General features: G+C 43.2%; 47 protein-coding genes (1 of these 47 running past the window's edge). 3 read left to right on the forward strand and 44 right to left on the reverse strand.

The genetic code is table 11. The features are described 5' to 3' along the window. The 10 genes from MK409_RS05630 to MK409_RS05675 all read right to left on the reverse strand — a co-directional run. On the reverse strand, positions 1-5,540 hold a 5,540-nt coding region (locus MK409_RS05630; protein ID WP_268705628.1), incomplete at its 3' end, for a YSIRK-type signal peptide-containing protein. Between the two features lie 176 nt (positions 5,541-5,716). Beyond that, complete coding sequence (locus MK409_RS05635; RefSeq protein ID WP_268705629.1) at positions 5,717-7,384, reverse strand: DAK2 domain-containing protein; 1,668 nt, start codon at positions 7,382-7,384, stop codon at positions 5,717-5,719. Positions 7,385-7,386: 2 nt separating this feature from the next. Then, entirely contained in the window at positions 7,387-7,752 is a 366-nt protein-coding gene (locus MK409_RS05640) for an Asp23/Gls24 family envelope stress response protein (RefSeq protein WP_000216434.1), read from the reverse strand. Positions 7,753-7,904: 152 nt separating this feature from the next. Then, the gene (rpmB, locus tag MK409_RS05645; protein WP_001140948.1) at positions 7,905-8,093 is read right to left on the reverse strand and encodes a 50S ribosomal protein L28; all 189 of its coding nucleotides are present in this window, start codon (positions 8,091-8,093) and stop codon (positions 7,905-7,907) included. 104 nt (positions 8,094-8,197) lie between these two features. Next, a complete protein-coding gene (locus MK409_RS05650; RefSeq protein WP_084941115.1) occupies positions 8,198-8,872 on the reverse strand; it encodes a LiaF transmembrane domain-containing protein in 675 nt (224 codons plus the stop codon). Between the two features lie 5 nt (positions 8,873-8,877). Beyond that, positions 8,878-9,324 (reverse strand): LytTR family DNA-binding domain-containing protein, encoded by a 447-nt coding sequence (locus MK409_RS05655; RefSeq protein WP_000776591.1) that lies wholly within the window; start codon positions 9,322-9,324, stop codon positions 8,878-8,880. A 113-nt stretch (positions 9,325-9,437) separates the two neighbouring features. Beyond that, complete coding sequence (locus MK409_RS05660; protein WP_268705630.1) at positions 9,438-9,941, reverse strand: phosphatase PAP2 family protein; 504 nt, start codon at positions 9,939-9,941, stop codon at positions 9,438-9,440. A 94-nt stretch (positions 9,942-10,035) separates the two neighbouring features. Continuing rightward, positions 10,036-11,796: an ABC transporter ATP-binding protein gene (locus MK409_RS05665; RefSeq protein WP_268705631.1), complete on the reverse strand. Its 1,761-nt coding sequence runs from the start codon at positions 11,794-11,796 to the stop codon at positions 10,036-10,038. Beyond that, entirely contained in the window at positions 11,786-13,555 is a 1,770-nt protein-coding gene (locus MK409_RS05670) for an ABC transporter ATP-binding protein (RefSeq protein ID WP_268705632.1), read from the reverse strand. The genes MK409_RS05665 and MK409_RS05670 overlap by 11 nt, the downstream gene beginning before the upstream one ends. Next, on the reverse strand, positions 13,539-14,000 hold the full coding sequence (locus tag MK409_RS05675; protein WP_268705633.1) for a MarR family winged helix-turn-helix transcriptional regulator: 462 nt from the start codon (positions 13,998-14,000) through the stop codon (positions 13,539-13,541). Before MK409_RS05675 ends, MK409_RS05670 begins: the two co-directional genes overlap by 17 nt. Before the next feature lie 190 nt (positions 14,001-14,190). Here MK409_RS05675 and MK409_RS05680 point away from each other — a divergent pair, with 190 nt between their 5' ends. After that, on the forward strand, positions 14,191-14,895 hold the full coding sequence (locus MK409_RS05680) for a DUF308 domain-containing protein (RefSeq protein WP_268705634.1): 705 nt from the start codon (positions 14,191-14,193) through the stop codon (positions 14,893-14,895). A gap of 47 nt (positions 14,896-14,942) precedes the next feature. On the opposite strand, the gene MK409_RS05685 is transcribed toward MK409_RS05680, so the two are convergent. Both MK409_RS05685 and MK409_RS05690 read right to left on the reverse strand, forming a co-directional pair. Next, on the reverse strand, positions 14,943-15,659 hold the full coding sequence (locus MK409_RS05685) for a YebC/PmpR family DNA-binding transcriptional regulator (protein ID WP_125827836.1): 717 nt from the start codon (positions 15,657-15,659) through the stop codon (positions 14,943-14,945). Positions 15,660-15,755: 96 nt separating this feature from the next. Next, positions 15,756-17,126 carry an MATE family efflux transporter gene (locus tag MK409_RS05690; protein ID WP_268705635.1) on the reverse strand — a complete coding sequence of 457 codons (1,371 nt, stop codon included), beginning with the start codon at positions 17,124-17,126 and terminating at the stop codon, positions 15,756-15,758. Positions 17,127-17,226: 100 nt separating this feature from the next. On the opposite strand from MK409_RS05690, the gene MK409_RS05695 reads away from it, so the two are divergent. Further along, the gene (locus tag MK409_RS05695; protein ID WP_268705636.1) at positions 17,227-17,781 is read left to right on the forward strand and encodes a GNAT family N-acetyltransferase; all 555 of its coding nucleotides are present in this window, start codon (positions 17,227-17,229) and stop codon (positions 17,779-17,781) included. Positions 17,782-17,830: 49 nt separating this feature from the next. Here the strand turns inward: MK409_RS05695 and recA are convergent, their stop codons facing one another. From recA to rpoB, 9 genes are all read right to left on the reverse strand, one after another. Continuing rightward, positions 17,831-18,979: a recombinase RecA gene (gene recA, locus MK409_RS05700; RefSeq protein ID WP_268705637.1), complete on the reverse strand. Its 1,149-nt coding sequence runs from the start codon at positions 18,977-18,979 to the stop codon at positions 17,831-17,833. A gap of 42 nt (positions 18,980-19,021) precedes the next feature. Next, positions 19,022-20,290: a competence/damage-inducible protein A gene (locus MK409_RS05705; protein ID WP_268705638.1), complete on the reverse strand. Its 1,269-nt coding sequence runs from the start codon at positions 20,288-20,290 to the stop codon at positions 19,022-19,024. Positions 20,291-20,362: 72 nt separating this feature from the next. Continuing rightward, the gene (gene brpA, locus MK409_RS05710; protein WP_049505416.1) at positions 20,363-21,403 is read right to left on the reverse strand and encodes a biofilm formation/cell division transcriptional regulator BrpA; all 1,041 of its coding nucleotides are present in this window, start codon (positions 21,401-21,403) and stop codon (positions 20,363-20,365) included. Between the two features lie 4 nt (positions 21,404-21,407). Continuing rightward, positions 21,408-21,929, reverse strand: coding sequence for a GNAT family N-acetyltransferase (locus MK409_RS05715; protein ID WP_268705639.1), 522 nt, complete (start codon positions 21,927-21,929; stop codon positions 21,408-21,410). Beyond that, complete coding sequence (gene tsaE / locus MK409_RS05720; protein WP_268705640.1) at positions 21,919-22,362, reverse strand: tRNA (adenosine(37)-N6)-threonylcarbamoyltransferase complex ATPase subunit type 1 TsaE; 444 nt, start codon at positions 22,360-22,362, stop codon at positions 21,919-21,921. Before tsaE ends, MK409_RS05715 begins: the two co-directional genes overlap by 11 nt. An 83-nt stretch (positions 22,363-22,445) precedes the next feature. After that, positions 22,446-23,069 (reverse strand): hypothetical protein, encoded by a 624-nt coding sequence (locus MK409_RS05725; RefSeq protein WP_268705784.1) that lies wholly within the window; start codon positions 23,067-23,069, stop codon positions 22,446-22,448. Between the two features lie 133 nt (positions 23,070-23,202). After that, entirely contained in the window at positions 23,203-23,622 is a 420-nt protein-coding gene (ndk, locus tag MK409_RS05730) for a nucleoside-diphosphate kinase (protein WP_268705641.1), read from the reverse strand. A gap of 110 nt (positions 23,623-23,732) precedes the next feature. After that, positions 23,733-27,398, reverse strand: a complete 3,666-nt coding sequence (gene rpoC / locus MK409_RS05735) for a DNA-directed RNA polymerase subunit beta' (RefSeq protein WP_268705642.1) — start codon at positions 27,396-27,398, stop codon at positions 23,733-23,735. Positions 27,399-27,430: 32 nt separating this feature from the next. Next, entirely contained in the window at positions 27,431-31,042 is a 3,612-nt protein-coding gene (gene rpoB, locus MK409_RS05740; protein ID WP_268705643.1) for a DNA-directed RNA polymerase subunit beta, read from the reverse strand. Between the two features lie 442 nt (positions 31,043-31,484). On the opposite strand from rpoB, the gene MK409_RS05745 reads away from it, so the two are divergent. Then, complete coding sequence (locus MK409_RS05745) at positions 31,485-35,195, forward strand: pullulanase (RefSeq protein WP_268705644.1); 3,711 nt, start codon at positions 31,485-31,487, stop codon at positions 35,193-35,195. 227 nt (positions 35,196-35,422) lie between these two features. Here the strand turns inward: MK409_RS05745 and MK409_RS05750 are convergent, their stop codons facing one another. From MK409_RS05750 to secY, 23 genes are all read right to left on the reverse strand, one after another. Continuing rightward, the gene (locus tag MK409_RS05750; RefSeq protein ID WP_268705645.1) at positions 35,423-35,956 is read right to left on the reverse strand and encodes a hypothetical protein; all 534 of its coding nucleotides are present in this window, start codon (positions 35,954-35,956) and stop codon (positions 35,423-35,425) included. Positions 35,957-36,056: 100 nt separating this feature from the next. After that, positions 36,057-37,865: a glutamine--fructose-6-phosphate transaminase (isomerizing) gene (glmS, locus tag MK409_RS05755; protein ID WP_268705646.1), complete on the reverse strand. Its 1,809-nt coding sequence runs from the start codon at positions 37,863-37,865 to the stop codon at positions 36,057-36,059. A gap of 492 nt (positions 37,866-38,357) precedes the next feature. After that, the gene (locus MK409_RS05760; RefSeq protein ID WP_268705647.1) at positions 38,358-39,737 is read right to left on the reverse strand and encodes a glycoside hydrolase family 1 protein; all 1,380 of its coding nucleotides are present in this window, start codon (positions 39,735-39,737) and stop codon (positions 38,358-38,360) included. Positions 39,738-39,845: 108 nt separating this feature from the next. Beyond that, positions 39,846-41,699, reverse strand: coding sequence for a proline--tRNA ligase (locus MK409_RS05765; protein WP_268705648.1), 1,854 nt, complete (start codon positions 41,697-41,699; stop codon positions 39,846-39,848). 16 nt (positions 41,700-41,715) lie between these two features. Next, positions 41,716-42,972: an RIP metalloprotease RseP gene (rseP, locus tag MK409_RS05770; RefSeq protein ID WP_268705649.1), complete on the reverse strand. Its 1,257-nt coding sequence runs from the start codon at positions 42,970-42,972 to the stop codon at positions 41,716-41,718. Positions 42,973-42,987: 15 nt separating this feature from the next. After that, positions 42,988-43,791, reverse strand: a complete 804-nt coding sequence (locus tag MK409_RS05775; RefSeq protein WP_049538514.1) for a phosphatidate cytidylyltransferase — start codon at positions 43,789-43,791, stop codon at positions 42,988-42,990. Between the two features lie 8 nt (positions 43,792-43,799). Further along, the gene (locus MK409_RS05780) at positions 43,800-44,558 is read right to left on the reverse strand and encodes an isoprenyl transferase (protein ID WP_268705650.1); all 759 of its coding nucleotides are present in this window, start codon (positions 44,556-44,558) and stop codon (positions 43,800-43,802) included. A 206-nt stretch (positions 44,559-44,764) separates the two neighbouring features. Beyond that, complete coding sequence (locus MK409_RS05785; protein WP_268705651.1) at positions 44,765-45,349, reverse strand: nucleotidyltransferase family protein; 585 nt, start codon at positions 45,347-45,349, stop codon at positions 44,765-44,767. After that, the gene (gene ruvB / locus MK409_RS05790) at positions 45,330-46,328 is read right to left on the reverse strand and encodes a Holliday junction branch migration DNA helicase RuvB (protein WP_000086801.1); all 999 of its coding nucleotides are present in this window, start codon (positions 46,326-46,328) and stop codon (positions 45,330-45,332) included. The genes MK409_RS05785 and ruvB overlap by 20 nt, the downstream gene beginning before the upstream one ends. A 468-nt stretch (positions 46,329-46,796) precedes the next feature. Further along, entirely contained in the window at positions 46,797-47,234 is a 438-nt protein-coding gene (locus MK409_RS05795; protein ID WP_268705652.1) for a GNAT family N-acetyltransferase, read from the reverse strand. Positions 47,235-47,245: 11 nt separating this feature from the next. After that, positions 47,246-47,941, reverse strand: coding sequence for a GNAT family N-acetyltransferase (locus MK409_RS05800; RefSeq protein ID WP_268705653.1), 696 nt, complete (start codon positions 47,939-47,941; stop codon positions 47,246-47,248). Positions 47,942-48,135: 194 nt separating this feature from the next. Further along, complete coding sequence (gene leuS / locus MK409_RS05805; protein ID WP_268705654.1) at positions 48,136-50,637, reverse strand: leucine--tRNA ligase; 2,502 nt, start codon at positions 50,635-50,637, stop codon at positions 48,136-48,138. Positions 50,638-50,795: 158 nt separating this feature from the next. Continuing rightward, positions 50,796-51,488 carry a histidine phosphatase family protein gene (locus MK409_RS05810; RefSeq protein WP_268705655.1) on the reverse strand — a complete coding sequence of 231 codons (693 nt, stop codon included), beginning with the start codon at positions 51,486-51,488 and terminating at the stop codon, positions 50,796-50,798. 236 nt (positions 51,489-51,724) lie between these two features. Continuing rightward, positions 51,725-53,062: a PFL family protein gene (locus tag MK409_RS05815; protein ID WP_268705656.1), complete on the reverse strand. Its 1,338-nt coding sequence runs from the start codon at positions 53,060-53,062 to the stop codon at positions 51,725-51,727. A gap of 9 nt (positions 53,063-53,071) precedes the next feature. Then, entirely contained in the window at positions 53,072-53,338 is a 267-nt protein-coding gene (locus MK409_RS05820) for an ACT domain-containing protein (RefSeq protein ID WP_000644135.1), read from the reverse strand. A gap of 263 nt (positions 53,339-53,601) precedes the next feature. Next, complete coding sequence (gene rplQ, locus MK409_RS05825) at positions 53,602-53,988, reverse strand: 50S ribosomal protein L17 (RefSeq protein WP_000331493.1); 387 nt, start codon at positions 53,986-53,988, stop codon at positions 53,602-53,604. 11 nt (positions 53,989-53,999) lie between these two features. Next, positions 54,000-54,935 (reverse strand): DNA-directed RNA polymerase subunit alpha, encoded by a 936-nt coding sequence (locus MK409_RS05830; protein WP_000568993.1) that lies wholly within the window; start codon positions 54,933-54,935, stop codon positions 54,000-54,002. A gap of 42 nt (positions 54,936-54,977) precedes the next feature. Continuing rightward, positions 54,978-55,361: a 30S ribosomal protein S11 gene (gene rpsK, locus MK409_RS05835; RefSeq protein ID WP_001118385.1), complete on the reverse strand. Its 384-nt coding sequence runs from the start codon at positions 55,359-55,361 to the stop codon at positions 54,978-54,980. A gap of 17 nt (positions 55,362-55,378) precedes the next feature. Then, the gene (gene rpsM, locus MK409_RS05840) at positions 55,379-55,744 is read right to left on the reverse strand and encodes a 30S ribosomal protein S13 (protein ID WP_000090781.1); all 366 of its coding nucleotides are present in this window, start codon (positions 55,742-55,744) and stop codon (positions 55,379-55,381) included. Between the two features lie 17 nt (positions 55,745-55,761). Then, positions 55,762-55,878 (reverse strand): 50S ribosomal protein L36, encoded by a 117-nt coding sequence (gene rpmJ, locus MK409_RS05845; protein WP_001808836.1) that lies wholly within the window; start codon positions 55,876-55,878, stop codon positions 55,762-55,764. Positions 55,879-55,902: 24 nt separating this feature from the next. Continuing rightward, entirely contained in the window at positions 55,903-56,121 is a 219-nt protein-coding gene (infA, locus tag MK409_RS05850; protein WP_001029883.1) for a translation initiation factor IF-1, read from the reverse strand. A 116-nt stretch (positions 56,122-56,237) separates the two neighbouring features. Then, a complete protein-coding gene (locus MK409_RS05855) occupies positions 56,238-56,876 on the reverse strand; it encodes an adenylate kinase (protein ID WP_001050433.1) in 639 nt (212 codons plus the stop codon). Positions 56,877-57,021: 145 nt separating this feature from the next. Then, positions 57,022-57,671: the 3' end of a preprotein translocase subunit SecY gene (gene secY / locus MK409_RS05860; protein WP_000465387.1), read on the reverse strand. The gene runs 661 nt beyond the window's last position; the window shows 650 of its 1,311 coding nt (coding positions 662-1,311); its start codon lies beyond the right edge, outside the window — the gene reads right to left on this strand; it ends in the stop codon at positions 57,022-57,024.

Here is a 57,671-nt window from a genome sequence, read left to right on the forward strand (position 1 = left end):
TTCGTAAACTCTGGGCTGTAAGTCGCAGTGACTGGGGTACCGTTCTTATCCACACGTTTAACCGTTATTGGATCTGGCTTGCCGACAAACTGTTTGTCCGGAGTGAAGGTCACTGTGCCATCTGGGGCAATCGTGTAAGTTCCTTGACCCGGAATCGTCTTCTCTTTGCTGCCATCTTCGAAAGTTGGTTCAACTGTTTCATCAATTGGAACAAGTGGGTCGCCACCTTGGAAGCTTGGAGTACCAGTTTGTGGAACACCCTGAGGACCTGTGCTGGTTGCGTTCGTTCCTGTAGGATTGACTTCTTTCACCACCGCTTGGTACTTAACGGTAACTGGAGTTCCGTTGGCGTCCACACGAGTCAATTCAAGCTCTGGTGTTTCACCCTTGAACTGCTTATCTGGCGTGAAGGACACCTTGCCGTCTGCGTCCACTTCGAACTTACCAACATTTGGCACTTCCTTCACAGCTCTACCATTGTCAAATAGTGGAGTTGATTCAGCTGGGAATGGAACCAAGTCATGGCCTGGAGTGAAGGTCACTTTGCCTTCTTGGACCTGACCTTGAAGCCCCTCTGTCTTATCTCCCGTACCAGTTGGAGTCACCTTAGTAAACTCTGGACTGTAAGTCGCAGTGACTGGGGTACCGTTCTTATCTACGCGTTTGACATTAACTGGAGCTGGGTTCCCGACAAACTGCTTGTCTGGAGTGAAGGTTACAGTTCCATCTGGTGCAATCGTGTAGGTTCCTTGACCCGGAATCGTCTTCTCTTTGCTTCCATCTTCGAAGGTTGGCTCAACTATTTCATCGATTGGAACCAGTGGATCGCCACCTTGGAAGGTTGGGGTGCCGGTTTGTGGAACACCCTGAGGACCTGTGCTCGTTGCGTTAGTGCTGGTTGGTGTTACCTTAGTCACTGTTGGGGTATAGGTCGCAGTGACTGGGGTGCCATTCTTATCTACACGTTTGACTGTGACTGGATCTGCTGTACCAACATATTGTTTTTCTGGCGTAAAGGTAATAGAGCCATCTGGATTGATGCTGTATTCACCTACACCTGAAACGGTTTTCGTTGACTGTCCATCTTCGAAAGTCATTGGTTTTGTTTCATCAATTGGAACCAATGGATTACCTTCTGTGAAGGTTGGAGTGCCTGTTTGTGGAACACCCTGAGGGCCTGTGCTTGTTGCGTTAGTGCTGGTTGGAACCACTTCTTTCACCACCGCTTGGTACTTGACTGTAACAGGAGTGCCGTTGGCATCCACACGAGTCAATTCAAGTTCTGGTGTTTCACCCTTGAACTGTTTGTCTGGTGTGAAGGTCACCTTACCGTCTGCGTTCACTTTGAACGTACCAACATTTGGCACTTCTTTCACAGTTGTACCATTGTCAAATAGTGGAGTCGAATCAGCTGGGAATGGAACCGAGTCATGACCTGGGGTGAAGGTCACTTTACCTTCTTGAACCTGACCTTGCAGACCCTCTGTCTTATCACCTGAACCTGTTGGTGTCACCTTCTCAACAACTGGGGTATAGGTCGTGACAGCCGACTCTCCATTTTTATCCACCACTCCAACTTGAACTGGAGTTGCCGGACCATAGAAGGTTTTTAGTGGAGTAAAGACAATTGTTTTATTTACAAGATCTAAATCGTACGTCCCTTGGTCGGCAATGGTTAGCGAAGTTACCTTCTGCCCATTCTCATCATAAAGAAAGACACTACTTTGGACTAGTTCGACGGATTTCTTTGCTCCATTAATGGTTGTTGTCCCTTTTGTAAAGTGAACCTCGCTCTCGCTTGCTCTATCCTCATCAAACCGAATCGTTGCTAGCTGCTTCTGCCCTTGAAGGCCTTTAGATTTCGCTTCGCTTGCTGAAGGGACAACTGGAAGGGGAACATAATACACCAACCTATCCCAAGAGAATTCTTTTTCCAAATCTTCATCGCTCGGATTTATCGCACTAATCGAATATTGATCAAGAGCCTCATCTCCCGACATTGTATTTGCGTCAATATCTTCACCTGGATAATAGCCAGGAATTTCAGGGGAAATCACCTGAGACCAAGTTTGGTCTGCAGACCAGGCTGAGTAAGTTACACCTGCTGTCGCATCATTTGGATGCAGTTTTGCCAAAACCTGGTCAATTCTCTTAGTTCGAGTAAACGAATGAGTCTCAATATGTTTTGGAGGAAGAAGCGATAAATCAGGATTTTTTGCTTTTCTGTAATACTCATAGTTAATTTCGCGAGTCCCACGGACAGTTTCGATTGCTTCTATAACCTTGTGTCTAAACTGAAACTTGAATTGTTTTGGACTAGCCGAGTCACCAAAGGTATGATCTATAAAATCGTTACTGATCAGTTCATATCCTGCATCTTCTAATTCCTTAATTCGACGAGCAGGGTCATAAGAAATTGGTCCGTTGGGTTTGCCTACAACTGTGTCTACCTGTCCTAGTTGCACTTCCTTAGACGGATCATTTACATCCACAAAGGTGAAGCTTGCAGATGACAGTTTGGTGGACATTTGGATAGAAACATTATTGGACTCTGTATACTTGGAACTGCCATTTGCCATGGCCGAAGAAAGATAAGCCGTAGCACCTGGGGCAGTATCTTTCCCGATAACTGCTCCATCAATATTAAACTGAACCCTATTTCCAGCAACAACAGGAGCTGTCGAATGCCAACGAACTGCACGAATCTCCGACCAATCCGATACCTGTTCTGCAGTGAGCCATTGTGAAGCATTAATTTCTGCAGCATTGCCCGCAGTACGACTATATTGAACTTCCCAGCCTGAAGGTGGTGTTAGAGCTTTTGTCAAACTCACTGTAAATTCAGAGCCACGATTTCTGGATTCTAGCTGTTTATCACCTTTCATCGGCAAGGATGACAAAACATAAACGTCTGAAACAGGCTGTTTCGCTGCGTTTTTATAGGTCACTCTGAAATCAATCTCATCGCCAGGATAGTGCTCTTGGGTATTATAAGCAAAGTGCTGATCTGTCGCTCTTTTCACTTCAGAGTAGACACCGCTCGCTTCTGAAGCCTGTACGATCACATTGAAGTCATGAGAGGTCGAATTTTTCGAAGTAACGGTAATACCATCCAATTCACCTAGATCATAACCATTTTGAGCTTGAACGTCAGGAAGTTCTTCATCCCAGAAAGCAATTGCTTTATAGGTATAGGTCCCATTTGGAATTGTCTTGTTTTCCAACTTCAAAAGCGTTGGGGGCATAGGGGAGTCTGGGGTTCCCTTCACTTGGGCATAGTAGAGAGTTTTCCCAGTATCTTTGTAATTATAATAGACCTTAAAATTAGGATTCCCACTAAAGTTTAATTGAGGGTCAGCCAAATAGGCTAAATGGTAAACTCCCGTCAAGTTTGCGAAGTTCTGAGTAGGGGTGTCTTTACCCGCAGTCCTTGTGATAAAATCTTCTTTAAAACCAGAAGCATCTGTGTGTCGATTAAAGACATCTGTCCGACGGCGTCCAACCATTGAAATTTGCTGGATAACACGCGTCAATTCGGCTGAGGCAGTTTGAGAGAAGGAAACAGTGTTTCCAGTATTCTTAAAAGTGAAATCCGTTCTAGAATCCAACTTACTAATCGTCGAATCTTTATAGAGACTTTCCCAATTATTAAAACGTGTTTTTGTCTGGAAAAAAAATGCCGAAGTATCATTGGTTGAGGACTTCCTCATCTTGATATTTTTAAACTTGTACTCCAGTTCCTTCACATCTTGCTCTTCCGTCAATCGTAGACTACGGGTGTTACTATTAAAAGTCCCTAATAACTCACCTGTAGCTTTATTGTATACTTCTACAGATGCATCCGGTGAGGAGAAAAATTCATTCCAATAACGATCCTCAATCGCATTGACTTCCCGATAAGACTCTCGTGGATCCTGTATTTTATGGGTGACCGTGTAGTCATTGATAGGATAATCTTTTTCAACCTCTGCGACTGATGAAAGTCGAACATTAGAACGGTATTCTGTTTCACCATAAGAACGAATTATCTCCGAGTCAGACTGATTATAGTGTCTATATTCAAAGAGAGAAGACTCTGGCTGGTCTGTTTTTTGAACAAAGAGAGCATAAGGCAGAACGGCCGTATTTTGATAGCTAGTCCCATCTGCTTTTGTATAGATACCCGTCACAGTAAAGTTTTGCGCTTTTCTATTGATATCTGCTACTTTGGCATTCTTTAACTTGAAAGAAATTGGAATGAGCTTATTTTTATTGTTATTAATATCTTGAAGCGGATTGTTAGCTCTGTTAATGGTCAGATGGTAACCCGTCGCATCGGCAGTCCATCCTAGAGCTTTGGCTTCATCTGTCAATTCATAACCTTCTTTTAACTCTATATTATAAGTATAAGAAGTGACAGGATCAATGATATGCCCTCCGACATCACTAATACCCATACCATTGATCATACGACCATCAAAGACACCATTTCCATAGTTGAAGTAATCATTTCTTGCCGTATTATTCTTAGGATCTTTCGCACCGTTAAATAGATAGTAGGACACAACCGACGAATCATCGTCAACGATACCATCATTATTTCGATCGTAGCCAATGACCTGATTGTTAGACATTGGTGTCAGACCACCTACACCGTTTTCTAAGACCTTCCATGTGTGTTCAATACTTCCAAGTTCTTTGAGGACATTGCCATTTTTGTCATAGAGCTTAGCAGTTGCGGTCACCTTGTGGTCTGGTCCAATGGCTTGGACAGCACCTCCCCAGTTCTGAGTCAAAGGATCTATCTGAAAAGTATAGACGAAGTTATAGTTTGCCCCACCTCTCAGATTTGTAGGTTCTATCTTTAAATCAAGGTCCCCATTCGTTTTTTCTTGACTGAACTTTACACCACCGACTGGAGAAGGGGTCAATTTAATAGCTTTCCCATTTTGGAAATGAATTTTGATATACCCACTAGAATAGTCTACTTCGTGTCCAGTAATACTAAAGGTCAAGGATTCACGGACACTATCTACCGCATGGATATCCTTAATTGGCGAATGAGCTTGAAATGCAGCATTGACTTCATCTAGCGATCTCTTGCGTCTAGAAGAAGTTTGTCCGCTAGAACTGCTTTCTTCCTTGCTTTTCTGCTCAGTTTGAGTTGATTCTAGAGATTGCTTTTTCTCCTCATCTAAAGAAGGCTGACTCGCTTCCTTCGTATTGTCAACTTGAGAAACTGGTTGGCTCTGAGCAACTGGTGCAGATACTTCTGTTTTGGACGGTTCAGTTTTATCCTTCTGGTCCTTAACTGCTTCGTTCTGTGTTACCTCTTTTTGAGGTTCAGAAATGACTTCCTGTCCATTCTCAGCACTTTTTTCCTTCTGTTGAATTTCCGCCTGCGTTTGTTGTTCCTTATTGTTGACTTGAGCTTCATCTGCTTGCACTGGTGAAGTAGCTATCACCATAAAGGTTCCTAGCAATACCGAACAGGTCCCAACACTTAACTTTCTAATCGAAAAGCGGGAAAAAGATTGATTAAAAAATTTTTTCTTCATCATTTCTCCTTTATATTCATACTTAATCTAACATAACAGCTTTATCATTATAACTTATAGTAAATAGAATTTCCAATAGAATGTTCATTTCTACATAAATTTCTTTATAACTCCATTTGCATAGAAAAAGGAAGCTGAAAAACCAGCTTCCTTCTGTTGTTTTCATTCCATTTTCACCATTATTCCACACTGAAAAGATATGGATATACGGGTTGTTGACCTTGGTGAATCTCTACTTCAACATCTTCAAATTCTTCTGCGATTTCTTGGGCAATTTCATTGGCAAGTTCTTCGCTTCCGTCTTCTCCGACATAGAAAGTCACGATTTCACTATCTTCGTCCAACATATGTTTCAATGTTTCTGTCAAGGTTTGGTGCATGTCAGGATTTGACACGAGGATTTTCCCATCTACCATACCAAGATTGTCATTTTCATGAATTGCTAATCCATCGATAGTTGTATCACGAACGGCTGTTGTTACACTACCGCTTACGACATCACCAAGGGCTGCAGTCATGCGTTCTTTGTTTTCTTCGATTGATTTGCTTGGGTCAAAGGCAAGAAGACTGGTCAATCCTTGAGGAATTGTACGTGCTTCTACCACAACAGCAGGTTGTTCAAGCACTTCAGCCGCAGACTGAGCTGCCATAAAGATATTTTTGTTGTTTGGCAAGAAGATAATGTTGCGAGCATTGACCTGTTCAACAGCCTTGATAAAGTCTTCTGTTGAAGGGTTCATTGTCTGACCACCTTCGATAACATAATCCACACCTTGGGCACGGAAGATATCTGCTAAACCTTGACCAGCTACTACTGCGATAAGGGCATACTCTTTTGTTTCAGCAGGCTTGTTTCCTTGAGTTGCTTCTTTTTCAACTTGCGCTTCGTGTTGGTTACGCATGTTGTCCACTTTTACCTTGATCAAGCTACCATATTTGAGACCTTCTTGCATGACAAGACCTGGATCTTCTGTATGGACATGAACTTTGACGATCTCATCATCGTTGACAACAAGCAGAGAGTCACCTAAGTCATTCAAGTAGTTACGGAATTCATCGTAGTCAAAGTCCTTAGAATAAGTTGGACCTTGTTTGAGAGCTACCATGATCTCTGTACAGTAACCGAAGGTAATATCCTCAGTTGCCACATGACCTGCTACAGACTTGTGGTGCTCTGCATTAATCATTTCACTCATGTTTGCAGGAGTCGCTACAAAGTCTTCAGAAGCACTGTATTCACCAGTAAGAGCTGAAAGGAATCCTTCGTAGATGAAGACCAAACCTTGACCACCTGAGTCTACCACACCAACTTCCTTAAGGACTGGAAGCATTTCTGGTGTCTTAGCCAAAGCTGCTTTTGCGCCTTCCAAGGCTGCACGCATGACCTCAACAGCATCATCTGTCTCCTCGGCTTTTTTCTTAGCCCCAATAGCCGCTCCACGAGAAACAGTCAAAATGGTTCCTTCAACTGGTTTCATAACTGCTTTATAAGCTACTTCGACACCGGATTGGAAGGCAAGAGCCAAGTCTTGACCTGTTAATTCATCTTTTTCCTTGATAGCCTGAGAGAAGCCACGGAAGAGCTGAGAAGTGATAACCCCTGAGTTCCCACGCGCACCCATCAAGAGCCCTTTGGCAAGAATGCTCGCTACTTCTCCAACTGTAGAAGCAGGCTTGTCTGCTACTTCTTTCGCACCATTCTCAATGGTCATTCCCATGTTTGTCCCAGTATCTCCATCTGGAACTGGAAAGACGTTTAATGAATTGACATATTCTGCTTGCTTATTCAAACGAGTTGATGCAGCCTGCACCATCTCTTGGAATAAACTGGTAGTAATTTTTGACACGATTATTCTCCTACAACTTTGATATTTTGAATGTAGACATTCACAGTCTGAGCAGTAATTCCTAGTTGATTTTCTAAACTAAAACGAACACGCTCTTGAATGTTTTTTGACACTTCGCTTATCTTTACTCCGTAGCTCAATACGGTATAAACATCAACTGCAATGCTACCATCTTCGGCTGCTTTTATAACAACACCCTTAGAATAATTTTCCTTACCAAGAAGGGCTTGGAAATTGTCTTTGAGGGCATTTTTACTAGCCATACCGACCACACCAAAAATCTCAGTTGCGGCACCACCTACTACGGTTGCAATCACTTCATCTGTCAGTTCGATTTGACCATCTTTTGTATTAATTTTTACAGTCATTTTTTTTACCTCAACTAGTTGATACTCTATTTTATCATATTTCAGCCCAAGTGTAAAAGCAGAATGCTGTATCTGCGTATATTTACTCTATTTTTCAAATGGTTTTATCCTTAGAGCAAAAGAAAAAGACCTAAGCGGTCTTTTCATTTTTATTAAACGCGTTCAACTTTACCTGATTTCAAAGCACGAGCTGAAGCCCAAACTTTTTTAGGTTTACCATCGATAAGAACAGTAACTTTTTGAAGGTTTGGTTTTACGGCACGTTTTGTTTGGTTCATCGCGTGTGAACGGTTGTTTCCTGATACAGTCTTACGACCTGTAAAGTAACATACTTTAGCCATTGTGTTTTCCTCCTATTAGATCTAATATAGCGGATGTGCTAGCACCACATACCGTACTATGTTATCACACTTTCTTGAATTTATCAAGGGCCTAAACTATTTTTTTATTTAACGTAAACAACTCCAAGTTTACCAAAAGCGACTTCCCCACGGATAATCAAGGTTTTGTTTGTTGGCGCTACAGGAGCATCTGCCTTAGCTGCACCAAAGGAGGTTTCTACTTTCAGATCGACACGCCAGTGTTGTGGAACATAGACGGTTGCATTCCCGAAGGCCACTTCAATATTTAAAGTTGCAAAATCACCTAGCATCTCTGCATTATCATAGTAGATTTTAGCATCCCCAAAAGCGACTTCCACTTGGTCATCTACGAGATCTTGATCTTGCTTATAGAAGGTCCCGCTACCAAAAGCGACTTCCTTATCTGTGATGACTGTTCGTTCACCGTTGTACCACCATTTTTTGCCATACCAAAACTTACTTGAATGCGTCAGATAACCAACACCTAGCACTGCTAATATACTAGCCCAAAACAAAGACTGGTTTGGAATAGGAAAAATGTTATAAAAATGATTCGCAATCATTAAGGCTACTAGAGCAGTAAAAACTGCTGATGTTAGATGACGACGAAGCAAAGCTTCAACTGATTGGTAAGCAAAAAAGGCAATACCAATCAAAGGCCATATTTTACCATCCAAAGAAGGAATTCCAAAATTCCCTTGCAGCAAGATCCAAGCTGCTAAAACCAATAAAACAATACCAAATGCTTTCTTTTTCATGTTTTTCACCTCATGTTTCTTAGATTTTCTTTTAGGAGGGATTGGTAATGTCGTGAGACATGAACCTCCTTGTGCGTCTGATAAAAGGAAATGGTGCCCGTTCCTGAAAAGGACTTGTCCACTGAGTAAATCTGACGGATGTTTGCGATCGTTGACTTGGACACTCGACTGAAATAGCGAGGTAAGATTGACTCCAACTCATAAAGTTTGAGACGAACTTCATAGGCTTCCTTCTGGTTATGAGCGTAGATCTTGCTCCCTTCTGTTTCAAAGAAGAGAATTTCTGACAGGTCTAGATAATATTCACCTGTCCCCTTGTAAAAAGTCAACCTCGGAGCCTTTGACTCTTGCAAAAGTCGTTGCAAATCTGCAATTTCATCTGTCAAAGTGGGGGTCTTGATGACAATTTCAGTCTCCTCTAAATTGCCGTCAATCTCAATTCGTAACTTCATCACATCTCCTTTCTGACTCTACTATATCAAAGCTAAGTTAGGAATACAAGGGCAAAAAAGCAAGTGGTCAATTTGAAGCAGTAAGTGGTTGTAGGACTAACTTAACTTACATGTCAGAATAGGAAGAAAATGAAGCCCCACACCAGACCATAAGCATAGCCAACCAAGACATCCTTGGGATAATGAACACCCCCTAAAACCCTCACCAAGCCCAGCAATGCTGAGAAGAGCAAGCATGTTAAGCCAACAGGTAGACTAGCATGCAGACAGGCCATGGAGATGATAGTTGCCGAAAAAACATGGCGACTGGGCATCGACTGTCCCGAACTGTCCTTGTCAAGCAGAGGACTGATGTCCCAAGTTTCATAAGGTCGTGGGTGGTTGATTTTCTTACGAAAAAGAGACAAAATCACAAAACCTGATGCAGGAATAAGCACATAAACCCCAACTTGCTGACCCAATCCTAGTTGCAGGTAAGTAGTGACTAGCAAGATCAGATAGACCAGGGACATGGCGACTGTCATCAAACGATTGAAACTGCGTAATAGGAATAGAAGAATTGGACGACTAGTTAGTCTGGAGCTGATATTTCGATACCATTCTTGATAATTTTTCATTTATTTTTCTCATTCATTATTTTTTTGCCTACAGGTGAGACGTTTGTCTTCTAGTATAGTGTAGAAAAAGAAGGCCGTCAAGCCTTCTTTTAATTTATTCTTCTGCTTCGTCTTCTGTAAATTGACTATTGTACAAGTCAGCGTAGAAGCCACCTTGCACCATCAGTTCCTCGTGATTGCCTTGCTCGATGATATTCCCATCTTTCATGACAAGAATCAAGTCGGCATTTCGGATAGTAGACAAGCGATGGGCGATGACAAAGGAAGTTCGACCCTCCATCAAACGGTCCATGGCTTTTTGAATCAACTCCTCTGTACGTGTGTCGACTGAGGATGTCGCTTCATCCAAAATCAAGAGTGGCGCGTCCTTGAGCAAGGCACGAGCAATGGTCAAGAGCTGTTTCTGTCCAACAGACAAGGTCACGGTGTCATCCAAAACAGTATCGTAGCCATCTGGCAAAGTCATGATAAAGTGGTGGATTCCCACAGCCTTGCTGGCTTCTATCATTCGTTCATCACTGATGTCTGTCTGATTATAGACGAGATTGTCTCGAATGGTTCCTTCAAAGAGCCATGTGTCCTGCAAGACCATTGAAAAGGCATCATGCACTTCTAAACGCGTCATAGCCTTGGTATCCACACCATCAATGCGAATACTTCCCTTATCAATCTCATAAAATTTCATCAAAAGATTGACAATGGTTGTCTTACCAGCCCCAGTCGGTCCAACAATGGCAACCTTTTGACCAGCATGAGCTGTCGCAGAGAAGTCATGGATGATGGTGCGTTCTGGTGTATAGCCAAATGACACCTGATCAAAGACCACTTCACCTTTCATGTTGGTTAATTGTCTTTCCTTATGAGATTCATCTGCCATTTCCTCTTCATCTAGAAATTCGAAGACACGTCCCATAGCTGCACTAGCCTGTTGAAGACTGGTAATTCCTTGGGCAATTTGAGAAAGGGGTTGAGAAAAGATACGCACGTAAGCCATAAAGGCAACGATAATCCCGATACTGATGTGCCCATTCAATGCTAAGGCTGCACCAACGATAATCACCAAGACGTAGCTAAAGTTTCCAATGAATATCATGATTGGCATCATAATTCCTGAAATAAACTGAGATTTCCAGATACTGTCATATAGGCGATGATTTAATTTCGCAAATTCTTCTTTAGTGCTCTCGATAGCATTGTAACTGGTCACCACATTATGGCCAGAGTACATTTCTTCCACATAGCCATTGACGGCTGCCAAATCCTGTTGCTGACTCTTAAAAAAGCCCTGTGACTTGCCCATAAAGACGGACACGAAAACGAAACCGATAAGAGTTGAGACGACGGTTACCAGTGCCAAAATCCAGTTCATCCCAAACATGGTAATCAAAACAGCAATCAACAAGAAACTAGCTGAAAGAACTGTCCCTAGACTTTGGTTAAGAGACTGAGCTGCTGTATCCACATCATTGGTCACGCGCGAAAGGGTGTCCCCTTGAGAATGACGGTCAAAATAGCCTAGAGGCAAGCGATTGATTTTTTCCGCGATAGCCTTCCGCAAACGTTGTGAAAAATGTTGGATACTAGTTGAAAAAATGTAGGCTTGTGTATAGTTAAGGATAATACCAAGCACATAAAGGATAACCAAAAAGCTAGCAATACTTGACACAGCTACCAAGTCGATTTCTGTAGCCAAACCATCTGAAATCAAGTTAGTAATTTCTTTAATCTTAGTTGGCCCATAAACGGTAATGATACTTGAAATGACTGCAGCCACAACTGCTATTAGGAGAGGGAGTTGGAGGCCTGCCATATAAGGTTTGCACTGTTTCCAGACCGACACTTTTTTATTTTCCATGTTCCAATTCCTCCTTCGATAGTTGTGAGTAGGCAATTTCTTGGTAAACTTCATTGGTAGCTAGAAGTTCCTTGTGGGTGCCTTGTCCCACGACTTTACCTTGATCCAAAACCATGATTAGGTCAGCATCCATGATGGTTGAGATGCGTTGCGCTACGATGAGCTTGGTCATGGATTGTGTTTTTTCAGCAAGTTCTTGGCGTAAGATCCGGTCTGTCTTGTAGTCCAAGGCCGAGAAGGAATCATCAAAAATGAGAATTTCAGGCTTCCGAGCCAATGCGCGTGCAATGGCCAAACGTTGTCCTTGACCTCCTGAGAAGTTGGTCCCACCTTGGGCCACTTCTGAAGCCAGGCCTGCTTCCTTATCCTCGATAAAGTTCTTAGATTGAGCCAATTCCAAAGCTTGCCACATAGCAGCTTCGCTTAGAGGACTTTCTTGACTCTGACCAAAGTCTAAGTTTCCCTTAACATCTCCAGAAAAGAGCACAGCTTTTTGAGGGATATAGCCGACTTTATTGCGCAAATCTTCCAAGTCGTAATCTTGCACATTGACACCGTCAACTAAGATTTGACCAGCTGAGACATCATAAAAACGAGGTAAGAGATTAACAAGTGTCGATTTCCCAGATCCAGTTGAACCAATAAAAGCAATTGTTTGCCCTGCTTCGGCTTTGAAAGTAACATGTTCCACAACTGCTTCTGAGTTTTGAGAGTAGCGGAAGGTTACATCACGGAATTCCACTTGTCCCTGAACTGAAGGAACTGCCGCCTGTGGATGACTAGGATTTCCAATAGAAGGATGCAGATCCAATACTTGATTGATACGCCCTGCAGAAACCAAGGTACGAGGAAGGACGATAAAGAGAGCACCCATGAGCAAGAAGCCCATTACGACTTGCATGGCATAGGACATGAAGACCACCATATCGCTAAAAAGAGGCAGACGTTCTGCCAAGCTAGCATCGTTGATGATATAGGCTCCAATCCAGTAAATAGCTAAACTCAAGCCACTCGAAATCCCCATCATAATGGGATTCATAATGGCCATCAAACGGTTGACAAAGAGATTGAGTCGAGTCACCTCATCATTGGCTTCTTCGAATTTCTTGTCTTGGTAATCCTCAGCATTATAGGCACGAACAACTCGAATCCCTGTCAGACTTTCACGGGTGATGCTATTGAGTTTATCTGTCAACTTCTGGATGACAGATTGTTTTGGAAAGGCCAGAGTCATGAGAACAGTGGTCATCAAAACATTGACGATAACAGCAACCACTACTGCCCAGAGCCAGTATTCAGACTTGCCAAGGATTTTCCCAATAGCCCAGATGGCCATGATTGGCCCACGAGTGACTACCTGGAGTCCCATAGTAAAGAGCATCTGAATCTGAGTGATATCATTGGTTGTTCGAGTCAAGAGACTAGGAATAGAAAAACGTTTGATCTCTGTCTGCGAAAAATCCAAAACACGATGAAAAACATCTCTACGTAGATGAGCCGTATAGGAGGCTGCAACACGAGCCGCAAAAAATCCCACTGTTACGGATGTTAGAAAGGCCAAAAGTGACAAGCCCATCATCTTAAGGGCTGGTGACCAAAGCTCTCCCAACTCCGTACCTGGTGTTCCAAGTAATGCTGTAATTTCTGAAATATAAGTCGGCACTTCTAACTCGAGATAGACCGAGAAACAGGTAAAAAGAACAGTCAGGAGAATCATGACCCATTCTTTTCCTGTAATACGCTTAGCGAGTTTTTTCATCATTTCCCCCTATTTTTTCTACATTTGCTTGCAGTTTATCAAGGACTTCTTCAAAGATTGCGAGATTCTCTTCGGAAATGCCTTCAAGTAAACTACGGTCAATTCGATCAAAGAATGATTTGATTTGATTTATTTGAGAGCGTGATTTTTCGGTCAAATGAACAAATTTCGCCCGTTTATCACTTGGACTCGTCTCCAACTCCACCAAACCATTTTGTACCATGCGCTTGACTAGATTACTCGCAACAGATTTGGTAATATTGAGTTCCTGCTCGATATCCTTAATCAGGACCAGTTCCTCTTTTTGTTCACAATGATCTAAAAAACGCAGAACCTGCCCTTGCGGTCCACCCATAAATTCAATACCACATCGCTTGGCTTCCTTTTGCACCATGAGGTGAACCTGATGCCCAAAACGTTTAAAGACCAAAATTGGTTTATCCATATCTGCTTCCTCCCAAATAAAAAATAGTTCTCTTGAGAACAATTAAGTTTTCATGAGAACTATTTTATCATTTTCAGAAAAGATGTCAAGAAAAAAGTTTCTACGAGAACTATCCTGGTCAGAATTGACATTAGCAGATATTTTCTCTATAATAAGCACTAACTACTGTGGATAGAAATCCATTCATTCGATGAAGGGAGAGAACTTTCAAATGAAACCAGAAGAACAAAGAGTTTTAGGAATCTTAGCAACCATTTTTGGAGCCATCGCACTTTTAGGATCCTGGATCCCGTTTATTAACTATCTATCGTTTTTCATCGCCATCGTCGCATTTATCCTAGGGATTATCGGCCTTATCGTCAACCTCAAAAAACGAAAAACAATGGCCATTATCGGAACAGCTCTGTCAATTGCTTCTATCGTACTATTCTTTACAACCCAGGTACTGTACGCTAATATCTACAAAGATTTTGCCAAGGAATTTAACCGCTCCTACAGAGAGGCCAGTGCCTCAATGGAACGCGAAGAAGAAAGCGACTTGACAGATGATAGCAGTGATTTCATCCCTGAAGAGGAGGAAGAGGATTCCTTCACTTGGACCCAAAAAGAGTTTGACGACTTAATCGAAGGTGACCTTGACAACAAAGGAAAAGGTGGCACCAACTACAAGGATATTATCAAAAAACACGGACTGCCAGACTCCGAGTTTGACTCCACTATTGGGGGTTACAATACGAGAAAAGTCACCTATATCTCCATTGGTGACAAAATTAAGACGGTTACCCTAACTTTTGCAAAAGATGACAATGGGCGACTCTTGCTCGTCCAAAAACATGCAGTCGGTCTAGGTCTAGGAAAAAGCAAGCAACAAAATGATTCTGAAAGCAGAGTCTAAGTTCCATATAAAAAGCGAACAGCTAGTAGGTCTGTTCGCTTTTTATATTAGAATCCATCTACATTGGTATAGATCTTTTGTACATCTTCGTCATCTTCAAGGACGCTGTATAGTTTTTCAAAGGTTTCAAGGTCATCGCCTGACAATTCCACTTCTGACTGAGGAATCATTTCCAATTCGGTAACTTGGAATTCTTGGATACCTGACTCACGAAGGGCAACGATAGCCTTGTGAAGGTCAGTTGGAGCTGTGTAAACAGTGATTGTTCCATCTTCTGCTTCGACATCATCCACATCCACATCAGCTTCAAGCAAGAGTTCAAAGATAGCATCCGCATCTTCACCAGCAAATACGATCACACCCTTGTTGTCAAAGAGGTAAGAAACTGAACCAGAAGCACCCATGTTTCCACCGTTCTTACCAAAGGCTGCACGGACATTGGCCGCGGTACGGTTGACGTTTGACGTCAAGGTGTCCACGATCAGCATAGAACCATTTGGTCCAAATCCTTCGTAACGTCCTTCTGTAAAGGTTTCGTCTGTGTTTCCTTTTGCTTTATCAATCGCTTTATCGATAACGTGTTTTGGCACTTGGGCTTGTTTAGCACGGTCGATAACGAATTTCAAAGCAGTGTTTGATTCTGGATCCGGATCACCTTTTTTAGCTGCTACATAGATTTCTACACCAAATTTTGCATATACTTTAGAGTTAGCTCCATCTTTAGCCGTTTTCTTGGCTACGATATTAGCCCATTTACGTCCCATTAGGAATCTCCTTTTTTCACATTTTAATCTTTCTTATTATAACACAAGTCCATCTGATTTTCACTAGAGGAAATGGATTTTCTTTCTTAAATCCAACTAGGATTGTCCTTTGGCTACCAAGATTGCCTTGCCTTCTTTTATCAGGGGATGGCAGAAAAGTGAAAAGTACAGTTGGGTGGTCATGGCAACCCAGATAAGTGGTTCACAGAGGATGACTCCCCTATAGCCCGCCCAAGGGATAATCAAGACCACAAAAACGATTTTGCCGATTAATTCGATAAAACTGGAAACAAGTGGTAAGATTTTTTGCCCCAAGCCCTGCAAACAATTGCGATAAATCAGCAAAAGGCTCAAAATCGGATAAAAGACTGAACTGATTTGCAGGTAGAGACTACCATTTTCTACCAAGTCAGTATCTGTTGAACTGGCCAAGAAGGAAACCAAGGTCGGACTAGCAAAAAAGAGAAAGATACAGACAAAACCTGCCCAAGACATGCTCAGTCGACTGCCGATTCGAAGACCTTGAACAATGCGGTCTGGTCGTTTCGCACCGAGATTCTGAGAGGCAAAGGTCGTCATGGCAGAAGAAACGGCCGTCATGGGAAGCAGAGCAAAGGCCATAATGCGTCGCGCCGCTGTTTGCGCACTTATAATCACGGCTCCAAAAGTATTGACAGAAGACTGTAAAATCACACTACCAATAGACACAATCGAACTCATCAAGCCCATAGCTAAACCTTGCTCCAAGAGATCCGCATACAAGCTCTTGTCCCATTTGAAATGTTTAAACTGTGGCAAGAGTTCTGGAACGCTTTTGCGGATATAATAAAAGCAAAGAACCGCTGATAACCCTTGTGAGATAATAGTCGCAAGTCCCGCAGATTGAACACCCAGTTGCAGTTGCGTAATAAAATAGAGATCGAGAACCACATTAACCAGAGCAGAGAAAATCAGAAAACCAAGCGCAGCCAGACTGTCACCAATAGACCGCAACAAGCCTGCAAAAAGATTATAAGCGAAGCTGACTCCGACACAGGTCACAATCATGGAAATATATTGATAGGATTGGGGAAGGATTTCTGCAGGGGTATCTAAATATTGCAAGAGTGGGTACAGACCGACAAAGCCCATCAACATAACAAAAATACTCAAAAGCCCTCCTAAAATCCAGGTTGCAGCAACCGCTTCCTTGATTTTGGTGAAATTACGAGCCCCATAATAGCGAGCAATGACAATCCCCATGCCATTTCCAACACCAAGCGTAAAGCCTATAATCAAGTCAAAAATGGCCGTTGTTGCTCCTACTGCTGCCAAGGATTCTTGGCCAAGAAATCGCCCAACAATCAATACGTCAGCTGTATTATAAAGCTGTTGAAAGATATTAGACAGCAAGATGGGAAAGGCAAAGCTTAACAGCGAAGGAAGGATTGGACCATTGACCAAATCCACTTTTCTTTTCTTATTCATAAGCCTATTATATCAGCTTTCTAGAGGAGCGACAAGGATTGCTTGAAATCAATCGCCTACCGAGAGACAATTTGCTATAATCAAGAAAAGGAGGTCATTTATGAGTTTGACCAGTCAATTAATAACCGATGCATTTCCAGATCTTGATAAGGTTGAAAAGCTCAACAATGAAGCCTTCCCCGAGGAAGAACGAGTCCCACTGTCTGAGTTTTTACGCTATCAGGATCGAGATGACGCCCACTTCTTCGCCTTTTATAACCAAGAAGAGTTTGTTGGATTTGCTTTTGCCATCTCCAATCAAAAAGCCTTTTATATCAGCTTTTTTGCCATCATGCCCCACCTGAGAAGCCACGGTTATGGGAAGGAAATCATCGAAAAGCTGACTGATTTTTACCAGCGAACCATGTTGCTGGAAGTCGAGCGATTAGATGAAGAATGCGATAACCTGGAACAAAGGAAGGCTAGAATGGACTTCTATCGACAAAATGACTTTAAAACAGCCAACGCTTTCCTTGAGTACGATGGTTTGAGTTTTGAAATCCTCTATCGTGGCGATCACTTTGACGAAGAAGCCTATCGTGACATCTTCCAGAAGTTGCAAGATGAACATTACTTTGACTTTCATATCGAATACAGACGCTTTAGTGATCATTAGTTCGTTTGAGTTAGATAAAAAAGTAGCAGAAAATCTGCTACTTTTATTTTTATTCTTCAATTTCGATTCCAAGATCATCGCCAAGGTCAAGCGTTACTTCTTGGTTAGAAGTTGCATCCGCTACTGGACTATGATCAGAGGCTTCTTCATCTTCAATCAAGCCATATTGAACACGGACTTGATGGTCAATGGCGTCAAAGATTTCTGGATGATCTGCCAAGTATTTCTTAGCATTTTCAGATCCTTGTCCGATTTTTTCACCCTTGTAAGAGTACCATGCTCCTGCTTTTTGGATAATATCGAGATCACTTGCGATTTTCAAGAGCTCACCAGTCTTAGAAATCCCTTCTCCGTACATGATTTCAACAAAGGCTTCCTTAAATGGTGGAGCCACCTTGTTTTTCACGACCTTGATCTTGGTTTCCTTACCGACATTGGTGTCTTTTTGGTCACCAGTTCCCTTAATCTGTGTACTTCCACGAACATCCAAACGCACTGAAGCATAAAATTTCAGAGCACGTCCACCTGGAGTTGTTTCTGGGTTTCCAAACATGACCCCAACTTTTTCACGCAATTGGTTGATAAAGATAGCAATTGTTTTGGTCTTATTGATAGAAGCTCCGAGTTTACGCATGGCCTGGCTCATCATACGAGCTTGAAGACCTACGTGGCTGTCTCCGATATCTCCATCGATTTCTGCACGAGGCACAAGGGCCGCAACTGAGTCGATAACGACTAGGTCAACTGCACCTGAGTCAATCAATTTCCCTGCAATTTCAAGACCTTGCTCACCTGAGTCTGGTTGTGATAAGAGCAATTCGTCAATATTCACACCAAGTGCTGCTGCATAGGCTGGATCAAGTGCGTGTTCCGCATCGATAAAGGCAGCGATACCGCCTTCTTTTTGAGCTTGCGCAACAGCGTGAAGGGCAACTGTTGTTTTACCAGATGATTCTGGTCCATAGATTTCGATGATACGTCCCTTAGGATAACCACCTGAACCAAGAGCAATGTCTAGAGCCAATGAACCTGAACTCATCACTTGAACTTTTTGCTCTGCACGCTCGCCCAAGCGCATGATTGAGCCTTTACCAAAGTCTTTCTCAATCAATTTAAGAGCATCGTTCAAGGCTTTTTCACGATCAGCTCCAAATTTTTTTCCGATTTCATCTAATTTTTTTGTTGGTTTTTTCGCCATTTTGTTCTCCTATATTCTACTGGTTCTTAGACCTATCTTTCATTATACCAAAATTTGGTCACTTAATAAAGCCTTGCGAACTAGGTTAAAGGCATGCATGACCGCAATATGTCGAACATCTGCTCGGCTCCGTCCTGCGATATTGGCCTTGATCACCTCTGTCCCTTTTGCATGAGCCAGTCCAATAAAAACTGTACCAGCTGGATGCCCCTCTAGGCTATCTGGCCCTGCCACACCCGTCAAACTAACTCCGTAGTCAGACTGAGTCTTGATCCGTGCCTGCTCTGCCATTTTTCGAGCCGTAAACTCAGAAACGACCCCGTGTTCTTTTAGCTCTTGCTCGGAAATATCCAACATCTTAGACTTTTCTTCTAGGCTGTAAGTGACAAAACCGCCATTAAAGATTGCTGAAACGCCCGAAAAGTCTGCTAAAGTAGCCTGAAAGAGGCCTGCCGTCAAGCTTTCTGCTGCAGTAATGCTTTTCTGTCTCTCCTTTAGCCCTTCTACTACGACACTTGCGAGGCTGGTTTCTTCCCCATATCCATAACAGATGTCTCGTAGAGAAATTCCCTCGAAAGTTTGGCGACTCAAGATTTGACTTTCTAGGATGTCTAGTGCTTGATCAGCCTTTTCTTGACTAACTGCTTTTGTAGACAAGCGCAAGGTCACTTCTCCCGTCTTGGCATACGGCGCCAAGGTTGGATCGGTTTGATGGTCAATCAAATCCGCCAAAATGGTCACCAACTGACTCTCCCCAATTCCAAAGAAACGGAGCACTCGTGAGTATAACTTGGTACCAGTCATTAACTTGGGTAAGAGTTGATTTAAGACCATGGGTTTCAACTCACTTGGTGGTCCTGGAAGGACCACGTAGGTCACGCCATCCACTTCCGACACCCCTCCGACTGCTAAACCTGTTTCATTTGGCAGTGGAGTTGCCCCTTCTACAATTTGAGCCTGCCTCTCATTATTGGGGGTTCGCGCATAGTCTGGTCTTTGAGCAAAAAAGTGATCGAGTTTTTCCTGGGCTTGAGTATCAAACACCAAGGCTTTTCCCAAAAATTTTGCCAACGTTTGTTTGGTCAAATCATCCTCAGTTGGTCCCAAGCCTCCTGTCAAAATCACAAGATTGCTACGCAAACTCGCAATTTCTAGCAAGGACATCAGGCGCGCTTCATTATCTCCGACAGCTGTTTGGAAATAAACATCTACTCCAATTTCTGCTAGCTTTTCTGATAAGAACTGGGCGTTGGTATTGACAATCTGCCCTGTCAAAATTTCCGTTCCTACAGCAATAATTTCTGCTTTCATTTTTCCTCCTACCTATCTATTCGGATTCTTTTTGAAAAAATCGCAGGAAGTTTCCCACGATTTAATCTTTTTTTATTCTGTTTCTTCGCTTGAAGCACTAGTACTTGATGAAGGCGCAGGTCGACCAAATGCCGTCTCGTAAAGAACAACATTGGTTTCCAACTCAGTCACTTCCTCTTTACCTAGTGAACGACGTAAAAGATTTTGCATTTCGAGCATATGTTCTGAGGTGACAATTTGATAAGAAATCCCCTGCAACTCAGCATCTTCTCCACGCAATTGATGGGTTTCAATATTCTTGAAGGAATCTTGATAGCCGAGCAATTGTGGAATGCTCTTGGCTGAAAGGTCGACGTTGGTCTGCATATTGTTGCTCAATGCTTTGAGGATGCCTTGATAGTGGCTCACACTGTTTAGGCTCAAAACTTTCTCAACGATTTTTTGAATAACTTCCCGTTGACGTTTTTGACGACCGTAATCTCCTTCAGGGTCTTGGTAACGCATCCGTGAATAAACCAGGGCTTCCTCTCCATTCAAGGTTTGTTCTCCAACACCAATGGAAATCTTATTAAACTCTTCTTGGTCAGCAATCGAAATCGGGAAACCAAGTGTATTGTTGACGGTGATTCCCCCAACTGCATCCACCAATTGTTGAAGACCTTGCATATTGACCATGACATAGCGGTCTATATGGATATTCATCATCTTTTGAATAGTAGAAATCGCCAGTTCCGCACCGCCATTGGCATAGGCAGCATTGAGTTTGGCTTCCTGAACTTGGCCGTCTCCAAGGTCAATCTTGGTTAAAATATCCCGTTCCAGACTCATCATAGTGGTTTTCTTGGTCTTCGGATTGACGGTCAGGAGAATCATGGAATCACTATTCCCCACCCATGGATCTGTACGTTCCACATTTCCCGTATCTACCCCCATCAAGAGGATGGTCAGAGGCTCAGTCGCCTCGATAACGTTGGTTTCTTCACCAATCTTTTTATAAGTCTTTTCACTCAAGGTTGCTGTCCCTTGTTGGAAAATGGTGTAACCATAAACCGCTACACCTACAACTGTTACTGCTAGAAAAGCTAGCACCATTCCAATTAATTTTTTGATCATCTCGTTATTCATCTATCAGTCTGCCCATAAGGCAAACATCTAAAAATGTCCCTTCTGCTAAATAGGCTCCTCTTTCTTGCAAGCCTTCTGTGATAAATCCCATTTTTGAATAGAGGTGGATAGCGGCCTCATTTCGTTTTTGTACACTTAGTTGTAAGCGACGCAAAACAGCACTCGATTTAGCCCACTCAATACCTTCTTCTAGAAGTATGGTAGCCAAACCTTGGTTCCAAAATTTCTTTTGAATCGCCAAAAAAACATCACCAATATGCCGAACCCTTACATGCTGATCAGCAGCGATATTCAAAACACCTGCAAGCTCATCATTCAGCAAGGCGAGGAGAGTGATTTGATTTTCTGAAGCAGCTTGTTTTTCGATGAAAAGAGCCATTTCAGACGCAGTCATCCCTATGCCATGTTCATCCAAGCTAGTGAAGTCTGTCTCTCGACCGACTTGATTTAAAAATGCAACCAAAGCTGCGGCATCTGAAATCTCAGCCTCACGAATACACAATTCATACTCCATCCTGAAGCTCCTTAATTAGGTGTTCAGCCCGAGAGCCATGAGCTATAAATTGAAGGCAACGACCATCGGCTTCTTTCAAAATTTCCAACTCCAAGTAGGAATCTGGTAAATCCTCACCCAAAAGATGCCCCCACTCGATAACAGTCACGCCGCCACCAAAGAGAAACTCATCCAAGTCAATAGAATCAGCGTCCCCTTCGATACGGTAAACATCAAGGTGATAAAGTGGCAAGCGTCCTTCATACTCTCTGACAATGGTATAGGTTGGACTTTTAATCATCTGACGGATATCCAAACCCTTGGCAAGGCCTTTTGTAAAGGTTGTTTTACCCGCGCCCAACTCACCCGTCAAGATCAGAACATCGTCTTTTTGCAGGATACGACCTAATCTTTCTCCGAGAGCTAGAAGCTCTTCTTCATTTTTTATATGCATGCTACTATTATACCAAAAAGTTTCCTTTTGTGTGAATTTTCTTTACAAACTTACTATAATGATTTTAAAGAATTATCCTCTACTTAAAAGAATAGAAAAATCGCAAAAACAAACAGGATATCCCGAATCAGATGGCTATAAAAGGAAATTTCTCTGTGAAGGCATTTGGGAAAAAGGAAACGAGCACATAGAAATCCAACACTGATATAAAGGAGAATCGAGAAAATCACTAAGGGATTCCTCAAGAAAACCATCGTAGCAAGAACGGAAATGATGACTGTTTTCTTTTTATTTAGGTGATTTTCTATATCGCGAAAAATTTTATCAAAAGGTAAGAAAATCAATAAATCTACTCCTAGCAAGAAAAAGAAGGAGGGTAAAAAGAGGTCAACCAGTTTCTGCTGCAATTTGCTAGTGGTTTGGATACTTTCTGAGAGAAGCAGACAGGTTGCCAAAAGATTGACTACTAAAAGGAGGCCATAAATAAGACTCACTTTCTTTTGAACATGCAAAATACTGTGTCTAGACTGGTCTGCTGTATGGAAATAATTTACCCCAGCACACAAAACAGAAATTCCTACTAGCAAAATCAAAAAATAAGCATTAGTCTGCTTCAACGATAAAAAGGATTCTTTCCATAATAGGCAACTAGCAAAACTAATCTGGATGACCGCAGCCAACAATAATAGGCGAATTGATTTTATCATTTCTTGTCCCTCCATATAAGGGATTATACCCTGTAAGGAGTGTGAAATGAAGAATGCCCTCTCAAGTGTTCTTTTTTTATGCTCAACTGACCAAAAAACAGTTCCATTATGCATAGAACTGTTTTTTTCCAGTCTAATCCTTAAACCAGAGAGCAATTTCACGTTTTGCAGAAGCTTCCGAATCGGAGCCGTGAACTACATTTTGAATGGCTTGATTGTCTCCTGCAGCCTTGGCAAAATCTCCTCGGATAGTTCCTGGCAGAGCTTCTTCTGGACGAGTAGCCCCCATCATGGTCCGCCAAGTTTCAATCACTTTCGGACCTGATAGAATGCCCACCACTACTGGTCCTGAAGTCATAAACTGACGGATAGGAGGATAAAAACTTTTTTCAACCAAGTCTTGATAGTGTTGATCAATCAAAGCTTCTGAAACTGCTGAACGCAACTCTAATTTTTCGAGTTTGAAACCTCGTTGTTCCATTCTTTGCAGAATTTCGCCAATCAGACCTCTTTTCACACCATCTGGCTTAATGATAAAGAATGTTTGTTCCATATGGACACCTCCTTGGCATTTTAGTTCTTCTATTCTACCACACTTTATGGAAAAGTGGGAAAATTTTCTGAAACAAAGCAAAGAGAACCCAAAGGTTCTCTTGTTTGCTTTTATTCTACTGTTTCTTCCACTTGGATTTCCACAGCTTCCTCTACGGGAGCAAGTTCTGTCTCTTCTTGTTCTGGAGCCAGATAGGCTGCTTCATTGATAGCTTGTGGTTCAAGGTTACGGTAGCGAGCCATACCAGTACCTGCTGGGATGATCTTACCGATGATAACATTTTCCTTGAGTCCAAGGAGATGGTCTTTCTTACCACGGATGGCCGCATCTGTAAGGACACGAGTTGTTTCCTGGAAGGAAGCCGCTGACAAGAAACTGTTAGTTTCAAGTGAGGCTTTGGTAATTCCCATAAGGACTGGACGACCTGTCGCTGGAACTCCACCTGCGATAAGAACATCTTTGTTGGCATCTGTAAAGTCGTTGATGTCCATGAGTGTACCCATGAGGAGGTCAGTGTCACCTGGATCCATGACACGAACTTTACGGATCATTTGACGAACCATTACCTCGATGTGTTTGTCACCGATTTCTACCCCTTGGCTACGGTAAACTTTTTGCACTTCACCGAGAAGGTAGGTTTCAACTGACAAGACATCACGAACAGCAAGGAGGCGTTTCGGTTGGATAGAACCTTCTGTCAATGCTGCACCGCGAGAGACTTGGTCTCCAACTTCGACACGCATACGTGCTGTAAATGGTACCACGTATTCACCTTCGCCAGTTTCACCCTTAACAAAGACTTTCTTGGTACGAGTTGAAGCATCTTCTTCGATGGCTGTAACCTCACCCTTGACTTCAGTGATAACCGCTTCCCCTTTCGGATTGCGGGCTTCAAAGATTTCTTGGACACGAGGAAGACCCTGAGTGATATCGGTATTTGAGGCAACCCCACCCGTGTGGAAGGTACGCATGGTAAGCTGTGTACCAGGTTCCCCGATAGATTGGGCAGCGATTGTACCAACTGCTTCACCAACTTCAACCGCATCACCAGTCGCCAAGTTGATACCGTAACAGTGACGGCAGACACCATGACGAGTGTTACATGTAAATACGGAACGGATAGTGACTTCTTCCACACCAGCATTGACAATTTCACGCGCCTTGTCTTCTGTAATCAACTCATTTGGACCAATGATAACTGCGCCAGTTTCTGGGTGTTTAACAGTTTTCTTAGTGTAACGACCATTGAGACGCTCTTCGAGAGACTCGATCATCTCTTTTCCTTCTGCGATAGAACGGATCAAGAGACCACGGTCTGTTCCACAGTCGTCCTCACGGATGATAACGTCTTGGGCAACGTCAACCAAACGACGAGTCAAGTAACCTGAGTCGGCTGTCTTAAGGGCCGTATCGGTCATACCTTTACGGGCACCGTGAGTTGAGAAGAACATTTCGAGTACTGACAAACCTTCGCGGAAGTTTGAAAGGATTGGCAATTCCATGATACGTCCGTTCGGAGCGGCCATCAGACCACGCATACCAGCAAGCTGTGAGAAGTTTGAGATGTTACCACGGGCTCCAGAGTCCATCATCATAACGATAGGGTTCTTAGGATCTTGGTTGGCAACCAAACGTTTCTCGAGTTTTTCACGAGCAGCACGCCATTCAGCTGTAACAGCATTATAGCGTTCGTCATCTGTGATCATACCACGACGGAATTGTTTGGTGATTTGTTCTACACGTTTGTGTGATTCTTCGATGATTTCAGCCTTGTCTTCAACGACTGGAATATCGGCAATACCCACTGTCAAACCTGCAAGAGTTGAGTGGTGGTAACCGAGGTTCTTCATACGGTCAAGTAGGGCAGATGTTTCTGTCGTACGGAAACGTTTGAAGATTTCAGCGATGATATTTCCAAGGTTTTTCTTCTTGAATGGCGGGTTGAGTTCAAGGTTGCGAATTGCTTCCTTGATATCTCCACCTAGTGGCAAGAAGTACTTAGCTGGAACACCTTCTGTTAAGTTAGCATTTGTTGGTTCTTGCAAGTAAGGTAGACCCTCTGGCATGATATCGTTGAAGAGGATTTTACCAACCGTTGTCAGCAAGACCTTGTGTTTTTGCTCTTCTGTCCATGGTTTGTTAAGACTGTCTGTTGCGATACCAACACGTGAGTGGAGGTGAACATAGCCATTGCGGTAAGCCATAACAGCTTCGTCACGGTCTTTGAAGACCATTCCTTCACCCTCACGACCAGCTTCTTCCATGGTCAAGTAATAGTTACCCAAAACCATGTCCTGAGAGGGAGTAACAACTGGTTTCCCATCTTTCGGGTTCAAGATATGCTCAGCAGCAAGCATGAGGATACGTGCTTCTGCTTGGGCTTCTTCTGAAAGCGGTACGTGGATGGCCATTTGGTCACCGTCAAAGTCGGCATTGTAGGCTTCACAAACAAGTGGGTGCAAGCGAAGGGCCTTACCATCAATCAAGACTGGCTCGAAGGCTTGGATCCCCAAACGGTGAAGGGTCGGTGCGCGGTTCAAAAGTACTGGGTGTTCTTTGATTACTTCTTCGAGGATATCCCAGATACGCTCATCTCCGCGTTCTACCAAGCGTTTCGCTGCTTTCACGTTTTGCACGATGTCACGAGCGACAATTTCACGCATAACGAATGGTTTAAAGAGCTCGATCGCCATTTCACGTGGCACACCACATTGGTACATCTTAAGAGTTGGACCAACGGCGATAACGGAACGTCCTGAGAAGTCAACACGTTTACCGAGCAAGTTTTGACGGAAGCGTCCTTGTTTCCCTTTGAGCATGTGGCTCAATGATTTGAGTGGACGGCTACCTGGTCCTGTAATCGGACGACCACGACGACCATTGTCAATCAAAGCATCAACCGCTTCTTGAAGCATACGCTTCTCATTTTGAACGATGATACCTGGTGCATTCAACTCAAGCAAACGAGCCAAACGGTTGTTACGGTTGATAACACGGCGGTAAAGGTCGTTCAAGTCAGATGAGGCAAAGCGGCCACCATCCAACTGCAACATTGGACGAAGATCTGGTGGAATAACCGGAAGGATGTTGAGAATCATCCATTCAGGTTTGTTTCCAGACTTGTAAAAGGCATCCAAGACATCCAAACGACGGATGGCTTTGACACGTTTTTGTCCAGTAGCTGTTTTCAACTCTTCTTTGAGTTCAGCAATTTCTTTTTCAAGATCTACTTGTTTCAAGAGGTCTTGGATGGCTTCGGCACCCATCTTAGCAACGAATGATCCATAACCATACTCACGCAAGCGTTCACGGTATTCACGCTCTGTCATGATAGACTTGTGCTCAAGTGGTGTATCCTTCGGATCAATCACCACATAAGCCGCAAAGTAGATCACTTCCTCGAGGGCACGAGGACTCATATCAAGGGTCAAGCCCATACGGCTTGGAATCCCCTTGAAATACCAGATGTGAGATACAGGAGCTTTCAACTCGATGTGCCCCATACGCTCACGACGAACTTTTGTACGCGTTACTTCAACCCCACAGCGGTCACAAACAATCCCTCTGTAACGAATGCGTTTGTACTTACCACAAGCACATTCCCAGTCTTTTGTAGGACCAAAGATCACTTCGTCAAAGAGTCCTTCACGTTCTGGTTTCAAGGTACGGTAATTGATTGTTTCAGGTTTTTTGACTTCTCCATAAGACCATGAACGGACTTTACTTGGAGAAGCTAGGGTGATTTGCATACTTTTAAAACGATTTACATCAACCACTATTTCTTCCCTTTCTATTTTAAGTGAACTGCTTATTCTTGATCAGCAGCTTCTTCTGTTGCTTCCGCTTTTGTTGCTTTCTCTGCTTCTTCAGCTTCAAAGGCTGCTTTAGCCTCTTGGGCTGCTTTTTCGCGGGCTTTTTCAAGGTCATCTACGTGGATGACATCTTCGTCCATTCCTTCATCCAAGTCGCGAAGTTCCACTTCTTGGTCATCTTCGTCAAGAACACGCATGTCAAGACCAAGAGATTGCAATTCTTTGACAAGAACTCGGAAGGATTCTGGAACACCTGGTTTTGGAATTGGTTTTCCTTTTGTAATAGCTTCATAAGCTTTCAAACGTCCGTTGATATCGTCAGACTTGTAAGTCAAGATTTCTTGAAGGACATTTGACGCACCGTAGGCTTCAAGAGCCCAAACCTCCATCTCACCGAAACGTTGTCCACCAAACTGAGCTTTACCTCCGAGTGGTTGTTGAGTAACGGTTGAGTATGGTCCGACTGAACGCGCGTGCAATTTGTCATCAACCATGTGGTGGAGTTTGATCATGTACATGACACCAACTGATACACGGTTGTCAAACGGCTCTCCTGTACGTCCATCGTAAAGGATTGTCTTGGCATCACTATCCATACCTGCTTCTTTAACAGTGTCCCAAAGGTCTTCCGAACTTGCTCCGTCAAAGACTGGTGTTGCGATATGGATACCAAGAGTACGGGCTGCCATACCAAGGTGGAGTTCCATAACCTGACCGATATTCATACGTGATGGCACCCCAAGTGGGTTCAACATGATATCGACTGGGGTTCCGTCTGGAAGGTAAGGCATGTCTTCTACAGGAACGATACGAGAGACAACCCCTTTGTTTCCGTGACGTCCGGCCATCTTATCTCCGACCTTGATCTTACGTTTTTGAGCGATGTAGACACGAACTAGCATGTTAACACCTGATTGCAACTCATCACCATTTGCACGTGTAAAGATCTTAACATCACGAACGACACCATCGGCACCGTGAGGTACACGGAGAGAAGTGTCACGCACTTCACGAGACTTGTCTCCGAAGATAGCGTGCAAGAGACGTTCTTCAGCTGAAAGGTCTTTCTCTCCCTTAGGTGTGACTTTACCTACAAGGATATCGCCTTCTTTAACCTCAGCACCGATACGGATAATCCCCATTTCGTCAAGGTCTTTAAGAGCATCTTCACCAACGTTTGGAATTTCACGAGTAATTTCTTCAGGTCCAAGCTTTGTATCGCGTGTTTCTGATTCGTATTCTTCGAGGTGGACAGATGTGTAGACATCGTCTTTGACCAAGCGTTCACTCATGATAACGGCATCCTCGAAGTTGTAACCTTCCCATGTCATGTAGGCAACGATTGGGTTTTGTCCAAGCGCCATTTCCCCTTTTTCCATAGAAGGTCCATCAGCGATAAAGTCGCCTTTTTCAACGACATCACCAACTTTTACGAGAGTCCGTTGGTTGTAAGCAGTACCTGAGTTTGAACGACGGAATTTTTGGATGTGGTAGACATCCAATGAACCATCTTCACGACGTACTTCTACCTTGTCAGCATCTGCGTATGTAACTTTACCATCATACTGGGCAATAACAGCCGCTCCAGAATCATGGGCTGCTTGGTATTCCATACCAGTACCAACGTAAGGTGCTTTTGGATCAATCAAAGGCACAGCCTGACGTTGCATGTTGGCACCCATGAGGGCACGGTTGGAGTCATCGTTTTCCAAGAAAGGAATACATGCTGTCGCAACGGCAACTACTTGTTTTGGTGACACGTCCATGTAGTCAACCACTTCTGCTGGATACTCCTGGTTGACCCCTTGGTGACGTCCCATAACGGTTTTCTCAGCAAAAGTACCGTCCTCGTTAAGACGAGAGTTAGCCTGTGCCACAGTAAATTCATCTTCTTCATCGGCTGTCAACCAAACGATTTCGTTTGTCACAACACCTGTTTCACGGTCAACCTTACGGTATGGTGTTTGAACAAATCCATACTTATTCAAGTGCCCGTAAGATGACAAGTTGTTAATCAAACCGATGTTTGGTCCTTCAGGTGTCTCGATTGGACACATACGACCATAGTGAGTATAGTGCACGTCACGTACTTCATATCCAGCACGGTCACGTGTCAAACCACCAGGTCCCAAGGCTGACAAACGACGTTTGTGTGATAGTTCTGATAGCGGGTTGTGTTGGTCCATGAACTGTGACAACTGTGATGAACCAAAGAATTCTTTAACCGCAGCTGTTACAGGACGGATGTTGATGATTTGTTGTGGTGTTAAAACTTCATTGTCCTGAACAGACATGCGTTCACGGACATTACGTTCCATACGAGAAAGTCCAAGACGTACTTGGTTAGCAAGCAATTCACCAACTGCACGGATACGACGGTTTCCAAGGTGGTCGATATCATCCACACGTCCGATACCTTCCGCCAAGTTGAGGAAGTAGCTCATCTCTGCAAGGATATCCGCAGGAGTTACAACACGAACCTTGTCATCAGGATTAGCATTTCCGATGATGGTTACAACACGGTCTGGATCCGTTGGGGCAACAACCTTGAATTTTTGAAGCACAACTGGTTCTGTCAGAACAGCTGCATCGTTTGGAATATAAACGATCTTGTTCAAGTCGCCATCCAAGTGGTGCTCGATACTTTCAATCACGCTACGAGTCATAACGGTGCCAGCTTCTACCAAGATTTCACCCGTTTCAGGATCTACCAATGGCTCAGCGATGGTTTGGTTGAGCAAGCGTGTTTTGATGTTGAGTTTTTTATTGATCTTGTATCGACCAACGGCTGCTAAGTCATAGCGACGTGGATCAAAGAAACGTGCCACAAGCAAGCTACGTGAGCTTTCAGCAGTTTTAGGCTCACCTGGACGAAGGCGTTCGTAGATTTCTTTCAAGGCTTCGTCTGTACGAGAGTCCATTGGATTCTTGTGGATATCTTTTTCAACGGTATTGCGAACCAATTCGCTGTCACCAAAGATGTCAAAAATTTCATCATCACCAGAGAAACCAAGCGCACGAACCAAGGTCGTAAACGGAATTTTACGGGTACGGTCAATACGAGTGTAGGCGATGTCTTTAGAGTCACTTTCCAGTTCCAACCAAGCTCCACGGTTAGGGATAACAGTTGAACCGTAGCCAACTTTACCGTTCTTATCTACTTTATCATTAAAGTAAACACCAGGAGAACGAACCAACTGAGATACGATGATACGTTCACCACCGTTGATGATGAAGGTGCCCATCTCTGTCATGATTGGGAAATCTCCAAAGAAGACTTCTTGGGTCTTGATTTCGCCAGTTTCCTTGTTGATCAAGCGGAAAGTTACAAAAATAGGTGCTGAGTAGCTAGCATCATGGATACGAGCTTCTTCTAGCGTGTATTTGGGTTCCTTGATCTCATAGCCAACAAACTCCAACTCCATAGTTTCTGTGAAGTTTGAAATTGGCAATACATCTTCAAAAACTTCCTTAAGACCGTGGTCTAGGAAATCCTTGAATGAATCAGTTTGAATTTCAATCAAATTTGGTAAGTCAAGAACTTCTTTGATTCTTGAAAAACTACGACGGGTACGATGTTTCCCGTATTGAACGTCATGTCCTGCCAAGATGATTCTCCTTTGTAAATAAATTCCAAGCCTTATCAATCAGGCTTTTCTAATCGTCATATGGTTTTAAAAACCCCTATCACCGTGTCCCTTTGACGAATTTTCAGAATCTTTAAATCTTTGTTACAAGCACTCAAAAACCTGAAAAAAAGCACAAAAAGAGCAGCTAAATCTGACTTTTTCAGAAGATTTAACTGCTGTGAGTCCTGTCTGGACAATATTTCAGACAAAACCTACGACAAATGATTATTTTTATTATACCTTATTGGCCAAGATTTTTCAAGGTTTTTTTACCATTTTTCAAACAATCTTTTCCTATAAAATGCTTTAACTTTTCAAAAGAATGAAGCATAAAATTTTCTCTCAAAAACTAGGAAAACGCTTGCATAAATGTTTACCTCATGCTATACTGATAGGGAATAACTACACAAGGAGAATTGTGATGAAAAAGATTCCATCTCAAACTGAGAAAAAAATGGTTTACGGTATTCGTTCCTTGAAAAATGGAACAGGCTCTGTCCTTATCGGTGCCAGCATTGTCCTACTTTCTGCTGCAATGCCAACCATTTCGGCTAACGAAAACCTTCCTCAAGCTCAAGAAAATACTAGCGCTGTGACCAAGGCTCCTACTGAGACTGAAACGAGTCAAACTCAAAAGGAAACGCTTATTTCTGAACAAAAGAATGTAAACGCTTCCCTTGATTCTAAAAAAGAAGCTCCAGCTGTGGAAACTACTACAGCACCAGAAACACCCAAAACAGAAGATGCTACTACAAGCCAGGCTAACAGCAAGGAAGAGAAAGTAAATGCCAGCACTTCGACGCCAATTTCAGATCAAAAACCACAAGCTGACACATCCTCTGAAGAACCCATCGCAGACAACCACTTCCGTATCCATGTAAAAAAACTCCCTGAAGAAAACAAGGATTCTCAAGGTCTTTGGACTTGGGATGATGTTGAAAAACCTTCTGAAAACTGGCCCAATGGAGCCAAGTCCTTCAAGGATGCTAAGCAAGATGACTACGGCTATTATCTAGATGTCAAACTCAAGAATGAGCAAGCCAAGAAAGTCAGCTTCCTCATCAACAATACTAAAGGGGATAACCTGACAGGGGACCGTTCAGTAGAGCGCCTCTCTCCAAAAATGAACGAGGCTTGGTTAGATGAAAACTACAAGGTATACAACTACCGTCCTCAGCCAGCGGGAACAGTCCGTGTCAACTACTACCGTACTGACGGAAACTATGACAAGAAATCACTCTGGTATTGGGGCGATGTCAAGAATCCAAGTAGCGGAGAATGGCCTGACGGAACAGACTTTACTGCAACTGGAAAATATGGCCGTTACATTGATATCCCACTCAATGAAGCTGCAAGAGAATTTGGATTTTTATTACTAGACGAAAGCAAGAAAGGCGATGATGTGAAAATCAGAAAAGAAGATTATAAATTCACAGATCTAAAAAATCACAGTCAGATTTTCCTCAAGGATGATGACGAAACCATCTACACTAATCCCTACTATGTGCACGATATCCGCATGACTGGTGCCCAACATGTTGCCAAGTCTCGTATCGAAAGCAGCTTTTCTACCCTTGTTGGAGCTAAGAAAGACGATATCCTTAAACGCTCTAATATCACTGATCATCAAGGGAACAAAGTAACCATTACTGATATCGAGGTTGATGAAGCAGGTAAAAAAGTGACCTACATCGGAGACTTCTCTGACACCCAACACCCTTACACAGTCCGCTACGATTCAGACCGCTTTACGACACGTTCAAGCTGGCGCCTCAAGGATGAGACCTACAGTTACGACGGTCCACTCGGTGCAACCCTAAAAGAAGATGGCAAGCGTGTTGACCTCACCCTCTGGTCTCCAAGTGCTGATAAGATTTCTGTCGTTGTCTACGACAAGAAAGATCCTGAAAAGGTAGTCGGAACTGTCGCCCTTGAAAAAGGAGAAAAAGGAACCTGGAAACAAACTCTGGATGCAAACTCTGGTCTCGGTATCAGCAACTACACTGGCTACTACTACCACTACCAGATCAAGCGCCAAGGTAAAACTGTCCTCGTTCTTGATCCTTATGCCAAATCACTAGCAGCCTGGAACAGCGACCTTGCAAAAACAGACGCTGCCCATAAAGTCGCTAAAGCCGCCTTTGTTGACCCAGCCAAACTAGGCCCACAAGACTTGACCTACGGGAAGATTCGCAACTTCAAATCGCGTGAAGATGCCGTTATCTACGAAGCTCATGTTCGTGACTTCACTTCGGATCCTGCCATCGCAAAAGACTTGACCAAGCCATTTGGTACCTTTGAAGCCTTTATCGAAAAACTAGACTATCTCAAAGACTTGGGTGTGACTCATATCCAACTCCTTCCAGTCTTGTCCTACTACTTTGTCAATGAATTGAAGAACCATGAACGTTTGTCTGCCTATGCTTCAAGCAACAGCAACTACAACTGGGGATATGACCCTCAAAACTACTTCTCCTTGACTGGTATGTACTCAAGCGATCCTAAGGATCCAGAAAAACGTATCGCAGAATTCAAAAACCTCATCAACGAAATCCACAAACGTGGCATGGGTGCCATCTTGGATGTGGTCTACAACCATACTGCAAATGTTGACATTTTTGAGGATATTGAGCCAAACTACTATCACTTTATGGACGCAGACGGAACTCCTCGTACTAGCTTTGGAGGCGGTCGTTTGGGAACAACCCACTACATGTCTAAGCGTGTCTTGGTAGACTCTATCAAGTATCTAGTTGAAACCTACAAAGTGGATGGTTTCCGTTTCGATATGATGGGAGACCACGATGCAGCTTCTATTGAAGAAGCTTACAAGGCTGCACGCGCCCTCAATCCAAACCTCATCATGCTTGGTGAAGGTTGGAGAACCTATGCTGGTGACGAAAACATGCCTACCAAGCCTGCTGACCAAGATTGGATGAAACATACCGATACTGTCGCTGTCTTTTCAGATGATATCCGTAACAACCTCAAGTCTGGTTATCCAAACGAAGGCCAGCCTGCCTTTATCACAGGTGGAAAACGCGATATCAACACTATCTTCAAAAATCTCATTGCTCAACCAACTAACTTTGAAGCAGACAGTCCTGGAGATGTTATCCAGTATATCGCAGCCCATGATAACTTGACCCTCTTTGACATCATAGCTCAGTCTATCAAAAAAGACCCAAGTAAGGCTGAAAACTACGCTGAGATCCATCGTCGTTTGCGACTTGGAAACCTCATGGTCTTGACTGCTCAAGGAACTCCGTTTATCCACTCTGGGCAGGAATATGGACGTACCAAACAATTCCTTGATCCAGCCTATAAGACTCCTGTTCCTGAAGATAAGGTTCCAAACAAGTCTCACTTGTTGCGCGACAAGGACGGCAAGCCATTTGTCTATCCTTACTTTATCCATGACTCTTACGACTCTAGTGATGCTGTCAACAAGTTCGATTGGACCAAGGCAACAGATGGTAAAGCCTTCCCTGAAAATGTCAAGAGCCGTAACTATATGAAAGGTTTGATCGCCCTTCGTCAATCAACTGATGCCTTCCGACTCAAGAGTCTGCAAGACATCAAAGAGCGCGTCCACCTCATTACTGTTCCAGGACAAAATGGCGTTGAAAAAGAAGATGTGACCATCGGCTACCAAATCACTGCTCCAAACGGTGATATCTATGCAGTCTTTGTTAATGCAGATGATAAGGCTCGCGAATTTACTCTAGGAACTGCCTTTGCTCACTTGAGAAAGGCTGAAGTCCTGGCAGATGAAAATCAAGCCGGACCAGTAGGAATCGCTAAACCTCAAGGTCTCGAATGGACTGAAAAAGGCTTGAAATTGAACGCTCTCACTGCCATTGTTCTCCGCTTGTCTCAAGGTGGTGCCATCGTTGCCCCAGCTGTGGAAGAAAAACCAGAATTTAATCTTTCTAGCTTGAATGTCGAACAAGAACAAGTCCAAAACCTAACAGCCAATCCTGAAACTAAAGAAACTGCTACAGAGGCTCTTGCTCAGAAAATCCTTCCAAACACAGGTGCTGAGAGCAAATCCCTTCTTGCCCTTGCTGGATTCAGTATCCTTGCCCTTCTCGGACTTGGATGGTTGATAAAAAACAAGAAAAAGAAATAATACTCAACGAAAATCACAGAGTAAACTAGGAAGTTAGCCACAGGCTTTACTCGAGTACGGCAAGGCGAAGCTGACGAGGTTTAAAGAGATTTTCGAAGAGTATAAACTAGCCCTCCTATAGAAAAACACCCCATGACTAGAAGACTCTTCTAGCCAATGGGGTGTTGTTTTTATATTTATCAATCTTTACCCAGCATAATAGGGAAAAAATTTTCGAAATCTATGAATTACTCAACTATCAGTTCCTGGTCTTTCAAAGTCAATTTCGAGTTTTCTGTCAATTCTGTTTGTTCAAAAGTGTAAATCGTCTCGCCCTTTGTATCGATCATATACCAGGCTTGGTCTTTACGGACAACTAGGGCAAGCTCCGTGCTATTTTCGTCCTCGTTTTTAATAGACAAAGGAAAGGCCTTGTCTACACCTTCCAGAGCTACTTTCTCACCTGTTTTTAATTCTACTAGGTAGTGTACTCCATCCTTGGTACCAAAACTGTAGTCCGCATTAATCTTTGTGTGGCTATCGTAGTCTTTCATTTGAATGGAAGTTCTATCTATACCTTCAAATGCCTTTTTAAAGTGTTCTTTCTGCTCTTCAGCTTTCTTTTGATCTTGAGACTGAACCGTCTCTTGCACAGCAGCAATCCGTTCCAGGTTTTGCTTTTTCGCTTGTCTCTGCTGATGGATCAAAACTGTCCGGATTAAGAAAGAACTAGACAAGACGATACCAACCACCATAGCAATAATACTTTTTTTCTTCTTCATTTTCTTCTCCTTATAAAAAATTAGAGCCGAGCAAAAATATTCCTCACTCAAGTATACCAAGGGAGAGCAAAAAAGTCTAGATGAACTAGACTTTCTTAGTTTATTCTACTGTTACTGACTTGGCAAGGTTACGTGGTTTGTCCACATCAAGGCCACGGTGTAGCGTTGCGAAGTAAGCGACTAATTGCGTTGGCACGACCATTGAGATTGGTGAGAGGTAAGGGTGGACGGTCGTAAGGACGATGTCGTCTGTCTCTTTAGCAACATTTTCTTCTGCGATAGTGAGAACCTTGGCACCACGGGCTGCAACCTCTTGGATATTTCCACGAGTATGGTTGGCAAGGACTGGATCTGACAAGAGGGCCAAGACAGGTGTCCCCTCTTCAATCAAGGCAATGGTTCCATGCTTGAGTTCTCCTGCCGCAAAACCTTCACATTGGATGTAAGAAATCTCTTTGAGCTTAAGACTGGCTTCCATGGCTACATAGTAGTCTTGCCCACGTCCAATGTAAAAGGCGTTGCGAGTTGTTTCAAGAAGCTCACGAACTTTAGCATCAATGGTTTCTTTCTCAGAAAGAGTTGATTCGATAGACTGAGCTACGATAGACAACTCATGAACCAGGTCAAAGGCTTGGGCTTTGGCATTGCCATTTGCTTCTCCGACAGCTTTTGCAAGGAAGGCAAGGGCTGCGATTTGTGCTGTGTAGGCCTTGGTTGATGCCACGGCAATTTCAGGTCCTGCGTGAAGGAGCATGGTATGGTTGGCTTCACGTGAAAGGGTTGAACCTGGGACGTTGGTCACTGTCAAGCTAGGGATACCCATTTCATTAGCCTTGACCAAAACCTGACGGCTATCCGCTGTTTCACCAGACTGGCTGATAAAGATGAAGAGTGGTTTCTTGCTGAGAAGTGGCATACCGTAGCCCCACTCAGATGAAATTCCAAGTTCAACAGGTGTATCCGTCAATTCTTCCAGCATCTTCTTAGAAGCAAAGCCTGCGTGGTAAGATGTCCCAGCTGCAAGGATGTAAATGCGGTCTGCATCTTGAACAGCCTTGATGATAGCTGGGTCAACCACTACTTGACCTGCCTCATCTGTGTAGGCTTGGATGAGTTTACGCATCACCGTTGGTTGCTCATCGATTTCCTTGAGCATGTAGTAAGGATAAGTCCCCTTACCGATATCTGACAAGTCTAGCTCAGCAGTGTAGCTAGCACGCTCACGGCGATTACCATCATAGTCTTGAACTTCAACACTATCAGCCTTGACGATTACCAACTCTTGGTCATGAATTTCCATGTATTGGTTGGTTTCACGAATCATAGCCATGGCATCTGAACAGACCATGTTATAGCCTTCCCCAAGACCAATCAAAAGTGGAGATTTGTTCTTAGCGACATAGATGACATCTGGATTTTCAGAGTCAATCAAGGCAAAGGCATAAGAACCACGGATGATGTGAAGGGCTTTTTTGAAGGCTTCAAGAACTGAGAGACCATCCTCTTCCGCAAATTTTCCAATCAAGTGAACGGCGATTTCCGTATCTGTTTGCCCCTTGAAGTGGTGACCTGCAAGATATTCTTCCTTGATTTCAAGGTAGTTTTCAATCACTCCATTGTGGACCAAGACAAAACGTTCTGTCTCCGAGCGATGTGGGTGAGCGTTATCTTCCGTTGGTTTACCATGAGTCGCCCAACGCGTATGTCCGATACCAGTTGTTCCCTCAACGCCAGTAGTTTTAGCAGACAATTCTGAGATCTGGCCTACAGCCTTGACTAGGTGATTTTCAGCACCACCTAGGACAAAAATCCCCGCAGAATCATAGCCACGGTATTCGAGCTTTTCAAGCCCTTGAATCAAAATATCAGTTGCATTTGTGTTTCCAACAACACCAACAATTCCACACATAGTATATACGACACAGACCAGCTGTGCTTTCCCCTTAAATTGGTATAGTCTGATTTCCCTTTCACAGAATCAGCAAAGACAGTATATACTTGTTTTTCTCACTTGTCAAGGATAAAAATTGGTATAGCTTTTATAGGGTTCCTGAAATTGAGATTTCACTTAATAGCTGACAAGGCAGATGCTTTACTTATAATCGTAAGGGGAGGAGGTTGCCATGTGATTTTTCTTAGTACTTTCATCTTCTCTTCCCATCTTGTCTAATTTCCCCATGGGCGCCTCCTGGCTCTGCTATTACAAGGCTTTGAGGATTGGTAATAGGACTGAGATAGCTTGAGTCCATAAATTCCGTCTCCTCAGTCTTGTTTTAGGATTTTTTCTACGAGATATCCAGAGCACTAAAACAATCGGTGAGTGAATCCTGGTTACAATTGGAAGCTTGGTGATGATATTGTAATAAAAAGTGAGATGAAAACTATCTCACTCTTTTTATTCTTAAAATCCATTATTATCACTTAGTTCCTTGAACCAGTGGCCTGATTTTTTTAGACGACGTTCCTGTGTTTCCAAGTCAAGCTCAACCAGACCGTAGCGATTTTTATAGCTGTTGAGCCATGACCAGCAGTCGATAAAGGTCCAAATCAAGTAGCCCTTACAGTTAGCACCGTCTTCGATAGCACGGTGGAGTTCACGCAGATGCCCTTTGACAAAGTCAATACGATAGTCGTCCTGAATCATGCCATTCTCACGGAATTTATCTTCGCCTTCAACACCCATGCCGTTTTCGGTCAACATCCACTCGATATTGCCATAGTTTTCCTTGATATTTTGAGCGATATGGTAAATTCCTTGCTCATAAATTTCCCAACCACGGTGTGGATTAATTTTACGGCCTGGCATGACATAAGGCTCATAGAAATGTTCAGGCAAGAGCGGACTGTCTGGATGCTTGGCAAAACGTGGGGCCATGACGCGCAGAGGCTGGTAGTAGTTGACTCCAAGAAAGTCTACTGTATGCTGGCGAATAAGCTCCAACTCTTCAGCAGTAGAATCTGGCAGTAAATCATGCTCAGCTAAAATCTCCACCAATTCTTCTGGATAAGTTCCCAAGACAGATGGATCTAGGAAAGACTGCGCTTGAAAGAGATCCGCAATACGAGCGGCTTTCACATCTGCAGGATGTTGACTACGTGGGTAGGCCGGTGTCAAGTTGAGGACAATCCCAATCTTAGAACCTGGCAAAACCTCATGACAAGCCTTGACTGCAAGAGTGCTAGCCAGTTGCGTATGATAGGCTACCTGAACCGCCGCCTTGGCATCCACCTTATGAGGATAGTGGGCATCATAGAAATAGCCAAACTCAACAGGAACGATAGGTTCATTGAAGGTGATCCATTGGTCCACCAAGTCACCGTAAGTCTCAAAACAGAAACGCGCATAGTCTTCGTAAGCCTTAATGGTTGCCTTGTTTTCCCAACCATCCCCATCTTCCTGCAGGGCAAAAGGCAGGTCAAAGTGATAGAGATTGACTAAGAGACGAATGCCTTTGGCCTTAATGGCTTCAAAGACCTGACGGTAGAAAGCCACACCTTGAGGATTGACTTTTCCACGACCTTGCGGGAAAATACGTGACCACTGGATAGAAGTACGAAAGGCTGTATGACCTGTTTCTACAAGAAGCTCAATATCCTTTTCCCAGTTTTCGTAAAAAGTCGATGTTTTGTCAGGTCCAATTCCATTATAGTAACGATTTGGCTCTACTTGGAACCAATAATCCCAGAGATTGTCTCCCTTTCCGTCACCAGGTACACGACCTTCTGTCTGTGGTCCAGAAGTTGAGGAACCCCAGACAAAATCCTTTGGAAATTTTAGCATAGCACTACCTCTTTTTACGATTTTAATGTTTACTTTCTCTCATTATATAGAAAAAACAAGGTAAAAACTAGTTACATTTTTGCCTTGTTTTTCTTCTGATTATAGTTTTTATTTCTTGCTTAGAATTTCAAGGGTTTCGAGCAAGTTGTCTGCGTGAACTTCGATTGTGTCACCTGTTGCCTTGATCTTAACTTCTACGATACCATCAGCTGCTTTTTTTCCAACAGTGATACGGATTGGAAGACCAATCAAGTCGCTATCGCTGAATTTAACCCCGACACGTTCGTTACGGTCATCTGTCAAGACTTCGTAGCCAGCTTCCATCAAGTTGGCTTCCAATTTTTCTGTCAAGACTTGCGCTTCTTCATCTTTAACATTGACAGTAATCAGATGCACATCGAATGGCGCCAATTCTTTAGGGAAGTTAACTCCCCAAGCGTAACGGTATTCCCCTTTAGGCGTTTTGTTAACAAAGAGGCGAGCGTGTTGTTCCATAACTGCTGAGAGGAGACGACTAACACCGATACCATAACAGCCCATGATGATTGGGATCGCACGGCCGTTTTCGTCCAAAACATCTGCACCCATGCTTGCTGAGTAGCGAGTTCCGAGTTTGAAAATATGACCGATCTCAATACCACGCGCGAAGTTAAGAACGCCTTGTCCGTCTGGTGAAATTTCACCCTCACGAACTTCGCGGATATCCACGTATTCTGCAGTGAAATCACGACCTGGGTTCACACCCGTCAAGTGGTAACCATCTTCGTTAGCCCCCACAACAGCATTGCGAACATCTTGTACCTTACGGTCTGCAATGATTTTCACATTTTCTGGCAAAGCAACTGGTCCAAGCGAACCAAAGCCTGCTGGGACGGCACTTGCGACTTCTTCCTCGCTCGCAACGTCAAAGAAATCTGCACCCAAGTGGTTTTTCAACTTGACTTCGTTGAGTTGGTCATTTCCAACTAGAAGGGCTGCGACAAGCTCACCATCTGCCATGTAGAAGAGGGTTTTAATGGTTTGCTCTTCTGGAACGTTAAGGAAGGCTGCCACTTCATCGATGGATTTAACACCTGGTGTTTCCACGCGAGTCACTTCTTCTTCCGCAACGACACGGTTACTTGGTTTGTATTCGTTTGTTGCCATTTCCAAGTTAGCCGCATAGCCAGACTCACTTGAGTAGGCAATGGTGTCTTCACCAGAAACCATCCATTTGAGCAATTCTGCCTTGATTTCTTCTTGTACTTCTGCAGGAATTTCATCAAATGATGCAACTGACTTGTCCAAGACAACCCAGCGGTCAAGGTCTGTACGAGCAGGAGTGATGGCCATAAATTCTTGGCTGTCCTTACCACCCATGGCTCCGCCGTCACCGATGATAGCCTTGAAATCCAAACCACTACGAGTGAAAATTCGTTCGTAGGCCGCCTTGTACTCGTCATAAGTCACATCCAAACTATCGTAATTAGCATGGAAACTATAGCCGTCTTTCATGATAAATTCACGCGTACGGAGAAGACCGTTACGTGGACGTTTTTCATCACGGTACTTAGGCTGAATTTGGTAAAGGTTGAGTGGCAATTGCTTGTAAGATTTCACAGAGTCGCGAACAATAGCTGTAAAAGTTTCTTCGTGTGTCGGACCTAGGATAAAGTCTGACTTTTCACGGTTTTTCAGTTTATAAAGGTCTTCACCATAGGTTTCATAACGACCTGATTCACGCCAAAGATCGGCACTAAGAAGGGCAGGAGCCAACATCTCCACCGCACCAATCTTATCAAATTCTTGACGCATGATGTTCTTAGCTTTTTCGATTACACGGTTAGCAAGTGGCAGGTAAGAGTATACACCGGCAGAAACTTGACGAACATAACCAGCACGCAACATAAGGGCGTGGCTGATAACTTGAGCATCACTTGGCATTTCGCGAAGCGTAGGGATTAGCATTTTACTTTGTTTCATAATATTCCTCGATTATCTAAAAGAAGAGTCGCATAATGTCATTCCAGGTCACAGCTAGCATCAAGACAACCATGATAACTACACCAGCCATGGTGACATAGGTTTCAATTTCTTGTTTAAGGGGTTTCCGGCGGATAGCCTCTAGGATATTGAGCACAATCTTTCCACCATCCAAAGCCGGGATCGGAATCAAATTAAAAATTCCGATATTAATAGAAATCATGGCTAGGAAGTAGAGGACGTTCTCAATTCCATTTTTAGCAGCATCGCTACTTGCCTTAAAAATGGCAACGGGACCGCCGAGTTTGTTCAAATCTGGATGGAAAATCAAGTTTTTCAAAGCCGAAAGGATACGGAGTCCTGAGTCAGCGGCTGTCGTAAATCCACCAACAAACATGGATAGAAAGTCTGACTTGACTCCCGGTTGAACCCCAAGAATATAGCGTCCTTGATTTTCTTCTGGCGTTACCGTGACTTGTTTTTCGCTACCATTTTCAGAAATAGTCACATCCAAGGTCGGGGCAGTCTGATCCTTGGTATCTGCTTCCACAGCCTGAATCAAGTCCTGCCAATTCTTAACTTCGTGGGAGCCGACCTTGGTGATTTGAGCTGTCTCAGCTATGCCCACCTTAGCCAAAGCTCCCTCAGGCATGACATGAAAGAGATTGGTTTGAGTGTCTCTAACACCACCCTGCAAAAAGATCAGGATCCAAAAAACAACAACACCTAAGATAAAGTTATTCATAGGACCTGCAAAGTTGGTGATGAGCTTACCCCAGATAGAAGCATTTTGGTACTGTACATCCAGAGGGGCAATGCGTACTTCGGTTCCATCTGCCTCAACAACTGTTGCATCGTGATCCACTGCAAAGGTCTTTTCTTCTTCCAAGACCAAGCCCTTGATAAAGAGCTTGTCTTCAAAGTCAAACTGAGTTACCTGCATAGGGAGAGCTGTTTGATCCAGTTTCTTCCCAGATAGATTGATTCGTTTGACCTTACCATCTTCGGCAAGTGTTAAACTGACCGGAGTTCCTGTCTTGATCTCCGTCGCATCATCACCCCAACCAGCCATACGAACATACCCTCCTAAAGGAAGGATCCGAATGGTATAAGCAGTTCCGTCCTTACCGATATGGGCAAAAATCTTGGGGCCCATACCAATAGCAAACTCACGGACTAAAATGCCTGATTTCTTAGCAAAATAAAAATGTCCAAACTCATGCACCACCACGATAATCCCAAAAACGAGGATAAAGGTTAGCAATCCAATCATTCAATATTCCTTTCTTTAGAAGAGGCCAAACAAGTGCATGATAGGAAAGACAACTAGCATACTGTCAAAACGATCCAACACACCACCATGACCCGGGATAAATTTCCCTGAATCCTTGACACCAAAATGGCGTTTCATAGCACTCTCAATCAAGTCACCAAACTGACCTGCCACACTGAAGAAGACGGCAAAGAGGCTCATTCTATAAATTCCATAAGGGAGAGCAACTGTACTGTCTACAAGCATGAAGATTGCTGTTACCAGTACCGCACCTAGAATACCTCCGATAAAGCCCTCAATGCTCTTATTGGGAGAAACTCTCGGAGCCAACTTATGCTTACCAAAATTCATCCCTATCAGGTAAGCTGCGCTATCTGTCGCCCAGACGATAAAGAGAGCCAGAAGTACCTTGTCAAAACCTGCCACCCGAGCATCTAGTAAGGCATTGAAGCCAAAACCAACATAAAAGCTCACAGCAATTGGAAAAGCGGCATCTTCAATCGTATAGCTTTTACTGAAAACAGTAGTCCCTAGCATAATCGTAATTAAAACGCTGTAGGCAACCACATTCCCATCAACTGGCAAAAAAGTTAGATAATTTTCTAAGGGGATTGTGAGGGCAAAGGTCGCAAAGAGGGTCAAGGCGCCCTCGATGGTCATGGTCTTTAGCCCCTTCATGTGTAAGAGTTCATGAACAGCTAGCATGGCTAACAAACCAATGCCTATCTGTAACAAGAGTCCTCCCACAAACAAGACTGGAAGGAAAATGGCCAGGGCCAATACCGCAAACAATGTTCTCTTTTGTAAATCCTTGGTCATATCTTCTCCTAAACTCCTCCAAATCGGCGATTACGATGATTAAAGGCAACAATAGCTTCCTGCAGGGCGACTTCATCAAAATCAGGCCACAAGGTATCCGTAAAATAAAGCTCGCTATAGGCTGCTTGCCACGGCAAGAAATTACTTAAACGCAACTCACCACTCGTACGGATAATCAAATCTGGATCTCGCAAATCCCTTGGCAGGTGTTGCGTGAAAAGATAGTCCCCAATCATGTCTTCTGTGATGTCGCCAAGATTGATTTTGGCATCTAAAACTTCCTGAGCCAAGCTCTTAAGAGCCTGCGTGATTTCAGCACGACCACCATAATTAAGGGCAAAATTGAGAATCAAGCCCGTATTGTTCTTGGTCAACTCCTCTGCTTTTTTCAAAGCTTCAAAAGTCGGCTTAGGCAGACGGTCTGTTTCCCCAATCATCTGAATCTTAACATTATTTGCATGTAATTCGGGGACGTAGTTATCATAAAACTCGACTGGCAAGTTCATGATAAACTTGACTTCTTGATCTGGGCGCGTCCAATTTTCCGTTGAAAAGGCATAGACTGTGATAACCTTAACTCCCATCTTGTTAGCTGCCTTGGTTACCTTTTGGAGGGCTTCCATTCCCGCCTTATGACCAAAAACCCGTGGTTGCATCCGTTTTTTAGCCCAACGACCATTCCCATCCATGATGATGCCAATATGAGCAGGAACCTGTGTTAGAACCTCGACTTCTACAGCTTTATCTTTCTTAAAAAATCCAAACATGATCTTATTCCTATTCAAAAATCTATCGTTTCATTATACCATATTTCCCTATTTTCTTCTATTGGTAAGTTATTAGCTCTCCGTAAAGACAAAAAATAAGCCGCCTGATTGGGCGACTTAGTTTTATAGGGAGATTATTATGAAAAAGTTTTAGGAGTTTAAGTTAAGTTCCTCTTAACTTATGAACCTAGTATACCGTCCCTAACTTAAATTTTTCTTAAGTTTTTTGAGAAAGTCAGATTTTTCCATTTTTCTTGCCAATTTTTCTTGGACAAGCGTTCTTGATAGAGCTTCATTCGATCTTCATTCTCTAAAAAATGAGGAGTCGGAGAAACTTGAAAGTTCAAAATATCCTCTAAACCATAGGGGGCAAAGAGTTCTAAAGTGGAATCTTCATTCAAGTGAAGACCTGCCGCCGTGCAGCGCTCGGGATACTTACTCATAGCATCACGTGAACTCGTGTAGGGCGCAGTGTGAGGACTGTGCAGATGCATGTAGACCTGATTTTTCAACTCCCATTGATATTGGGGAAAATTCTCTTTCAGCTTGCGTTCTATACCCAACGTATCTTCGTAAGAGATAGCTGGATCAAAGAAAATCACATCCACATCTGTCTCACGGTCAAAAGGCGATTTGTCTGACAAGAGATTCCAGATGAAATTTCTGACAGAACCTGCTGCCAACCACGAGTCTTTCAGACCAAGGTCACGAATGATGGTCAGAATGGCCATCATATCTGGATCTTTTCTAAAAACCTCTAGAATATCTTGCTCATTTTTCACTGTATTCATAGCCCAAATGTTCGTAAGCCTTAGCTGTCGCAACCCGTCCTGAGCGAGTTCGCATGATAAAGCCTTTTTGGATGAGGTAGGGTTCGTACATATCTTCCACCGTCTCACGCTCCTCGGCGATATTTACAGAAAGAGTTCCTAGACCGACAGGACCCCCACCGTACATCTCAATCATGGTACGAAGGATTTTCTGGTCCACATAGTCCAACCCTTCACGGTCTACATCTAGCATGGTCAAGGCCTTATCCGTAATGACATCATCGATTAATCCATCCCCCATAATCTGCGCAAAATCGCGCACGCGCTTGAGGAGGCGATTAGCGATACGGGGAGTTCCTCGACTACGCAAGGCCAGCTCAGCAGCTGCCTCATGGGTGATTTCCATCTCAAAAATATCTGCCGTCCGCTCAACAATCTCTGTCAAGTCAGCGTGGGCATAGTATTCCATATGACCTGTAATCCCAAAACGTGCTCGCAGAGGATTTGAGAGCATACCCGCACGGGTCGTTGCACCAATCAAGGTAAAAGGTGGCAAGTCTAGATGAACACTGCGACTGCCTTCACCAGCCCCAATCATGATATCAATGTAGAAGTCCTCCATGGCACTATAAAGCACCTCTTCCACCGACATGGGCAAGCGATGAATCTCGTCGATAAAAAGGACATCTCCCGGCTCCAAATCATTTAAAATCGCTACCAGATCACCGGCTTTTTCGATAACGGGACCAGACGTTTGCTTGAGGTTGACTCCCAGTTCATTGGCAATGACAAAGGCCATGGTCGTTTTCCCAAGACCTGGAGGACCAAACAAAAGAACATGATCCAGCGCCTCATCCCGCATTTTTGCGGCTTCGATAAATATTTGTAGCTGATCCTTGACCTTGTCCTGACCGATATATTCACGTAAATATTGGGGACGGAGGGTACGTTCTACCAACTCCTCATCACCCATGATTTCATTATCTAAAATTCTACTCATGCTCCTATTATAGCAAAAATCCAGTCTACAAACAAAAAAGCCACCTGATTGGGTGACTTCTTTAGGGAGATTATTATGAAAAAGAAAAGTTTAGGATTTCATTAAATAAAGTTAGGAGGTCTTTATTTAATGATTATATAATACAAGATAAATCTTAAAGCTAACTTAATTTTTTCTCTGATTTATCATTTTTAAAAAAAATGTTCCCAAATGGAATTTTCTTTCTTAAGCAACAAAAAAGCCACCTGATTGGGTGGCTTCTTTAGGAGATTATGATGAAAAAGAAAAGTTTGGGATTTCATTAAATAAAGGGTACTCAATGAAAATCGAAATCAGACTAGCCAGATAGACGCAAGCATAACGATAGTTAGCTAAGTCGACTCTAACGAAGGTTGGTGAGATTTTCGAAGAGTATTAGGAGGTCTTTATCTAATAACTATATAATACACGAGGATACTTAAACTTTACTTAAGAGAAAATAATTATTTTTATTTTTTTTCGATCTAGCCAAATCATTCCTGTGCAATCATAAGTAGATAAGGTTTCAAAGCCCAAGGAACGATAAAATCCCAAGGTTTTCTCTGTTTGGTCTGTCACCAGTTGAACTTGATAGGCATCTTTGAAATCCCCTAAAGCCTCTTTCATCAAGCAACTACCAATTCCTTGGCGCTGATAGCTCGGCAAAACAATCAAATCCTGGACAAAAATCGATGAAAAACCATCTCCAACCAAACGAACCAAGCCAACAACAGCATCGCCATCAAGTGCCAGGTAAATTGCTAGTGAGTGAGACAAGGCCTTCTCCAGCATCTGGGGTTGATGTGTATAATTTGTCCATCCAACTGCCTGATAGAGATGCAAAACATCTTCTAACTTGACAACTTCTTGCTTTCTAACGCTAATCATGTCATCACCTCTTAGAGCTCTCTCAAACTCTTGTACTGCCGTCCATCTTTATCAAAGTTTTCAGGAGCCAGCCATGCTTCCAAACGAGCTTTAACTTGAGGCCAGTCCTTATCAATCATAGAGAGCCAATCCGTATCCCTCGTACGCCCCTTATAAACGACTGCCTGGCGGAAGGTTCCTTCATAGACAAAGCCCAAACGTTCCGCTGCTCGTCTTGATGGCAGATTTAGAGCATCACACTTCCACTCGTAGCGACGATAGTTAAGCTCCTCAAAAACATAGCGCGCCAAGAGATACTGGGCTTCTGTCCCTATTCGTGTTCCCCTTAGCTCTGGAGAAAAAATAACAGTCCCAACTTCAACTACACGATTATTTTGGTCGATGCGCATAAGCGAAAAGGTTCCCAAGACCTTACCCGTCTCCCTATCCAAGATAGCATAGAAAAAACGGTCCTTTCGAGCCAACATCTGATTTAAAAGGCTGACCAGTTCCTCCATATCTGCCACTGGTTCCTGAAAAAGGTAGGTCCATATCTCCCGAGGAGTATCTGGGCCATAAACAGCTAGTAAATCCTCTGCATGCTTTTCTACCGAGAGAGCCTCGATTCGAGCATAACGTCCTTCTAAAAAATCGATAGCAGGTAATTTACCAGACGTGTGACCGACTACAGACTCGCCAATCATCTGACCATATTCGTTTACTGACATCGCTTTCTCCTTATTTCGCTTTTCAAACTTTATAATTGCACATAGTATATCATACTTTCATGAAAACATTCAAAAAATCCTCCAGATTCTAAATCTGAAGGATTCTTTTCTTATCTAACAACGATATTGACAAGTTTAGTTGGATCAAACAATTTGGGGAACTGTTTGAGGTGGCAAATGAGCAAATAAATTGGTTATTTCACCACAATATTCACAAGCTTATTAGGTACCGCAATCACCTTGACGATTTCCTTGCCATCAATTTCTGCTTTGACTTTTTCGTCAGCCAGAGCCACTGCTTGCAATTCTTCGCGTGACAGGTCTTTAGCGACCATGAGTTTGGCACGAACTTTACCTTTGATTTGGACAACGATTTCGATTTCGTCTTCAACCAATTTACTTTCGTCCCAAGTTGGCCAAGCTACATAAGAGATTGACTCACCTGTTGCTGTCACTGTTTGCCAGAGTTCTTCTGCCAAGTGAGGGGCAAATGGGGCGATCAATTGGATAAAGCCTTTGGCATAGTCCACATAGAGTTTGTCTTCCTTGTTAGCAGCGTTGACAAAGACCATAAGTTGGGCAATGGCTGTGTTGAATTTCATAGACTCGATTTGCTCAGTAACAGATTTAACGGTTTCATTGTAGACCTTGTCAAGAGCGCCATTATTTTCCGCAACGATTTCTTTACTTGCAATCAAACGATAAACACGGTCGAGGAACTTACGGCTTCCTTCCAGACCTTCTTCTGACCAAGCGATCGAAGCATCGAGTGGCCCCATAAACATTTCATAGACACGAAGGGTATCGGCACCGTATTGTTCCACCACTTCGTCTGGGTTGACCACGTTTTTGAGGGATTTAGACATCTTAGCTGGCGCTTGCTCCAACTCTTCTCCTGTTTCCACATGGAAGAAAGATCCGTCACGTTTTTCAACCTTATCAGTCGCTACAAGAGCTCCACGGTGGTCACGGTAGCTTGTTCCCAAAATCATTCCTTGGTTAAAGAGTTTTTGGAATGGTTCCTTAGTCGGAACAACACCGAGGTCATAGAGGAATTTATGCCAGAAACGAGCGTAGAGCAAGTGAAGAACAGCATGTTCTGCACCACCCACGTAGATATCTACTGGCAACCATTGTTTGAGAAGGTCCTCATCAGCCAATTTCTCAGTATTGTGTGGGTCAATATAACGGAGGTAGTACCAGCTTGAACCAGCCCATTGTGGCATGGTGTTGGTCTCACGACGACCTTTGACGCCATCTTCACGAGTCACTTCCAGCCAGTCTGTCAAGTTAGCCAATGGGCTTTCACCAGTACCTGAAGGGCGGATGTCCTTGGTGACTGGCAAGACAAGTGGCAATTCATTTTCTGGAACAGCCGTTGAAGTCCCATCTTCCCAATGAATAATTGGAATTGGTTCACCCCAGTAGCGTTGACGACTAAAGAGCCAGTCGCGGAGACGGTAAGTAACCTTCTCTTGTCCACAACCTTTTTCTTCCAGCCAAGCGACAATCTTGGCAATAGCGTCTTCTTTGTTCAGTCCATCTAGGAAATCAGAGTTGACGTGAAGACCATCTTCAGTATAAGCAGCTTCTGCTACATTTCCACCTTCAAGCACTTCTACGATTGGAAGACCAAACTGTTTGGCAAATTCCCAGTCACGTTGGTCATGGGCTGGCACAGCCATGACAGCACCTGTTCCATAGCTAGCAAGAACATAGTCCGCAATCCAGATCGGAATTTCCTTGCCATTGACAGGGTTGATGGCATAAGCACCGGTCCAAACACCAGTTTTTTCCTTGGCAAGGTCGGTACGAGCCAAGTCTGATTTCAGGCTGGCTTGGTGTTTGTAGTCTGCTACGGCTTCAGCTTGTTCTGGACTGACGATAGCATCTACCAAATCATGCTCAGGTGCAAGAACGGTAAAGGTCGCACCAAAGAGGGTATCTGGACGTGTCGTAAAGACAGTGAATTCCTTGTCTGTTCCTTTTACTTTAAAGGTTACATTGGCACCAGTTGATTTCCCAATCCAGTTGCGTTGCATATCCTTGATAGACTCTGGCCAGTCTAGCTCATCCAAATCATTGAGCAAGCGCTCTGCATAGGCAGTGATTTTGAGCATCCATTGGCGCATTGGTTTGCGGACAACTGGATAGCCCCCACGCTCAGAAGTTCCGTCAGGAAGGACTTCTTCATTGGCAATGGCCGTTCCCAATTCTTCGACCCAGTTTACTGGTACTTCAGCTTCATAAGCCAAACCTTTTTCGTAAAGCTTGGTGAAGATCCACTGCGTCCACTTGTAGTAGTTTGGATCTGTTGTGTTGACTTCACGATCCCAGTCGTAAGAGAAGCCAAGCGCATTGATTTGGCGTTTGAAGTTAGCAATATTTTCCGCTGTAAATTCTGCCGGGTCATTTCCCGTATCCATGGCGTATTGCTCTGCAGGCAATCCAAAGGCATCCCAACCCATTGGGTGAAGGACATTGTAGCCTTGCGCACGTTTGTAACGGCTGAGAATATCCGTTGCTGTGTAACCTTCTGGGTGTCCTACGTGCAATCCAGCTCCTGAAGGATATGGGAACATGTCGAGAGCATAAAACTTCGGTTTTGATGCATCTGTTCCTGTCTTAAATGTATGATGTTGGGCCCAATAGCCTTGCCACTTGGGCTCAATTTCCTTATGATTGTAAAAACTCATGGTCTCTCTCCAATTTTGTGATGTTACTATTATACCATTTTTGAGGGAATTTGAAAGACGAGAAAGAATCTTTTCCCCTCCATTGTCAAGAAAGATTGGCTCTGAAAACACTCTTGCTAAGCTGAATAAAAAATAGCCCCTATACGGAGCTATCTTGATCAATGCTTATTCTCTTCCATCTTCTCACGCCCTAGTTCTCGGTAACTACGGTCTCCAACAACTTCTACGCTAAACTGGCCGTTCTCGTATTCTAGAATGGTCACACTACCATTATCTAGACCATGCGGATGCATGCCATTGATGAGATAAACCATCGTACCAATGGTCATCCCGTGGCTTACGACGAGAGCATTCCCGCCACCGTGTTCTTCCATTTCTTTGGCAATCGTTTCAAAACCTTCTCTGATACGACCACTGAGTTTTTCCCAACCTTCAGCCCAACCAGCAGTATCAACTTCTACCAAGCCTTCAGCTAGCTCTGCATAGGATAACTGATGAACATGATCCACCTTGAAAACACGAGGAATGACCCCCATAAAGAGGTCTCCATCATAGGCCCCATCAAAACTACCAAAGCACCACTCACGGATTCGCTTATCCATACGGTAAGGGATTTTCCCTTGTAAGCCCAGTTCTTCTAGGACGATTCCCATAGTTTGAATAGTACGCCCTGAATCACTAGAATAAGCCCGGTCAAACTGCAAACCAGACTCTCTCAAGCCAATTCCTAGTTCATGGATTCCCAACTCACCTTCTGCGGTTAGAGGCGTATCACTCCATCCTTGAGCACGTCCAATCGTGTTAAACATGGTTTTTCCATGACGGACCAAGTATAATCTTACTTTAGACATTTTCTATCCTCCATTTTCTTCTATTATATCATGGATCAAAGAAATATTCGGCTTTCAAAATCAAAGCCAACATTTGTAAATTATCCAAAAGAAAAGCTACCCTCATGGTAGCTTCCCTAGGAGATTATTATGAAAAAGTTTAGGATTTCTATTAAATAAAGTTAGGAGGTCTTTATTTAATGATTAAAGTATACACAGTCATCCTTAAACCCAACTTAAAATATCTCACTTTTTTATTAATTTTTAAAACTATGGATTGGAGCTGGAATTTGGCCACCTCGAGAGATGAAATCGACAGACGAAGCCCCGTTAACCTTCATCACTGGAGCTGTTCCTAGCAAGCCACCAAACTCAATCATATCGCCTTCTTTGCCCTTTGGAATAATACGGACAGCTGTTGTTTTCATATTAATGACACCGATTGCCGCCTCATCCGCAATCATCGCAGCAATAGTCTCAGCAGGCGTATCCTCTGGAATGGCGATCATGTCCAAACCAACTGAACAGATAGCTGTCATAGCCTCTAGTTTCTCTAAATTCAGAGAACCATTTTGCACTGCTGCAATCATTCCCTCATCTTCAGAAACAGGGATAAAAGCACCAGATAAGCCGCCAACCTGATTACAAGCCATGACACCACCTTTTTTAACTTGGTCATTGAGCAAGGCAAGCGCTGCTGTTGTTCCATGGGTACCAACTGTTTCCAAGCCCATCTCCTCCAGTACTCGAGCCACTGAGTCTCCAACTGCAGGAGTAGGCGCAAGACTTAGGTCGACAATTCCAAAGTCAACACCCAGTCTCTCGCTGGCCATCTGACCAACCAATTGACCGATACGAGTAATCTTAAAGGCTGTTTTCTTGACTGTTTCCGCTACTACATCAAAACTCTGACCACGAACTTTCTCCAAGGCGCGTTTGACAACACCAGGACCCGAAACCCCGACATTGATGATAACATCTGCTTCGCCAAGACCGTGGAAAGCCCCTGCCATAAAAGGATTGTCCTCAACAGCGTTAGCAAATACGACCAATTTGGCAGCTCCCATATCTGATAAGTTTGCTGTTGCCTTGATGATACGTCCCATATCTGCAACTGCAGTCATGTTGATACCTGACTTGGTTGAGCCAATATTGACAGACGAACAAACCTTGTCTGTCTCAGCTAGAGCACGGGGGATCGAATTGATGAGAATCTCATCTCCCTTTTGGTAGCCTTTTTGTACCAAGGCCGAAAAACCTCCGATAAAGTCAACACCAATCTCCTTAGCCGCCTTATCAAGTGCCTTTGCCAAAACGACATAGTCCGTCGCATCTGTCGCTGCTCCAATCAAGGAAATCGGAGTCACCGATACCCGTTTATTGACAATAGGAATCCCAAGTTCTGCAGCAATTTCATCTCCCACAGCCACTAGATTTGCAGCTTTAGTGGTGATTTTTTGGTAAATCTTTTCAGCAGCACGTTCAATATCTGGATCAATACAGTCCAAAAGGGAGATGCCCATGGTGATGGTTCTGATATCGAAGTTCTGCTCTTCGATCATGGCAATGGTTTCCGTAACTTGTCTAATATCCATGATGCCCTCCTAGATATTATACATAGCATCAAAAATCGCTGCACTTTGAATATTGATTTTAACATTCAAGGTCTGACCGAACGTTTCAAACTCATTTCGCAGATAAGTGAAATCCTGCTTTTCATCACTAGAAACGACTGCCATCATGGTAAAATACTCATCCAGTACTGTTTGAGAAATATCGTCAATATTTAAACCCAATTCTGCAATCTTAGTAGACACGCCTGCAACAATACCAGTCTTGTCCTTGCCAACCACTGTAATAATAGCCTTCATCTTTAGACTCCCATTCTACGATTATTAGAAAACCTGAACGTTTTTGATTTTCTTTTTCCTTAGTATAGCATATTTCCGTAAAAAATACTAAAAAACGCCTGCTTACGAAGTTGTTCTTAAACAAAAAACAATTTCGTAAACAAGCGTCTACCCTATCAAATGATGATGAGTGTTCCCGCTAGGACCGAAGTCCCAGCGGTAGACCAGAGCTAGACTAAGAGCACAAGACTCCATCATCATAACACTCAACAAAATTGATGATTTTATACTAATTCGATGATCGCCATTGGCGCAGCATCACCACGACGTGGTTCAGTCTTAAGGATACGAGTGTATCCACCGTTACGTTCAGCATAACGAGGTGCGATTTCTGAGAACAATTTTTGAAGTGCTGTAGTAGAAGTGTACTTATCAGTTGCTTCATCATAGTTTTCAGATGCGATTTCATTACGTACGAAAGCAGCTGCTTGACGACGTGCATGCAAATCACCACGTTTACCTAGAGTAATCATTTTTTCAACAGTTTTACGGATTTCTTTAGCACGAGCTTCTGTTGTCACGATTGATTCATTGATCAAAAGGTCAGTTGTCAAATCGCGAAGCATTGCTTTACGTTGTGAGCTAGTGCGTCCTAGTTTACGGTAAGCCATGTATTCCTCCTTTATTTATCTTTTAATCCAAGACCCAAGTCAATGAGTTTGAGTTTCACTTCTTCCAAACTCTTGCGTCCAAGATTTCGTACTTTCATCATCTCTGCTTCAGATTTTTCTGTTAAATCATGCACCGTATTGATACCGGCACGTTTCAAACAGTTGTATGAACGCACAGACAAGTCCAGTTCCTCAATCGTACGATCCAAAATACGATCGTCAGATTCAGTATCAGCTTCTTTCATCACTTCAGTTGACTTAGCAATCTCAGTAAGATTTGTAAACAAATCAAGATGTTCTGTCAAGATACGCGCTGAAAGCCCTAAAGCATCTTCTGGAATAATTGTTCCATTAGTCAAGATTTCAAGGGTTAATTTGTCAAATCCATCATTGCTACCTACACGAGCAGGCTCTACTTGATAGTTGACTTTTGTAACTGGTGTATAAATAGAATCTACAGCAAGTGTTCCAACTGGTGCATTATCTTTTTTGTTTTCATCAGCAGGTACATATCCACGACCACTGTTAACAGTCATTGTCGCTTTTAGAGAAGAACCTTCACCGATTGTAAAGAGATAATGATCTGGATTTACAATTTCAATATCACTGTCAGTCAAAATGTCTCCAGCTGTAATTTCAGCGGGACCTTCAACGTCAAGTTCAATGATTTTTTCGTCTTCAACGTATGATTTCACTGCAATCCCTTTAATGTTCAGAATGATTTGCATCACGTCTTCACGAACACCTGGAACTGTGTCGAACTCATGCAAGACACCTTCAATGTTGATAGATGTCACTGCTGCTCCCGGTAGAGAAGCTAGTAGTACACGACGAAGAGAGTTACCAAGAGTTGTACCGTAGCCACGTTCAAGTGGTTCGATTACAAACTTGCCATAATCTTTATTTTCATCAATTTTTGTTATATTTGGTTTTTCAAACTCAATCATTTAGTTACTCCCTCTTAAACGAAAAGCAGTGTAATGCGATGATTATACACGGCGACGTTTTGGAGGACGAGCACCATTGTGTGGCACTGGAGTCACATCACGAATTGCTGTTACTTCAAGACCAGCGGCAGCAAGCGCACGAATAGCTGACTCACGACCAGAACCTGGACCTTTTACAGTAACTTCAACTGATTTAAGACCGTGTTCTTGTGCAGATTTAGCAGCAGCTTCAGAAGCCATTTGAGCAGCGAATGGTGTAGATTTACGAGAACCTTTGAAACCAAGAGCACCAGCTGATGACCAAGCAATTGCATTACCATGCACATCAGTAATCATAACAATAGTGTTATTAAATGTAGCGTGAATATGAGCAATACCAGATTCGATATTCTTTTTCACACGACGTTTACGTGTTGGTTTAGCCAAGACTTTTACCTCCTATATTATTTTTTCTTACCAGCAATCGCAACAGCTTTACCTTTACGAGTGCGAGCGTTGTTTTTAGTGTTTTGTCCACGGACAGGAAGTCCACGACGGTGACGAATACCACGGTAAGAACCGATTTCCATCAAACGTTTGATGTTCAAGTTTACTTCACGACGAAGGTCACCTTCAACTTTGATTGCATCCACTTCACGACGGATAGCATCTTCTTGATCTGATGTAAGGTCACGTACACGAACATCTTCTGAGATTCCAGCAGCAGCCAAAATTTTCTTAGATGTTGCAAGTCCGATACCATAAACGTAAGTCAATGAGATTACTACGCGTTTGTCATTTGGAATGTCAACTCCAGCAATACGAGCCATGTTTTCTCCTTTCTATCTTATCCTTGACGTTGTTTGTGTTTTGGATTTGCTGGGCAAATTACCATAACACGACCATTACGACGAATTACTTTACAGTATTCGCAAATTGGTTTGACCGATGGTCTTACTTTCATTTCTTATCCCTCCAAGTTTTTCGATTATTTAAAGCGGTAAGTGATACGTCCACGTGTCAAGTCATATGGACTCATCTCGACAGTAACACGATCTCCCGCTAAAATACGAATATAGTTTTTACGAATTTTACCAGAAACTGTTGCTAAAATCTGATGTCCATTTTCAAGTTCAACCGTAAACATTGCGTTAGGCATTGTATCGACTACTTTGCCTTCAACTTCAATCACATCGTCTTTTGCCACGCAAAAGCACCTCCATAAATTTCGATTTGATGCCTCTAAACATAGAGACAACAATTATAAGTCAGACTATCTCAGTATAACATTTGTAGCGATTTTTTGCAAGTGCGAAAAACGCTTTATTTCAAATTTGTCAATACTTTTTCGATGTCTTTGAACACATCATTGATATCTTGATTTCCTTCGATATCGTGAACCAAACCTTTGGCACGGTAGTGAGCAATAATTGGTTCACCTTGTGCGATATTAACATCCAAACGACGCTTCACTGTCTCCGGTTTGTCATCTTCGCGTTGGTAGTAATCTTCTTCTTTGTAGTCAACTGGTGGGTTGAAAACTTTGTGGAAGGTTTCACCTGTTTCGCGGTGGATGATGCGGCCACTCAAACGTTCCAAGAGACAGTCTGGGTTCACTTCGATGTTGATCACACCTTCCAATTCGATACCAAGTTCAGCCAATGTTTTGTCCAAGGCATGCGCTTGTTCAATCGTACGTGGGTAACCATCCAACAAGAAACCTGTTTCTTTGATGTCGTCCTGAGAAAGGCGTTCTTTAACAATTCCATTTGTAACTTCATCTGGAACCAACTCACCTTTGTCGATGTATGACTTGGCAAGTACACCCATTTCAGTTTGATTTGCCATAGCAGCTCGGAACATATCGCCAGTTGAAATGTGTGCCACGTGGAATTGCTCCACAATTTTAGCTGCTTGCGTTCCCTTACCTGCTCCAGGTAAGCCCATAATCAAAAGATTCATGATAGGATCTCCTTATTTTGTATTTAAATAGAAGCAGAAATTCGTTTCAACCCCTATTTAAAAACAAAATATAAGAGGGGAGACGAAAGTCTCTCTGATAGGTAGACCTTCATACTCCACTCTCTAAGCAAAAGTAATTTTGCTTTTATTCTGTTTTGTCCATGAAACCAACATACTTACGTTTCAATAGGTAACCTTCTAACTGTTTGATTCCTTCGATACCAGTTGAGATAATGATCAAAAGACTAGTTCCCCCAAAAGCAACAGCTTCTGAAAGACCAAAGACATCTTTTGCCACAATCGGCAAGATTGAAATCACACCAAGGAAGATTGATCCGACAGTCGCAAGGCGACGAAGAAGTTTCGACATGAATTCTTCAGTACCCTTACCAGGACGGACACCATGAATGTAGGCTCCACTCTTTTGCAAGTTTTCTGCTGCTTTCTCTGGATTGATCTGTACAAATGTATAGAAGAATGTAAAGAGAATGATTAACAAGGCATACATAGCAACACCTGTCGGAGATGTTGTAGATAACATTTCCTGTGCTGTACGTACCCAAGCCCAATCATGACCTGTAGCACTCAAAAATTGAAGAATGGCTGCAGGTGCTGCTGTGATGGAACTTGCAAAGATAACTGGGATAACCCCCGCTGGGTTTACCTTCAATGGAAGGTATGAGCTTGATGGGGCTCCTTGAGCAACTTTTGTATATTGGATTGGAATTTTATATTCTGCCTGTTGAACATAGGTTGTAAAGTATACAATCAACAAGACAGCGATAATCAAAATAA

It is taken from the genome of Streptococcus oralis (assembly GCF_026782375.1).
Lineage (GTDB): Bacteria > Bacillota > Bacilli > Lactobacillales > Streptococcaceae > Streptococcus > Streptococcus oralis_CL.

Coding starts and splice junctions, on each gene's coding strand:
- MK409_RS05640 (WP_000216434.1), bottom strand. CDS start 7,752: ATGACTGTAAAAATTAATACAAAAGATGGTCAAATCGAACTGACAGAT.
- rpmB (WP_001140948.1), bottom strand. CDS start 8,093: ATGGCTAAAGTATGTTACTTTACAGGTCGTAAGACTGTATCAGGAAAC.
- MK409_RS05650 (WP_084941115.1), bottom strand. CDS start 8,872: ATGAAAAAGAAAGCATTTGGTATTGTTTTATTGGTTTTAGCAGCTTGG.
- MK409_RS05655 (WP_000776591.1), bottom strand. CDS start 9,324: ATGAAGTTACGAATTGAGATTGACGGCAATTTAGAGGAGACTGAAATT.
- MK409_RS05660 (WP_268705630.1), bottom strand. CDS start 9,941: ATGAAAAATTATCAAGAATGGTATCGAAATATCAGCTCCAGACTAACT.
- MK409_RS05665 (WP_268705631.1), bottom strand. CDS start 11,796: ATGGAAAATAAAAAAGTGTCGGTCTGGAAACAGTGCAAACCTTATATG.
- MK409_RS05670 (WP_268705632.1), bottom strand. CDS start 13,555: ATGAAAAAACTCGCTAAGCGTATTACAGGAAAAGAATGGGTCATGATT.
- MK409_RS05675 (WP_268705633.1), bottom strand. CDS start 14,000: ATGGATAAACCAATTTTGGTCTTTAAACGTTTTGGGCATCAGGTTCAC.
- MK409_RS05680 (WP_268705634.1), top strand. CDS start 14,191: ATGAAGGGAGAGAACTTTCAAATGAAACCAGAAGAACAAAGAGTTTTA.
- MK409_RS05685 (WP_125827836.1), bottom strand. CDS start 15,659: ATGGGACGTAAATGGGCTAATATCGTAGCCAAGAAAACGGCTAAAGAT.
- MK409_RS05690 (WP_268705635.1), bottom strand. CDS start 17,126: ATGAATAAGAAAAGAAAAGTGGATTTGGTCAATGGTCCAATCCTTCCT.
- MK409_RS05695 (WP_268705636.1), top strand. CDS start 17,227: ATGAGTTTGACCAGTCAATTAATAACCGATGCATTTCCAGATCTTGAT.
- recA (WP_268705637.1), bottom strand. CDS start 18,979: ATGGCGAAAAAACCAACAAAAAAATTAGATGAAATCGGAAAAAAATTT.
- MK409_RS05705 (WP_268705638.1), bottom strand. CDS start 20,290: ATGAAAGCAGAAATTATTGCTGTAGGAACGGAAATTTTGACAGGGCAG.
- brpA (WP_049505416.1), bottom strand. CDS start 21,403: ATGATCAAAAAATTAATTGGAATGGTGCTAGCTTTTCTAGCAGTAACA.
- MK409_RS05715 (WP_268705639.1), bottom strand. CDS start 21,929: ATGGAGTATGAATTGTGTATTCGTGAGGCTGAGATTTCAGATGCCGCA.
- tsaE (WP_268705640.1), bottom strand. CDS start 22,362: ATGCATATAAAAAATGAAGAAGAGCTTCTAGCTCTCGGAGAAAGATTA.
- MK409_RS05725 (WP_268705784.1), bottom strand. CDS start 23,069: ATGATAAAATCAATTCGCCTATTATTGTTGGCTGCGGTCATCCAGATT.
- ndk (WP_268705641.1), bottom strand. CDS start 23,622: ATGGAACAAACATTCTTTATCATTAAGCCAGATGGTGTGAAAAGAGGT.
- MK409_RS05745 (WP_268705644.1), top strand. CDS start 31,485: ATGAAAAAGATTCCATCTCAAACTGAGAAAAAAATGGTTTACGGTATT.
- MK409_RS05750 (WP_268705645.1), bottom strand. CDS start 35,956: ATGAAGAAGAAAAAAAGTATTATTGCTATGGTGGTTGGTATCGTCTTG.
- glmS (WP_268705646.1), bottom strand. CDS start 37,865: ATGTGTGGAATTGTTGGTGTTGTTGGAAACACAAATGCAACTGATATT.
- MK409_RS05760 (WP_268705647.1), bottom strand. CDS start 39,737: ATGCTAAAATTTCCAAAGGATTTTGTCTGGGGTTCCTCAACTTCTGGA.
- MK409_RS05765 (WP_268705648.1), bottom strand. CDS start 41,699: ATGAAACAAAGTAAAATGCTAATCCCTACGCTTCGCGAAATGCCAAGT.
- rseP (WP_268705649.1), bottom strand. CDS start 42,972: ATGATTGGATTGCTAACCTTTATCCTCGTTTTTGGGATTATCGTGGTG.
- MK409_RS05775 (WP_049538514.1), bottom strand. CDS start 43,791: ATGACCAAGGATTTACAAAAGAGAACATTGTTTGCGGTATTGGCCCTG.
- MK409_RS05780 (WP_268705650.1), bottom strand. CDS start 44,558: ATGTTTGGATTTTTTAAGAAAGATAAAGCTGTAGAAGTCGAGGTTCTA.
- MK409_RS05785 (WP_268705651.1), bottom strand. CDS start 45,349: ATGAATACAGTGAAAAATGAGCAAGATATTCTAGAGGTTTTTAGAAAA.
- ruvB (WP_000086801.1), bottom strand. CDS start 46,328: ATGAGTAGAATTTTAGATAATGAAATCATGGGTGATGAGGAGTTGGTA.
- MK409_RS05795 (WP_268705652.1), bottom strand. CDS start 47,234: ATGATTAGCGTTAGAAAGCAAGAAGTTGTCAAGTTAGAAGATGTTTTG.
- MK409_RS05800 (WP_268705653.1), bottom strand. CDS start 47,941: ATGTCAGTAAACGAATATGGTCAGATGATTGGCGAGTCTGTAGTCGGT.
- leuS (WP_268705654.1), bottom strand. CDS start 50,637: ATGAGTTTTTACAATCATAAGGAAATTGAGCCCAAGTGGCAAGGCTAT.
- MK409_RS05810 (WP_268705655.1), bottom strand. CDS start 51,488: ATGTCTAAAGTAAGATTATACTTGGTCCGTCATGGAAAAACCATGTTT.
- MK409_RS05815 (WP_268705656.1), bottom strand. CDS start 53,062: ATGGATATTAGACAAGTTACGGAAACCATTGCCATGATCGAAGAGCAG.
- MK409_RS05820 (WP_000644135.1), bottom strand. CDS start 53,338: ATGAAGGCTATTATTACAGTGGTTGGCAAGGACAAGACTGGTATTGTT.
- rplQ (WP_000331493.1), bottom strand. CDS start 53,988: ATGGCTTACCGTAAACTAGGACGCACTAGCTCACAACGTAAAGCAATG.
- MK409_RS05830 (WP_000568993.1), bottom strand. CDS start 54,935: ATGATTGAGTTTGAAAAACCAAATATAACAAAAATTGATGAAAATAAA.
- rpsM (WP_000090781.1), bottom strand. CDS start 55,744: ATGGCTCGTATTGCTGGAGTTGACATTCCAAATGACAAACGCGTAGTA.
- rpmJ (WP_001808836.1), bottom strand. CDS start 55,878: ATGAAAGTAAGACCATCGGTCAAACCAATTTGCGAATACTGTAAAGTA.
- MK409_RS05855 (WP_001050433.1), bottom strand. CDS start 56,876: ATGAATCTTTTGATTATGGGCTTACCTGGAGCAGGTAAGGGAACGCAA.